Source organism: Burkholderia sp. Bp9099 (assembly GCF_003857805.1).
Classification (GTDB): Bacteria; Pseudomonadota; Gammaproteobacteria; order Burkholderiales; family Burkholderiaceae; genus Burkholderia.
In genome coordinates this window covers 1-57,671 of record NZ_QTPU01000011.1, presented here as the reverse complement: position 1 = coordinate 57,671, position 57,671 = coordinate 1, and the positions used below count along the sequence as shown (strand labels likewise).

The window sequence follows — 57,671 nt, the reverse complement described above, 5'->3', positions numbered from 1 at the left end:
GGCCGCCTGCACGGGGGTGATCGACTGCGCGCCGCCGAGCCATTCGGCCGACGCGAGCCGTGCCGCGTAATCGGTCACCGGCGAGTCGATCACGAACGCGTCGACGTCGAGCCGCCGGCTCAGCGCGTCGAGCGCGCGGTGGATGCGCTCGGGCGTATCGGCCAGCACGGTCGGGCGCAACTCGTCGATCCGGTAGTCGGACGCGCCGCTTTGCCGCGCGAATTCGGCCGCGGCCTGCGCGCTCGGCAGGTTGAAGCTCTGGCCGCCGGCGAACTGCAGCTTGAAGATCTTCAGCGGCCCGATCAGTCGCTCGGCCTCCTCGCGGGTCGGTGCGGCGACCGCGTACAGCGCGACGAGCGCTCGCGTGCCGCCTGCGTCGCGGTAGGCGGCCAGCGAGCGTTCGAGGTTCGCGTCGTCGCCGTTGAAGTGCCCCGCGTAGCAGAAGCGCCAGCCGTGTCGGGCGGCGAGCGCACCGCTGTCGGGCGAGCCGCCGAGCAGGATGCGCTCCGGCGCGTGCGGCGGCACCGGCATCGCGACCGCGCCGGCGAGCGGATGATCTTCGGCGACGCCCCAGCCCAGGAACGCATCGAGTTCGGCGAGCTGGCCCGCGAAGCCCGGCTTTTTCGCCTTGTCGTGAAACCACTGCAGCGCGCGCGTGGTCAGCGGCAGCCCGCCGGGCGCCTTGCCGACGCCGAGATCGACGCGGCCCGGCCCGAGCGCGGCGAGCAGCTTGAAGGTTTCGGCGACCTTGAACGGGCTGTAGTGCTGCAGCATCACGCCGCCCGAGCCGACGCGAATGCGCGACGTGTGCGCGAGCAGGTGCGCGACGACGATCTCGGGCGCGGAGCTCGCGAAGCCGGGCGCGCCGTGATGCTCGGCGACCCAGAAGCGCTCGTAACCGAGCTGTTCGGCGCGCTGCGCGAGGGTCGTCGTGAAGCGCAGCGCGTCGGCGGCGGTCGCGCCGTCGGCGATCGGACTCTTGTCCAGCAATGAAAGCGAATAAGACATGGTGATCGGCGTTCCTGCGAAGGCGTGAAGGGGCGGCGCTCAGCTCTTCGGCAAACCCGGCGGATTCGTGCGCGACTGGTCGATCGCTTCGGACGCGAGGTTCCAGCGGTCGAGGATCTGCTGATAGCGGCCGTTCTTGATCAACCCGTTCAGCGCGACCGTCAGCGGATCGGCGAGCCCGCTGCCGCGGCGCGTCGCGATCGCGATGTCGGCCGTGCGCGGCCAGCCGCCGCTGATCGCGCCGACGAGCCGTGTCTTGCCCTGCTGCGCGCTCTGGTACGCGAGCACCGAGTTCACGCTGAACACGGCATCGGCGCGGCCCGACTGCACGGCGACGATCCGCATCGCCTGGTCGTCGTAGTACTGCACCTGCACCGGTTTCAGGCCGTGCGCGACGTTCTCGCGGTCCCACGCGAGCAGGATCTTTTCCTGGTTGGTGCCGGCGTCGGTCACGATGCGCAGCCCCGCGACGTCCTTCGGCTCGCGGATCGACTGGATCTTGCTGTCGTTGCGCACGTAGAAGCCGACCTGGTCCTTGCGGTAGGTCGAGAAATCGAATTTCTGCTTGCGCTCCTCGGTGACGGTGACGTTCGAGATCACGGCGTCGACTTTCCCCGATTCGAGCGCGAGCGGCCAGTCGGCCCACGCGAGCGGGACGATCTTCAGCTTGCGGCCGAGGCTGTCGGACACCAGCTGGCCGACGTCCGCGTCGAAGCCGACCACCGTGCGCGCGTCGGTCGCATACGTGCTGATCGGCGGCAGGCTCGGCGCGACGCCGATGGTCAGCGTGCCGGCTTCGGCGAACTTGAACGACGCGGGCACCGCGCGCTCGACGGCCGCATCGGCCGTGCCGCGCGGGCGGCCGCGCTGCTCGGGGCTCAGGTCGAAGGTCGCGGCGGCCGCGGCGATCGCGGTCACGCCGATCAGCGCGGCGGCCAGCGTGCGGAGCGCACGCGGCGTGAAGGGTACGGCTCGTTGCATGGATGCGTCCTTGTTGTGTTGTCGTCGGGAGCGAGGGAGCGGAATCGGATGACGCGACGCGTTCAGCGCGGCAGCACCGCTTCGGGCAGCGGCGCCCACAGGTCCGCGAGGGTCGACGTGCGCGACGGATCGGCGAGATCCTTGCCGAAGCGCAGGTGGAAATACGCTTCGGGGTCGATCGACGAGTCGAACAGCCGCGTATAGCCGGTGCGGTCGTACAGCGCCCACGCTTCGGGCTGGCGAAAGCCGGTGGTCAGGTACACGCGCCGATAGCCCTGCTGCGCGGCGCGCAGTTCGAGCGCGTCGACGATCAGGCGCGCGAGCCCCTGGCGGCGCAGGTCCGCGCGGGTCCAGATGCGTTTGAGTTCGGCGGTCTGCGCGTCGTAGCGCTTGAATGCGCCGCCGCCGATCGTCTCGCCGTCGCGCAGCAGCAGCACGAACGCGCCTTCGGGCGGCGCGAACAGCTCGGCCGGGTAGCGCGCGAGTTCGTCGCGTGCGGACGCGCGGCTGTCGGGGCGGTACGCGTCGTAGCGCGTCGCGTATTCGTCGATCAGCGCGTCGATCAACGGCTGGGCGCGGACGTCGAGCGGCGTCGTGTCGATGATGCGGTCGTTCGTGGCCATGGGCATCGCGAAGGGCGCGCGATGCGGACGTTCCTGGCGGGGGCGGGGCACATCGCCCGGCCGGTCTGTTCCGTTATCGCGACGCGGTTGTCGTGATGACGGCGGCCGCGGTGCTTCCTGCGCTGCATCCGGCGTGCCGCCGCCGTTTCGAACACGTTAGCGGCGCGGCCGGCAAAGGCGAACGAAGCAATTTCGATAAGGATTTCTCGGGGAGCGTCAGAAGGCTTGCAGGGGGAGTGGGGTGGGGGAGGCGATCGAGAGTAGTGCGGAGCCGAGCCAGTTGGATGTGTGTGCAATACATATGAATGCCGTGGGTTTGCACGCTGTTATTGCTCGATGTTCTATCGGTATTGCCGATTTGGGGGCGATCAGGTTTGGCGGGAAGCGGCCCACTTCCGGTCATTCGCCTGAGCGCTCAGTTGGGCTCGAACGCCATACCGACTCGGAACGCGAACCTGAATCAGTCGATCGCGCGACTTCGCGCCGTCCGATGTTGCCGACAAATGCTCGGGATCCGGTGTCGCTCTCGGCGTGTGACTGCCTCCGCGTGAGCATCGCTTCGCTATCCCTGCAACGCCCACGCAAGATTCTTTTCGGCATCTTTATTACCTTGTTCTGCGGCGCGGCGAAACAACTTGATCGCACGCTCCTTGTCACGGGGTACTGAAATTCCGAACCAATAGAATTTGCCCAGTTCATTTTCAGAGAAATCATCGCCCAGCTCGGCGGCCTTTTCGTAGTCTTTAACCGCTCGTTCGGATTGTTTCATGCCTTGATAAATCGCCCCCCTTTTTGAAAGAGCGTAACTATTGTTCGGGTTCAGGTTGATCAGCTTCGACAAAGGTTCAATTGCTTGCTCGTACTTGTGCTCGCGGATGAGTACGTTGCTCATTTGCGTCAGCATGTCCCGGTCGTTCGGCATCAACGCGAGCGCCTGGGCGTAAGCCTTTTCTGCACCGGGATCATCACTGTCGCGGTACATGACCCAGCCTTTATCTGCAATGACCATCGCTTCGAACTCTCGTAGCGCCGTTGCCGGTACCGGGAACCGCCGACACTCGTCGACGAAGGCCGCCATGCGTTTGGGGCTCCCGCCCCATCTTGTCTGTATCGAAACGAGATAGGTGCGCCTGACCACTATGTTCCCCGGGTCCTTTTTGATGGACTGGTCGAGCAATTCGCGACTTTCCTTGTTCGTACCAGAAAGGGCCTTCCAGATCTCGATCTCTTCCATGTATGACATGGTGGGCTTCGCAGTCAATCCAGTCGACTTCGATAGATCGCGGAGAGCCATGCTGTGATAGGCTCTCATTCCCGCGAACTGTTGCTCGCTGGTGCTCCTCGCATATGCGTTGCCGCGCCTGACCCATCCCATTGCCTCGTAGTACATTCCTCGCGCTAGCAATGCCGCATATGACTGTGGAAACCGCGCAACCCATTGGTCGAATTTTGGTTCAAGGTCGGGGTCGGCGAGGTAAAGGGAACGGAATGCCGCGACTAATTGGTCGTCGCTGATTGAGCCATGCTCAAATGCTTGCTGAAGGGCGGTCATTGCATGATCCAACTCGGCAAATCGGCCGTCTCTAAGCAGGGCGAGCCTCTGCGCTGCGTCGGGGTCCGTCGTCCCCGCGGGGCACCCGACAGCATGGAATGCGAGACATATCCAGCTACAGAGCAAGATTCTTCGAATCATTTTAGGTGCCCGTACCAGTGAATACTTCAGATCAATTGCAGTCGCAGTGACTGTGGATTTCCTGCGGTCAGTTTTACAAGTTATGTGCCATTTTCCCAAACATGTATGTTGGCGAAATCACCTACTTTCGAAGTCCGGGATCCGGGTGCGCAATTCTCGATCGAATTCAATTCGACGCCAATCGGTGGTCAAGCACAGCGCGCTGACGATGGGCCCGTCGTCGGCGCGTTTCGCCATTGAAACGTTTTTCGCGCGGGCTCGAGAGCTAGATCTCGAAATCCATGACTGAACGTCCATGCTGCGATTCGTGCCCGCGCGAATCTGGCGGATTTGTGAGCAACGGCTTCAACCGGGACCGGTTGTCGACCATTCATTTCAACGCTACCTTTCTGTCGGAACCACCCTCGAAAAACGCAAGTGGCAACTGAAGTATTGGATCGACGGACGCGAAGGCGACACTTCCCTGCCTTGTCGTACTGTGGCCTTTCGTGTCAGGGGGAGGCGCATTTGCATTGGCTCGCGACTTTCCCAAGAAATGCCTGGGCTAGTTCAAACTCTGAACTTCGGATCCAATGCAAGCGATCGACCGCTCCGGGGCGATACCGGTCATGACACGCCATCTACGCAGCGACCCTCATCCCATCGAACCACGACGTGCGTCTAGTTCGCCCGCCCGTCGAATTGTGTGGCGAACCGTGTCATCGCATCACCGAGACGACTGGCATTTTCGATATCGAGCACCGCTTCGCCGCATGCCGGGCAGAAGTCGCCCGTTATACCTCGAACGACCGTGGACACACGCTGAAACGCATACGGAATATCGCGTGTGTCGCGAATCAGTTCGGCTTCACCGCAGGCGGGACATTTCATGTTCGTGATCTCCTCGACGACTCGATCACGCACATTACCCGATGACCCGCGGCGGCGTCGACGCCTCCGCCAGCTGAAACAGGCAATCGCCGCGCTGCACCTGCGCGGGCACGCGCTTGCACACCACTTCGCCGTCGCCCTTGAAGCGGTGCAGCACCGGTTCGCGCAGCGGCGTATCGGGGAAGTGCACCCACGCGGCCGGCTGGCCGGCCTTCACCCGGTCGCCGAGTTCGACGAGCGGTTCGTACAGCCCGCGTTCGTACGCGTAGACGAAGTGGCGATCGCCGTCGACGCGCAGGAAGCGCGTGACGGTCGGCGGCGCATCGGGCACGAGTGCGCCGTGCAGCAGGCCGATGTAGCCGAGATAGTGCAGCAGCCCGTGACGGCCGAGCCGGATCAGCGACGGATCGGCCATCCCCGCACCGCCGAGTTCGGTCACGATCGAGATCGCGCCCTGCCGGCGCGCGGCCGAGGCCGAATGCACCGGGTTCGGCGCGTGCAGCAGCGCGTTCGGCAACCCGAACGCGACGAGCAGCCCGTTGAGCTTCGCCGCTTCGTCGTCGTCGAGCGGGTCGATCGCGAGCATGTTGCCGCCCTGGTACAGCAGCGAGCTGCCGCCCGAATGCAGGTCGACCAGATACTGCGCGCGCGACAGCAGCGCATGCTCGATGTAGTGGGCGATCATCTGCGTCGGCGTGCCGGTCGGGTTGCCGGGAAAGCTGCGGTTCAGGTTGCCTTCGTCGAGCGGCGACACGCGCAGGCCCGCGTCGGCCGCGGGGAAATTGGCCATCGGCAGCAGGATGAGCTGCCCGGTGACGCTCTCCGGGTCGATCTCGCGCATCAGCTGCGACACGATGATCTGGCCTTCGTATTCGTCACCGTGGTTGCCGGCCATCACGAGCGCGACCGGGCCGTCGCCGTTGCGGATCGACGCGATCGGGATCGGCAGCCAGCCATACGCGGAGCGATGCACGGAATGCGGCAGGCGCAGATAGCCCGCATGCTTGCCTTGCGCATCGAGATCGATTTCGCAGTGGATGGGATTTCGGTGTGAGGAGGAGGCGGTCATGGCGACATCGTTCGGAGAACGGGAATCCGCCATCTTATCGGGAAACGACCGCCGCGCGGCGCGCGGTGCGGCCGAGGTCGAGCGCCGTCAGGCGGCCCGTGCGCGAACGCGCGGCAAGCGCAACCGGAGCAGCCGCGCGCGATGTTGCAGCGCTGAAACGCACGCCGGCGTGCGGGCCGGCCGCCTGCGCACGCCGCGTGGTGCGCCAGCCCCTTGCCGCGACGGCGGCCGGCGCGCGAGCGCGTCAGCGGCCCGATGTTTCAGCCTCGATACGGCCTTCTTCCCACAGCGTCCAGAACCGGCTGCCGGCGCGATACGGATTCGCGCGCCGCGCCGCATGGTCGGTGACGCCCTGGCGAAACGCGCCGTACAGCGTCAGCGGCGGATTGTCGACGCACGCGGCTTCACGCGCCGCGGGCATGCGGCGCTCGGAAACGAGCCGCCGGATCAGCGAGGCACCGTCGATCACGTCCAGTTGATCGATCGTTTCCGCGCGGCTGAGAACTTCGACGGTATTCATGAGTGGCCTCCCTGACATCCTGTTTCCCGGTCAAGGAGCAATAAGAGTGCCAGCCATCAAATGCCGCGCGCCGTCGCGATCGTGCGGGCTTCTGCAGCGAACGCTACGCGCGGCGCGCGCCGATGTTACGGAACACGTCACGTGACATGGGCGGCCGCGGCGGAACACCTGCGCGCACGCGTCGAACCACGCAAGGCGTTTCCGGAATGAATCGCGGGAAGCGAACGGGCAAGCCGGACAGCGCGGCGGCCGCCGGCGGGAACGAGCGCGCGCTCAGCTCGCGGTCGCGGGCGTCACGCGGCTGCTTCCGGCCGAATAGAAGCGGTAGATCCCCTTGCCGGCCGACTTCGCGTCGTACAGCGCGCTGTCGGCCTGCCGGATCAGTTCGTCGGGTGAGCCGTGCCCGTCGTCGAGCGCGATGCCGATGCTGATTCCGAAGACGACGGTCTCGCCGATCGACAGCGTGTACGGCGCCGAGATCTGCCGGATGATCCGCGCGGCGAGGACCGAGCACGCCTGCATGGTGGTTGCGTCGAGCGCGACGATGAACTCGTCGCCGCCGACCCGCGCCGCCAGTTCGCCGGGCGGCAGCGTCTTGCCGAGCCGCTCGGCGACCTGCATGAGCACTTCGTCACCGGCCTGGTGGCCGAAGCGGTCGTTGATCGCCTTGAAGCCGTCGAGGTCGAGATACATGACGGCGAGCGCGGGGCTCGGCACGTGCGGCAGGTGCGGCCGGTGCGCGAGCATCCGTTTGAGTTGCGCATGCAACTCGTGGCGGTTCGGCAATCCCGTCAGCGCGTCGTGCCGCGCGAGGTGCCGGATATGCTGCTCGGTCTGGCGGCGCGCGGTGACGTCCTCGACGATGATCACCGCGTTGCCGTCCGGCACGCGGTGGCGCGTGAGTTCGAGCTGGCGGCCGTCGGCGAGCGCGATGTCGAGCGGCTCCGGTTCGTCATGGTTCAGCCAGAGGTCGCATTGCACGGCGAGACTGGCGCCGTCGGGATCGGTGCGCGCGTTCGCGCCGAGCGCCGCGACGACGTCGGGCAGCGGCGTGTCCAGCATGATCTCGCGCGGCGAACCGAACAGCTGCGCGGTGCGGCGGTTCGCGACGATCACGCGGCTTTCGCCGTCGATCATGCACAGGCCGTGCGGCATGTAGGTGAGGGCGGCGTCGAAGCGCGCGACGAGCTCGGCGTTGCGCTGGCGTGCGGCGATCAGCGCGACCAGCACGCGGTAATGGCGTTCGACGACCGTACGCATCGCCGCGAGATAGATCACGAGCGGCGGCAGCAGCAGCCATGCGCCGGGCCGCTGGACCAGCAGCGCGCCGACGCCGATCGGCACGACGCCGAGCGTGACCTGCGTCATCGCGAGCCGCGGCAGCGCCGAATTGCGCGACGCGATCCCGCCGAACACGCCGCCCGCGACCATCACGGCCAGCGTGCCGAGCTCGACGTCGGGCGCATCCACGCAGCCCATCACGCCGAGGCCGAGCACGAAGCACGCGGCGAGCGACACGGGCGCATAGCGCCGGGCCCAGTATTCGGCGCGATCGTCGCCGGCGGCACGACGTACCGCATACGCACGTGCGATCGCGAGCCGCGCGGCGAGCAGGCCGACGTCGACGACGAGCCACACGAAACACCAGAGTTGTTGCAGCCGGATCAGCGCGATCGCCGCGACGAACGCGCTGGCGAAGCCGGACAGCGCCATCGGACGCACGTCCTCGAACAGCGTGACGAGCATCGACGGGCGCAGCGCGGCCGTCACGTAGTGATCGCCGCAGGGGGGCGTGGCGAGAAGGGCGTTCAGGAGGCGTGCCTTGACTGCCATGGCTATTTTGACCTCGACACGATGCGGTGCACCGCCGGCCGCCCCGCCCGGCACGGGATGGCCGGCGAACCGGATGCGCACGACATTAACATGAAACATCGGCCGCGCGTGCCGTGCGGGGACGTCGGCGCGTCGTCGTCAACCTCGTTCGCGCGCATCTTGCGGATTCACCGATGCGCAGGCAGGATCGTTGCCGACGGAACGATCTCGGGCAGCCGCGCGCGGACCGGTTTCAGCCCGCGCCGCACGCGGGCCGCCGATGGCGCACGATCGGCCGGCAGCCACCGATGCGGCCGGCGCGACACCGTGCAGTCGCACGCGTGTGCCGCCCGCGACCGCGCGCCGCAGCTCGTCCGAATCCCGTTATAAGAAATCCAATAAGCAATTCATGCGAGAAATACTATAGGCGATATATCAAAAACAATGCCAGAATGCGCGCCGCTCCGAACGCCGCGACACCCGATCGCCGTCCGAGCCGCATCAGGAGGTTCCCCCCAATGAAAAACCACGGCCTGTCACGGCGGGGTTTTCTGAAAGCCAGCGTGCTGGCGGGCGTCGCGGTCTACGTCGCGCCCATCGGCAGCCGCGCGTTCGCGGCGCTCTTCGAAGAAAAACTCCTCACTCCCGTCAAATGGGATAGCGTCACCGGCATCCCCCAATTCCGCATCGACGGCATCGCGAAGGTCACGGGCTCGAAAGTGTTCGCCCGCGACGTGCGCGCGGCCGACATGCCGCACTGGCCGCAGCAGCAGTCGCACGCGCTGATCCTGCGCGTCACGCAGGCCGACCGCACCTACGAGGGCTTCGACCTGTCGCTGCTCGGCGACGAGCTGAAGCCGGACCGCGTGGTCACGGCCGACGATCTCGCGCGCGACGGCGTCGCGTTCCCGACGTTCTACGGCGACGACATGCTGTTGCCCGCCGGCAAGACGCCCGCGTATCTCGGCCATGCGGTCGCGATCCTGATCTACCACGACTTCGCGCGCTTCCGCTTCGCGAAGAACGCGCTCAAGTTCCGCGACGACGTGATCCGCTACGGCGCGGTCACGGGCCCGCTCGAGCGCGATCCGTGGGGTACCTTCCGCTACGTGCGGGTGGGCGGCAAGACGGCCTACGACGACGATGTCTATTCGAGCCTGAAGGATGCGCCGATCTTCCCGAGCATGATGCGCAAGCACCTGCCGGTCTGGCCGGACGGCAAGGAGCACGGCAAGCTCGACGAGCAGGGGATGTTTCTCGCCGGCCAGATCGCCGCGGAACTCGACCATCCGTCGGCCGACTGGCTCGTGTTCGACCGCGAGTACAACACGCAGTCGGTCGACACCGCCGCGCTCGAACCCGACAACGCGAACTGCTGGTACGACGCCGCGACGCAGTCGCTGCACCTCGTCGTGCCGACCCAGTCGCCGCTCGAAGTGTCGGAAAACGCGGCCGCGATGGTCGCGAAATGCCGCTTCCCGGTGAAGAAGCTGTTCGTGCATCCGTGCTACACGGTCGGCTACGGTTCGAAGGATCACTTCAACGTGCCGTTCTACGGGCTCGTCTGCGCGCTGTACGCGGACGGCCGCCCCGTGCGGTTCGCGAACGACCGCTACGAGCAGTTCCAGACGTCGCTGAAGCGTCACGCGTTCAGGATGCGTTACCGGATCGCGGTCGACCGCAACACGGGCCTGCTGCAGTCGTTCAAGGGCGACTTCGAGGCGAACGGCGGCGGGCGCTCGAATTTCTCGCCGTCGGTGGCGATGGTCGGCGCGACGGCCGCGCAATCGATCTACTACTTCCCGAAGAGCGACCTCGCGGCGGTCGCGATCGCGTCGCGCGCGATCGATGCCGGCTCCGCCCGCGGCTACGGCACGCTGCAGAGCATGGCCGCGACCGAGATGGCCGTCGACGAGATCGCCGCGCAACTGAACCTCGATCCGATCGAATTCCGCCTGCGCAACGCGCTGCGTTCGGGGATGAAGAACACCCAGGGCGCGATTCCCGCCGGCGCGCTGCGCGTCGACGAAGTGCTGGAACGCGCGAGGCAGCATCCGCTGTGGACGCGTCGCGCGGCGCGCAAGGCCGAATTCGAGGCCGCGAACCCGGGCAAGCGCTACGGTGTCGGCTTCGCGTGCGTGCAGAAGGACTTCGGCACGGGCGCCGAGGCATCGTTCGCGAAGGTCGAATTCGACGAGAACGGCAAGGTGTCGCTGCAACACACCGCTGCCGAGATCGGCTCCGGGATGTCGACGTCGCAGGCCGTCGCGGTCGCGAAGTGGCTCGGCCGCCCGGCGACCGAGGTGCGCGTCGCGGTGACCGAATGGCCCGACCTGCCGGTCGAGACGAGCGGCGATCCGTACCTGATGTCGCAGGCCGACCAGGATCGGCTGAGCGCGAATCCGCGCTGGTCGCCGGGCTATGCGTCGCCGTCGAGCGCGACCAACTCCGCGTACTACTTCACGCACAGCACGCGCGAAGCCGCGCGCGCGGTGTTCCGCTACGGGCTGTGGCCGGCCGCGATGTCGATCTGGACGCGCGGCCTCGGCGGCGGCCAGGCCGCGCCGTACACGATCCGCATCGAGGACGCGCGCTGGGTCGACGGCAAGCTGAGCGCCGACGGCCTCGAGCCGCTGACGTTCGAGCAGCTCGCGAAGCAGGCGCATGCGCTCGGCCTGCCGACCGGCGCCGTCGTGCACGTGTTCAACCGCTGGCAATGGACCGACGCCGAGTTCGACGTGGGCGGCGCGGTCGAGCGTCTGCCGATCGACGGGCTGTCGCTGCGTGTCGGCGCGCCGAAGACGGGCGCCGACGGCCCGCTGCCGGGCACCGTCGCGCCGGCCGGCGCGACCGCGCTGCGCGGCACGCTGGCGCCGACCGCGAACGGCTATCGCGTACTGGACCGCAAGCGCGTGTTCATCCCGCCGACGAGCCGCAACAACGCGGCCGTCACGTACTACACGGCGGTCGGCACGATCGTCGAGCTGGCCGTGCACGAAGCGACCGGCAAGGTCGAGCTGCTCACGCATCACTCGATCATGGAGTGCGGCAACCAGATCTCGCCGCAGCTCGTGTCGGGCCAGCTGCAGGGCGGCCTCGCGATGGGCATCGGCCATGCGCTGCACGAGTACCTGCCGCTCTACGAAGACGGCCCGGGCAACGGCACGTGGAACTTCAACCGTTATCAGCTGCCGCGCGCGAGCGACGTCGCCGTGTGGTCGCAGACGGGCGACATCCTGCCGCCGCTGTCCGAGACCGATCCGCCGAAGGGTGTCGCCGAAGTGGTGATGATCCCCGTCGTCGGCGCGATCGTGAACGGCATCGCGCACGCGATCGGCCATCGTTTCACCGACTTGCCGGTGACCCCGCAAAAGATTCAGGAGGTGCTCGCATGACGACCGCCCAAACCGCCGCGTCGGCCGCGAGCGCCAGCGCGGCCGCGACCGCCGCGTCCGTGCCGAACGCGGCTTCGGCCGCGCCGGCATCCGCATCCGCTGCGGTGCCGGCTGCATCGGCTGTATCCGCCGCAGCTCCGGCCGCCGTCGAGCGTCCGCTCGTGCGCTTTCAGCTGAAGCCGCTGTCATTGAAGATCAACGGCAAGTCCGTCGGCCCGATGCAGGTGCCCGAGGGGCTGATGATGATCGAGTTCCTGCACGAGTACGCGGGCCTCACCGGTTCGCGGCTCGGCTGCGGGCAGGGCATCTGCCACGCATGCGTCGTGATCGTCGACAAGCCGGACGGCACCAGCGAGGAAATGCGCACCTGCATCACCGGCGCGCACTTCTTCCACGGCCGTTCGATCCGCACGATCGAAGGCCACGCGAAGCGCAACGAAGCCGGCGAAGTGGTCGAACTGTCGCCGATCCAGCAGAAGTTCCTCGAGCACTTCAGCTTCCAGTGCGGCTACTGCACGCCGGGTTTCGTCAACGCGGCGACGGTGCTGATCGAGCGGCTGACGCGCGAGCCGGTCGCGAAGGCCGACGTCGAGCGCACGATCACCGACGCGCTGAACGCGCACCTCTGCCGCTGCACGGGTTACGTCCGCTACTACCAGGCCGTGAAGGACGTGATCCTGACGACGCCGGGACTCGTGAAGGACGCCGCATGAAACGCACATTCGCCCATCGTGCCGCGCGGGCCGCGGGCTTGCCCGCGCTCGCGGCCGCCTGCGCGCTGCTGCTCGCCGCCTGCGGCGGCCACGACGCCCCGGCCTCGAACGCGGCTTCCGGCGCGCCCGGCGCCGACCCGGTCGCGCGTGGCCGCTATCTCGTCAAGGCCGCCGACTGCGCGGCGTGCCACACCGCGAAGGACGGCGCGCCGTTCGCCGGCGGGGCGCCGCTCGAATCGCCGTTCGGCACGTTCTACGGTTCGAACATCACGCCCGACAAGGATCACGGGATCGGCAGCTGGAGCGCGGACGACTTCTACGCCGCGCTGCACGACGGCAAGGCTCCGGCCAAGCGGCTGTATCCGTCGATGCCGTACACGTCGTACCGGCAGCTCACGCGCGCCGACAGCGACGCGATGTACGCGTACCTGAGGACCGTGAAGCCGGTCGCGCAGGAGAACCGCGCGCACGCACTTAAGTTCCCGTACAACCTGCGCTTCGGCATGGTGTTCTGGGACATGGTGTTCCTGAAGGACAGCCTGCCCGACGCGTCGCGCGGCCAGTCCGCCGACTGGCGGCGCGGCCGCTACCTGGCGGGCGCGCTCGGCCACTGCGCGGAATGCCACACGCCGCGTGCGTTCACGGGCCAGCTCGACGGCGCGAAGCCGTTCGCGGGCGCGGCGCTCGGCCGCGTGGCCGCACCGGACATCACGCCAGCCGGCCTCGCCGCGCGCGGCTGGACGGGCACCGACCTGCAGACGTTCTTCGGCGTCGGCATCGCGCCGCAAGGCTCGGCGTTCGGCGAAATGTATCCGGTCGTGCACCTGAGCACGCAGTACCTGGCGAAGGACGACCTGCGCGCGCTGTCCGTGTACCTGCTCGGCGATACGCCGCCGGCACCGCAGCCGGTGAAGCCGGTGTCGGCCGACGCCGCGCAGCTCGCGGCCGGCCGCTCGGTGTATCTCGCGGTGTGCGCGGGCTGCCACGGCTTCAACGGCGAAGGCAAGCCGCACGTGGCGGTGCCGATGAACGGCAATTCGACGCTGCGTCAGGGCGACGCGCGCAACCTGCTGGTCGCGATGCTCGACGGCGTCGACGAGCAGAAGTTTGCCGGCTACGAAAACCTGCAGCCGATGCCGGGTTTCTCGCACACGCTGAGCGACGACGAACTCGCGCAGCTCGCGAACTACCTGCGTGCGACATGGGGCGGGCAACCCGCGAGCGTTACGCCGGCCGACGTGAAGGCCATGCGTTGAGCCGTCGAGCGGCAGGGCGGGGCGTCGCGCGCAACGCAGCCGGTTCCCGGCCGTGTTCCCGCGCGATGCCTCGCCCGATTCCGGGAGGCGGTGTTTCAGTAGCCGCCGCCGCCTCCTCCGCCACTACCCCCTCCGTTGCCGCCCGCGCCGCCGTAGCGGCTCATGCCGGATCCTTGTGACATCCCGCCGCCCGACGACGTACATCCCGCCGACAGCACCAGCATCAGCGCCGCGACGAGCGCCGCGGCCAATCTTGCCGATTTCATTTCACTCTCCTTGGACCGCGCAGGCCGCGCGGCAGGGCGGTTCGCGTGAACCGGCGACCGCGCGATGACGAAACGTCTCCGTCAGGCGGTTTATTCCATGTTTTTTGGGTATCGGCGCGTCGCGGCATATAGCGACACGAATCGGCGCGCGGGGCGCACGCGCGTCGGGCGGCGCCGTGCTCGCGCAGCGGCGCACGCGCTCACACGAGCACGAGCACGAGCACGCAGCCGGGGCGCCCCGGCGATTCGCCGCATGAAAGGTAACGGGAGGACGGGGCCGGAATGTCGCCGTCGCGGCGGTATCCGGTCAACGATAGACGAGATCGGCGCGGCGGTTCTGCGCCCACGAATCTTCGTCGTGGCCGAGCGCGACCGGCTTTTCCTTGCCGAGGCTGACCGCTTCGAGTTGCGTGGCCTGCACGCCCAGCGTTTCGAGCGCGCCCATCACGGCTTGCGACCGGCGTTGGCCGAGCGCGAGGTTGTATTCGGACGTCCCGCGTTCGTCGGTGTTGCCCTGGATCAGCACGCGGCGCGACGGATGGCTGCGCAGGTAGTCGGCGTGCGCCTGCAGCAGCGTCTGGTATTCCGGCTTCACGGAGTACTGGTCGAAATCGAAGTAGACGCTGCGCTTCGCGAGCGGGCTGTTTGGGTTGTCGAGATCGTCGGCCGCCACCGTGGCGACCGCTTCGCTCGATGGCGCCGGCGCCATCTCGGCATTCTCGGGCGTTTTCGCCGCGTGGTGGCAACCCGCCAGCAGCGCGAACGCCGCAATGACCGCGAATCGGTTCGTTTTGCTCATCGTGCGTCTCCTGCGGTTGACTGCATGGAAAGCGTGGTGGGGCGATCTGCCGCGTCACGCATGCGGCGAGACGACATGAAAGCGCCGGCTTCCGTGCGCGATGCGCTTTCGTAAGCCGGCGACGTGCCGGATGAAAGATTGTCTCGGCCGGACGCCGACGCACGGCGCCGCTGCAACAAGATTAGGAAAAATGTCACAGCGTGACCAGTTTCTTCGTCTTTTTCGCGCGGAAACGACGCAGGACGCATTCTTGCTTGCGCGAACGCGCGCAGCATGCGCCGCGCATGCGTGATGCGCCTTTCCGGTGCGGGCGTGTCGCGCGTCGCCGGCGCACTCAGAACTTGTGCCGCAGCCCGAGCGCGACCACGACCTGATTGCTGTTGGCCGAAGGCGTCATGGTCCAGACGGTCGCGTTGAACGCGGGGTTGCCGTTGCCGCCGCTCACGCTTTGATAGACGGCTTCGAGATACGCGTCCGTGCGTTTCGAGAACGCGTAGTCCGCCTGCGTGACCACCTGGTTCCATTTCGGGCGCGTCTGGCCCGTGCGCGTGTCGAAACGGCCCATCGTGTACGTGTACGCGGCGGCCACGCTGAACGCCGGCGTGACGAAGTAGCGGCCGTCGACCGTGAAGTTGTCGAACACGAGCGATTCACCCTTCAGCGGGGTGATGCCGCTGCCCTGGAGCACGCCGCTCACGCCGTCGGTGGCCGAGTGCGACCATGAGGCACCGACCGAATGCGGGCCGAACGCATAACGCCCGGCCAGGGCCCAGATCTGCTGGTTGCCGCCCGTGATCGTCGCGGAGCCGTCGAGCGTGCTCAGTGCGCCGTCCGGATTCGGCGCGTTGCGGTCGCGGCTGATCTTCAGGTAACCGGCGCCGAGCTTCAGCGGCCCGTTCGCATACCCGAGCCCCGCGCTCCATACGGCGTTGTTCGAGAACGCGCCGGCCGTGTTCGAGAATCCGAACATCGCGCCGAGCGTCAGCCCGCGATACGTCGGGCTCGTGTACTTCACCGCATGGTTGATGCGCAGGTTGCGGTTCGAGTCGTCGTTGTCGTACGGATGCACCGCGAGGTTGCCGCCCCAGCCGGGGCCCGACGCGCCGAGCGGCGTCACGAAATCGAGAATCAGGTCGTACTGGCGGCCGAACGTGAGCGTGCCGGCCGTCCGCGAGCTCAGGCCGAGCCACGCCTGACGGCCGAACAGGTCGACGCCTTTCTGCGACAGCTTTCCGGTCGTGCCCGAGAAGCCGTTCTCGAGCGTGAAGACCGCTGCCGTCCCGCCGCCGAGATCCTCGCGGCCGCGCAGCCCCCAGCGCGACGCGTTCAACGCGCCGCTCGTCATTGCGACGCTGCCGCTGCCCGGCGAACCGGCGCCTTGCGTACGCTGGTTGGTCGAATAGGTGATCGACGTATCGATCAGGCCGTACAGCGTCACGCTGCTCTGTGCTCGCGCGGCGCAGGGAATCAGGAAGCCGGCCGCACAGGCGGCAATCACGCTCAGCGGGAGCGCACCGGTACGACGGCCGCGGCGGGCGGCAAGCGGCGCGGCGACGCGCGCGCCGGCGGGCTTGGTTGTTTTATAGGAATGCATATGACTTTTTTCGTTGGTCTCCGGCCCGATCGCCGGTGGGTCGTATCGGCGCGCGGGCCGACGGATCGAGTGGGCATTATTGGAGAACGTGCGACCGGCGATTAAGGCGCTGCACAGGAAAGGTCCTCTGCGGGATCGCGTGGAATCGCGGCGTTTCGACGCGGGGTGTTTCGGTCGAATCTGCGCGAAATACGGCCATCGCGCGTGCGGAACGATTCGGCAGCGCCGGGGCGGTTCAGCGTGAGCGTCGGCGCGGTCAGGAGCAGGCGGCGGAGCGCGGCGGGGTGGTGACGCGTCGCGAAAGGTCGTGTGTCGCCGGTTGGCGGCAGCGTGTATTTCTGACCCGATGCGCGGCAACCAGCAAAATTTTCCGCCCGAAGCGGCAAGGACCGAATCGCGGCATCGGGTTGATTGCGTTCGTAGCGCGGGTCTTCCCGCGCTGCCGCAACCGGCCCGGCGACTACGTAATGCGCGGCTTTTTCACGTGCGCCCGTTCGGCACAATGGACCATTGCGCGTGGCCCGCCTGCCGCTGTGCCGGCACGTCACGCATGCCGCGGGAGAACGGACATGGTGTTGATGGCTGTGGGCGGGGGCGGACCGGTGAACGTGCCGCAGCCGCAGGATGACAACGATCCGGCACCGACGAACGGGGCCGGCAGCACCCCGCCGGCGCAGACGCCGGAACAGCAGGCCCTCGCGGCCGCACAGGCCGAGACGCAGCGCCTGCTGCAGCTCGCGCAGGCCGAAATGGCGACGCTCAAGCGCCTGCACGACCAGGGCGCGTCGCAGGCCGATCTCGACAACCAGGTGAAGAAGGCCGAAGCGGCATGGGGCTCGGTGCAGGCGGCCGTCGAGAACCAGATGCGCGTCGCGGCCGACGGCGGCGGCGACACGAACAAGGCGATCGCGGGCGTGGCCTCGGATCTGCGCAATGCGACGCCGAACGATCCGGTGCTCGGCTCGGTGCTCGACGATGCGCAAAAGGCGGTGTCGGCCGAATCGGCGCCCGAGCGGGCGACCAACGTGAAGGCGTTCCAGTTCGCGCTGGCGATGCAGAAGGACCAGGCCGCGAACGCCGACGTGAAGCAGTACGACGCGCTGCCGGGCGGAATCCGGCGCGCCGATCCCGACACCGGCGTGCAACTTCGCCAGGCGGCCGGCACGGCCGACACGAATGCCAACAACGCCTACACGGCCCTCACCACCGCGTTGCGCCACGAGTACAGCACGTCGGCCGCGACGCTGCGCCTGAACGACGCGAAGGCCGACTACGCGGCGTGGCAGAAGGAGCCGGGCGGATTGCGTCGTGCCGACGAGGCCGACGTCACGCAGGCGCTGGCGCAGGCGCAGAGCCAGTACGACAAGGTCGTGACGGGCGGCGACGACACCGCACTGACCTACGTGACGGCCGACGAGCAGAAGCAGGTCGTCGCGTCGGTGAAGCAGAATCACGACGGCATGTGGTACACCGGCCTCGTCGACGCGCTGGGCGAGGAAAGCCAGCTCAAGCGCACGATCGCGACGATCAATCCCGACGATCCGTCGCTGTCGCCGCAGATGAAGCAGCTCGCGCAATCCGATCCGGTCACGTTCGCGCTGTTGCAGGACACCGGCGTGACCGTCGATCCGAACGATCCGAAGCTGTCGCCGCAGGAGAAGGCGCTCGCGCTGCAGAATCCGCTCGCGGAAGCGTTCGTCAAGCTGACGGGCATTCCGGTGAGCACCGACGGCAAGAGCGACGCGGACGCGAAGGCGCTGAACGCGCAGATCGACCAGGCGGGCGGCGTGTTCGCGTACGCGATGGCGCAGGCGCAGGCGGACAAGAACAATCCCGGTTACCAGAAGATCCAGACGCTGCTTGCGGCGGCGCCCGAGGTGCGGCTGCAGTACACGAAGCAGCAGGTCGCGCAGTTGATGCAAGGCCCGGGCAGCAATCCCGGCGCGGCGCTCCAGGTGCTGAAGACCAACATGGACGCGTCGTTCTCGCTCGACGAGCGCCAGACGCTGTGGACCCAGGCCGGCCAGCCGCATTTCGACGCGAAGTTCATCCATTCGCAGATCGATCCGCTGATGCAGAAGCCCGATGCGGATGCAACGGATCAGGCGAGCATGCGTGCGCGTTACGACGACACGATGAACGCCGACAAGGCCGGCAAGTGGATGCAGGACATCCTGAACAATGCGCCGCCCGAGTTCGCGGGCGTCGTGCTCGATACCGTCGAGCACGATTTCGGCAACAAGTGGATGCAGACGAACACGGGCACGCCGCAGCCGTACGGGCAAGGCACCGAGTTCTACAAGGGGCTCAGCAAGGCGGTCGGGCTGGCGGACCAGCAGCCGAGCGCGAGCGGCGTGCCCGTGCGGCGCGAGGACGACGTCGCGAACTGGCTGCTTAACGACAAGGGCAACGCGAAGACGCTGATCTACACGCTGCGCGGCAGCAACACCGGCTACGGTTTCGACACGGTGCGCGAGGCGCTGTCGTCGGGTGTCGATCCGGCGCTGTCGAAGGCGCTGCTGTCGAAGATGCAGAACGACGACCGGTTCCAGGCGGGCTTCGCGAACGACTTCCAGCTGCGTTACGACCAGGGCACCAAGAGTGCGCAGAACAAGCAGAACAAGGACGCCGCCAACGCCAGCTACAAGCTGTTCCAGGCCGATCCGGACAAGCAGCTGAAGGCGTATTTCGACGACTTCCAGAAGAACTTCGACGACAAGTCCTACACGTTCACCACCGGCTCCGACCAGATGACGAACTTCGTCGGCGCGGGGCTCGGAATCCAGCCGGACGACCCGGCCGCGACGCCGACCGACCGCAACGACGTGCCGTCGATGGCGATGCTCGAGCAGTTGATCGTCGGCAACGGGCAGTTGCAGAACGGTGTGGCGGTCAACAGTCGGTCGCTGTACGCGAGGAATTCGGCGGCGACGCAGATGATCCAGACCGTCGTCGACCAGATCCGCAAGGTCGGCGGCGACCACGCGGTCGTGTCGCTGGTGCCGATCTACTACGTGTCGAAGGGGACCGGTACCGCGCCGAGCGCATTGTTCAAGGTGCAGGTCGCGAACCATCCGGACCAGTTCAAGCTGATCGACGATCGCGGCTGGAAGTACGACACCGTCGACGACTACCAGCACAACAACGCGCTGTCGGACGACGGCAAGCTGTACGTGCCGAAGAGCCTGACGAACGGCGCGGCGTCCGGCGGCTACTCTCAATACGAATCGATCGACGCGCACAAGACGGAGTGGTACCAGCACGTCGAACACTATCTCGAGATCGGCACGGGGATTCTCGCCGCGGCCGGCGGTGTCGTGCTGGTCGCGAGCGGCATCGGTGCGCCGGTCGGCGGCCTGATGCTCGGCGCCGCGTGGACCGCGGTCGGCGCCGGGATGGCGGTCGGCGTGCCGGCCGCGATCGGCGACCTGAACAATCTGAGCGAGCACGGGCAGTCGATCGGCTTCGGCAATGCGCAGGCGCGCGGCGACTGGATCAGCCTGATCGGCAGCGGCGCGGGCATCGCGGGCGGCGGGCTCGGCGTCGCGGCGAAGTCGCTCGCGGAGGCGTCGTCGCTGCTGCGCACGACGGGCCAGGTCTCGGACATGGTCACGCTGGCATCGCGCGGCGAGGGCGTGACGGCCGACGTGGCCGGTCTCGGCCGTTTCGCGCAGGAAGCGGACGCGTTCCAGTCGGTCGCGCAGACGACGGGCCGCACGGCCGGCGTGCTCAACGTCACGGGCGGCGCGATCGGCGGCTATCAGATGGTCGACCAGGGCGTGTCGCTCGTGAAGAACTGGGACGCGATGTCCGATTCCGATCGCGCGCAGCAGTTGCTGAACCTCGGGATCGGCGTCGCGCAGATGGGCCTCGGCTCGCATACGCTGATGGAACGGCCGATTCGGGCGATCACGAAGACGCCGGCCCCGCCGGCGACGCAGCGGCCGATCACGATCGACGTGGCGAACGCGATGTTCGCCAACGGGCTGGCGAACCAGCGCCTCGCGGTCGGCGAGATCGGCAACCCTTGGCAGCACGCCGAGGAACAGGCGGCCAGCTTCGGCGAGCCCGCCGGCGACGGCGAGCCGGTGTCGCCGGCGGAAGGCGGGCTGCGGTCGCGCTTCACCGCGTGGCTGCGCGCGCGCCGCACGCAGGGCACGCCGGACGACGGCGACGCGATCCTGCTGCGGCTCGCGCCCGATGCCGAAGGGATCGATGGCGAAGCGACGCCGGCCGTTGCCGCCGCGATCGCGGGCGATGATGCGACGCCGGCCGGGGCCGGCACGCCGGCGACGGCGGGACGCCCCGCGTCGTGGCCCATTCCCGCGCATGTGGCGGCCGATCCGGACGCGCTGGCCGGCGTGGTCGGGTCGATTCTCGACAGCGGCAACCGCCTCGAGGACGTCGAATACTACGTGTACGCGCTGGAGGACGGCGAAGGGAACGTGCGCAAGCCGGACGAAGACGGACTCCCGTCGACCGAACGCGGCAACCTGGGAGACGACATCCGGGCGGCGAACGCGGACGCGCGGCGCGCGGCGGCCGGGGACGATCCGGTGAAGCTCGCGGCCGCCGCCTCCAGCGAGGACGGCACGATCGGCGTCACGCGTTACGCGTCGTTCCACGATGCGATGATGGTCGCCCGCGGCGGCGTGGCGGCGGGCCGCTATCAGGTCGCGCTGGTCGACCACGGCGCGCTCGCCGCGGACGGTACGGTGCCGCCCGAAGCGGTGGTCGCCCGGGTCGGGCTCAACGACGCCGGCGACGCGCTGATGCTGTCGATGAACGACGCGTACGATCGCACGCTGCGCGTGATGTACCCGCGCGGGTTCGATCCCGCCAAGCCGCTGATCCGCAGCGAGGACGGCCGGCGTGTCGACGTGATCAACGCGCCGCCCGGCATGGACGAAACGCAATGGGGCGCGTATCCGCGCCGCGAAGCCGACCTCGCGATCTATTCGAACCATCCGCACCAGCCCGAGAACCGGCTGCCGGCGGGCGAGCGGCCATTGATGCCGGTGCCGCCCGGCTACTTCGCGGTGTACGCGCATGCGTGGTCCGACGCGTTCGCGAGCGCGACCGGCAAGCCGATGAGCGCGGAAGACCTGGCCGAGCTGGTGCGCCAGAGCGGCTGGGACGGCAAATCGCCGGTGATCCTCTATGCATGCGGCGCGGGTACGCGGGTGAGCCCGCTCGCGCAACTGCTCGCGAACGTGCTGGGGGTGGACGTGTACGGCGCAAGCGGCTTCGTCGCGTGGCGTTCGCCGCGCTATCGCAGCGACGGCAGCCCGGACTCCGGCTATACGACCGGCATCGTGGTGGAGCCCGGCGCCCCCAGCCTCGCGGGGAAGCCGGACCATTCGGTGCAGCATGCGCCGCGCACCTACCGCTTCTCGCCGGCGCTGGCGGTCATCGACCAGGGCGCGCACGCGGTCGACTGGAGCACCGTGGCGCCGCGCCCGGTGTCGAATCGCTGGGGCGCCAGCGGCGCGTCGGGCGACTCGCGCGTGCCGCTCGGCGTCTACGTCTGGCGCGTGCTGACGAATCGCGGCGGCGCGGTCATCAATCCGCGCAGCCGCCGCCCGGCGAGCGCGCTCGAGATGACCCACGCGCTCGAGGAACTGGCGTGGAAAGGCTATACGCCGGGCACGCCGATCGCGCTGGAGGGGCCGCACAGCGGCGCCGATCCCGAATTGCTGCAGGAATTCGCGGACCTGATCCAGGCGCCGGTGTTCGGCCGGCTCGGCGACGACGACGCGGCCGGCTGGCGGCGCGCGATCCCCGATCCGGGCCGCCGGCTCGCGCGCTTCCAGATCGAACCCGACGTGAACGGCAAGTTCTCGCCCGGCCGCGCGCAGCCGGTTCGCGTCAATCCGCTGGAATTGCGGCCGGTGCCGGGCTCGAATGTCGTGAACCTGCTGGGCCACGCGACCGCGCGGCAGTTCCTGAAGGTGTCGGGCTTCGACATCGCCGAATCGCATGGTACGAAGCCGCGCGACGTGAGCTGGGACAGCGCGATCGCCATCACGAAAGACGGCAACACGATGTCGCCCAGGGAATTCGCGCGCAGCCTGCTCGAGGATCCGGCCTACACGGAAGGCAACGGCGTGCTGCTGACCGGCTGCTATCTCGGCTCCGGCGGCTACCCGTTCGCGCAGGAGCTCGCGTACGAACTGCAGGTGCCCGTGATCGCGTCGATCGCGTCCAATTCGATACGCGGCACCGGCGCGCTGGAACTGCACCCGAACAGCGACGACATCGTCGTGCCGGCGCACGATCCGGATGTGTCGACGCGGCTCTACCTGCATGTCCCGGAGGCGCCCGACGCGAGCGAACCGCCGCTGGTGTTCGCCCGGCGCGGCGAACCCGTGCCGGGCACGGTGGCGCACGGGTACGACGGCGCGCCGGTCGAACCGGTGCGCCCGATCGACGCGCAGATCGATCCGGACGCCGACAGCGGGCCGCGCGGCAACACCGGCACGCCGGGCGATGCCGCGCGGCCGGGCGCGACGGCACATGGGCCGGCCCAGCCGCAGCCCCCGGCGCATCCGCGTCTCGCACCAGAGCCGGATGCGGGCGAGCCGCCCGTCGACGAGCCGGTTCCGGTCGTCGACGTCGCGCCGGGGCAGATTTTCACGGCGGACGAGTGGGCCGCGCGCACCGAGCAGGCCGCCGAGGCCGAAGCCGACGACGGCCTGTCGGGGATTCCGCAGAAGACGTACCGGAACAACAGCCGCGTCTATACGGACCGCGCGATCGCCAACGACGGCGTGATGACGACGACGATTCGCGGCGAGTCGGTACTGCAACCGGGCTTCGACGACGTGACCGGCGTCGACGCAACGCAGCACCCCGAATTCCTGCGTCCGGCCGACACGCTTTTGATGCCGGCCGACGACCCGCTGCATCCGGTCGGCGCGCGCGGGCTGATGTCGCCGCCGGGCCATCACGTCGTGTTCGGACACGGCATGTCGGCCGATGCGATGCTCGGCCCGGACGGCCGGCCGGTGACGCCGGACGAGGTGGCCGAGCGTGTCGCGCCGCAGCTCGAGGCGGGGCAGGACGTGACGCTGTATTCCTGTTTCGGCGGGTCGGACAAGCACGATCCGTTGCGCGTCGCGCCGGGCCAGGTGCGGGCCGCGAGCGGGACGTTCGCGGCCGCGCTCGCGCAGCGCCTGTCCGAACTCACCGGGCAGCCGACGTCGGTCTGGGCGCCGCAGGACATCCTGCTCGTCAAGCCGGACGGCTCGGCCACCGTGCGCGTGACGCGCCGGACCGGCGAGGTCGACAGCGATCGCCTGCCGATGCAGCGCTTCGTCGGCGATCCCGCGCGAGCAGGCCGCCCGGCACTGCCCGCCGGACCGGACGCGGAACCGGCGCCGAGCGCCGCGCATACGGCGCCGCCGCCACGGGCCGAGCGGCCGGCGCGTCCGACGGTGCCGCGCGTGCCCGATCCGACGTTCGCCGATCCCGGCTACGACTTCACGCCGATTCCGGACGGCACGTTCGAATCGGTCACGCTCGACCATCCGTTCCGCAGCGCGCTGGCCGGCCGGCCGGGCGTGATCGGCGATGCCGCGCGCGTGACGCAGGCCGGCGGCACCGTGAGCCAGCACTGGCCGAGCTATTTCCTCGACGGCCCCGAGCCGACCCGCGTGATCGACGACGTGATGCAGGCGTTCGACGCGGCCGGCCTGACGAACCTGCGCGTCGAATTCGTGACGGGCGACGGCAGCATCGTGCTGGGCAGCGGCACCGATTTCGGCGCGCTCGATCCCGAGGCGGGCTGGTTCCGGTTCAGCGGCACGGTGCCGGACGCCGCGGCGTCGGCAGCGCACGCGACGGGCCGCACGGCCGCCGAAGCGCGGCGCGCGTTGCCGGACGGCGTGACGACGGTCGCGCACGACGATCTCGGGCAGGCGCTCGATGCGGCGCAAGCCGGGCCGCGCAATCACGCGTACGTGCCGGCCGATGCGCTGCCGGACGACACCGCGTTCGCGCAGGGCGACCTGACGCCGGCGGAACGCGTCGCGGCCAGCGCCACCGCGCACCTGGCCGCGGTCGAGGCCGCCGCACCGGCCGACGTCGTGCTGCTGTCGGCGCTCGGCCACGATCCGGCGAGTGCGCTGCGCATCACCACGCCCGACGGCGGCTCGCTGTTCAAGCCGGCCGGCGTCGACATGTACGTCGTGCGCACCCGCGATGCGGCGACGGGCGACGTGTCGTACCGGCTCGTCGGCGTCGATCGTTCCGGCTTGCCGGAAGGCTATGCGGCCGTGCATGCCGGCGGGACGCGCGCGCTCGGCGCGGTCGACGGCAACCCGACCTGGCCGAGGTTCGGCCACGCGGGGCCGGCCGGCCGTCTGGCGAGCGCGGCCGGCGAACCGGCAAGCAACCCGTCCGCTGCAGTGACCCCGGCTACCGTTTCCGGTCATTCAGCCGCCCCGGCCTCGCCGCAGGGTGCCGCCGCGGTCGAGGCGGAACATCAGGCGCGCGCCGCCGACTGGCTCGACACCCTCGGCCGCCGCACGCTCAAGCGTGTCGACGGCCGGCATGCGCCCACGCTGGACGGACTCGCCCGGCAGCTCGGCCCCAACGCGCATGTGCTGGTCACCGCGCATCACACGCCGCCCGACGGCGCCGCGGCCTATACGCCGCCGGCCTTCGTCGCGGTGCTCGAGACCGACGCGAACGGCGCGCTCGGCCCGGTGCGGATGCTGAACGGCAAGCGCGTGCCGCCCGCGCTCACCAAGGCGCTGGAAAATGCCAACAGCGGCGGCCGACGCGCACGCGGGAAGTTCGATTTCCATGTGTCGCCGATCGCGCATGACGAACTGGTGGCGTTCGGCGGCCCGTCGAAGATCGAGACGCCGGACGGCAAGACGTCGTGGGACGTGACGGCGTCGGGCCATGCGATCGAGACGACGCTCGCCGGCGACGTGTCGAAGCTGCAGGACGCGCCGGTCTTCAAGCGGCCGCGCCAGGCCGTGCGTGCGGTCTCCGGCGCGCAGCGCTGGATTCACGTGGTCGACGACGAGACGGGCAAGGTGCTCGGCCATGCGGAACGCAACACGAATCACGAGTGGAAATATTTCGAAAAGGCGTCGCTCGGCGATACGGAGATCCCCGAGCAGGATCTGCGCACGGTGTTCCGGCGCCGCCGCCGCGGCGGCATTCCGGTCGGCCGGTCGCCGCGCCGCGGGATCCGCTTCGTCGTCAGCGACGTGGCGCCGGCCACCGTCGACCGCATCGGCGGGTTCCGGCCGGCGAAGGCAGCGCCGGCCGTCGAGAAGAAACCGATCCGCTCGGCCGGCGACCTGTTCCAGTCGATCGTGCCGGTGCGCCGGCCGCTGGCGCGCGCGGAGCAGGGCGACGACGCGAACGCCGCGCCGCTGGCGCCGGTCGATCCGCATCTGTTGCCGTCGGACCAGTCCGCGCTCAACGCGGTCGACTTCAGCGGCAACAGCGTGTCGCACCTGCTGACCGCGATCCGCAACGGCGCGCTGGACGGCGGCCGCCATGTGATCTACGTGTTCAGGACGGACGGCGCGGTGGCCGAGGCGCTCGGAGATCCACTCGGCGTGATCGCCGAGCGCGATGGCGAGATGCGCTGGTTCGACAAGATCCCGCAGGTCAGCAACAAGAACCATCCGGGCGTGCCGCTCGACGCCATGCCGATCGGCAACGATCGCTTCGGCACGGACGTGCATTTCCTGCTCACGCAACTGTCGCCGCGCGATTTCCTGACCAGCGCGCGGCCGACGCGCGTCGCCGCGCTCGAGGCGCGCGCGAAGGCGCTGCACGATCAATGGAAGGCGGCGGAAGCGCGCGGCCTGCACTCGGCGCCGTTCCGCGCGCTCGCGGCGCGCACGCGGCACGGCTACAACGAGGTGCTCGCCGACTTGCGGCGCCTGGGGAGCAAGGGCACCGCGCCCGAGCCGCTGTCGATCGAGCCGTACCAGCCGGGGCTGTCGTCGGCGACCTCCGTCGAGTTCAGCCTGCGCCACGGCGCGGCGAAGCCCGAGCAGTATTTCGCGACGCACCAGCAGATCGAGGCGTACAACAAGCAGGCGCAGCGGCCCGGCGACGTGAACCTCGTGCTGAAGGGCGAGCCGCAGGCCGTGATGGTCGACGTCGGCATGTGGCGCACGCTGCTCAACAAGCTGTACGTCGCGCGCGACGTGTCGACGTCCGCATCGCGGTTCCTGCCGGTGCCGGGCAAGCTGCGCGCGCGGACGCGCAACCTGGGCGCGGCGACCGTCGCCGACAAGCGGATCCGGCAGATCTTCACGCGCTCGAGCGAAGCGTTGCAGGATCGCATGGTGCCGATGGCGCGCTCGTTCTCGCTGAGTGACGATCCGGCGTTGATGGGTGCGCTCGTCGAGCGGTATGGCGGCGTGATGCCGGTCGTCACGCTCGTGATCGATCCGCATTCGCTCGCGGCGGTGCTCGGCAAGGCGCACGATCCGGATTTCCTGCGCGCGGTGCGCGCGCTCGGCGACCAGAAGCGCGCCGTGTTCGACGGCGAGAACGGGATGATCCATCCGGCCCCGGGCTCCGACGGGAAGGCGCTCGCGCTCGACGATCTCGCGCATCTGCATCGCTGGCTCGACGAGGCCGCGCGCACCGGTTTCGCGATCCGGCTCGAGACGGCGCCGTCGCGCGCGCTCGTGTCCGGCGCCGACTACCGGTTCCAGTCGGGCACCAACGACACGTATCACGATTACGTGCGTGTGATGACCGCCCTCGAACGCTGGTCGAACGCGCATCCCGACACGAAGGCGCCGAACGTGATGGTCACGTTCCACGGCTGGGACGCGGTGCCGGAATCGGTGCCGGGCGGCGGACACGAGAAGCTGCTGCGCGCGGTGCTCGAGCACAAGGGGCTCGAATGGGTGCACATGGGGCTGTCGTACGGCACCCACGGCGCGGACTTCATCGGCAACCAGGATCTCACCGGCGCGCTCGCCAAGCTGATCGTGGAGAACCGCAACCGGCCCGAGATCATCGATCGCCTGCATGGCGCCGATGCGCTCACGCGCGTGTTCGAGCGGGTCGACCGGCAGACGCTGGCGAACCAGCATCAGCTGCTGTTCGCGGAAGTCGAGCGGCTCGGCGCCGCGGACGGCATGACGCCTGCGGACATCGCCGCGCTGCGCCAGAAGCTCTACGAAGGCAACACGACCGTCTGGCTGAACCAGGCGCGCAAGGCGACGATCGAGCATGCGATGCCGCTGTGGGACGCCGACGGCAACCCGCCGCGCACCGGGACGGACGAGGGCGCACGCAGGTTCGGCGGCCGCTGGCTGGCCGACTACGGCGCCGGCGTGCCCGACCGGGTGACCACCGGCAAGCGGCCGGCCGCCGCCGACCCGCTCGACCACTGGCGCGCGGTCGTGCACGATCCGGCGCTGATCAACGACGGCACCAAGCCGATCGGCACGAGCCGCCGGGAAGCGGCGCAGCTCGCGAAGGTCGACATTCCCGACGCGAAGCGCGCGCAGGCGGAACTGCATGCGCTGCGGGTGCACGACGAACCGATCGGCGAGAACACGCCGCCGCCATCGTCCAGGCGGATCGCCGGCGACATCGCGGCGGCCACCGTGACCGGCGGCGCCGGCGCGGGCGTGCTCGTCGCGGTCGGCCGGGAGTCGGTGCGCACCGCGACGAACTCGCTGTATGCGGGCCTGCGGGTCGGGCGCGTGTTCCAGGCGCTGCATCACGGCGCGGTCGCCAGCCTGAAGAACGGCGATCCGCGCGTGTTCGATCGCGTCGTCGACCGGCTCGTGCGCGGGCTGCAGGCACAACTGAAGGCGAACGGCTTCGACGTGGACGCACGCGGCGCGCAGCTGGAGCAGATCGCGCACGAAGGCAAGGCGATGGCCGCCCAGCTGCGCGCGCTGAACGACGACGGGATGCTGTCGTTCGACGATACCGTCGCGCATACGAAGGCGATCGCCGCCGACATGCTCGCGCAGATGCAGGGCGTGGTCGGCGGGACGTCGCTGAAGCTGCTGCATCACGGCAGCCCGCGCCATTCGGTCGGCCGCGTCGGTCGCGTGCTGGCGCTCGGCGGCTACGGCGGTTCGATCACGATGAATGCGTTCAGGGCGATCACGCACGGCGACCTGCTGGCCGGCGGACAGGCGATCGGCGGCGCGTTCAGCGCCGTCTATACCGGCATCGTTTACAAGGGCAGCCTGCGCGGCGTGAATGCCGAGAACCGCAGCCAGCTGGCGCGGATCGCGAGCGCGACCGGCGACTACCTGACCTCGGCGGTCGGCATCGCAACCGGCGTGCATACCGCGCTGACCGTGGATCCGGTGACCGGCACGCTGACCGCGATGTCCGGCGCGCTGCTCGGCGCCGGGCGGCTGCATTCGCATTTCCCGAACGCGACGCCGTGGATGGAGCGCTTGCCGACCGGCATCGCGCTGGCGCCCGTGGCGATCTTCGGGGTCATGCAGGGGATCAGCCTGTACACGTCGGCAACCGCGTCGGACGATCAGCACAAGGCGCCGGGTTCGTCGCCGAAACCGTCGGGTTCGAGTGCCGGGGCGCCGACGCCGGGTGCGTCGTTTGCGCCGTCGCCCGGCACGACGAGCGCACCGGTGCAGCCGAATGCGTCGGCAACACCGTCGGGATCGGCGACGGCATCGGCGACGGCGAGCGCGCAGCCGTCGGGTACGCCATCGCAACCGGCGCAGCCTTCGACGGGTTCACCGAGCCCCGCGCCCACGCCGCTGACGGTGACCGTGGCGGCCGGCGATTCGTTGTGGACGATCGCGCAAAGTCACGAAGGATCGTTGCTTGCCGCGGCACACGTGCCGGCCGACCAGCAGCAGCGGATGTCGGACGGTCAGCGGATCGACGTCGCGCTCAACGAGATCCTGCAACTGAACCGGAACCTGGCGAGCAAGCCGGGCGAGATCGATCCGGGGCAGCAGGTCGTGGTCGGGTGACGGGGGCGGCGCGCGGAACGTGTGCGGGGCGGATGCAAGCGACGCGTCGCGCGTGACGACGAGCGACGGGCGGGCGCGCCACGACGCGCATGCATGCGTCGTCGTCGCCGGCCCGCGCGTCAGCGCAGGATTGCCTCCGCGCCGACATCGTCGGACCGCGGCAGCACGGTCAGGCCGTCGCGCAGCGCATACGCGATCACTTCGGCGACGTTGTGCAGCGCCAGTTTCGACATCAGGTTCTGTCGATGCTTGCGTACCGTTAGCACGCTGAGATTCAGCTTGATGGCGATGTCCTTGCTCGAGTGCCCGTTGGCGATCAGCACGAGGATTTCCTTCTCCCGGGCCGTCACGGGCGGCACGGCGGCGGCGGTGTGCTCGAGGACATGGGCGAGCGAGTCGCTGACATAGCGGATGCCCGACAGCACCAGCGCGACGGCACGCAGCAGCTCGTCGCCGTCTTCGTGCTTGAGCATGTAGCCGTCGACGCCGATCGCCACGGCCGCCCGGACCGTGGCCGGGTTCTGATTGCCCGTGACGACCAGGATCCTGGTCTGCGGCGATTGCGCCTTGACTTGCTTCGCCAGTTCGATGCCGGGGAAGCCGGGTAGATCGAGATCGAGCAACAGCAAATCGGCCTGCGTATCGCACACCAACTGACCGACCATCCGGCCGTCGCCGGTCTCCCCCACGACGGTCCAGTTCGCTCGCGTCTTCAGCAGCAACTTCAGCCCGTCGCGAATGATGGCGTGATCTTCGGCAAGCACGATTTTTTTCATTTTTCTTTCGCCTTCTCCCGGCGCACCCGGAAGCTCGTTCCTTTGCGACAATACGATGCAACCCCGTTGCGACGTGTCACGCGGCGGGCGAGATCGACGCCCGCTCCGTTCAACGCCGGATCCGCTACGCGATTTTGAAATGGCAAACAGGATAGCGCAAGAATACCGTGCCGACGTGCAGCTGGAACTGGTCAATACGCTGTACCGACAGTCTCCGCCGATCCTGTTCGGCAACATCGCCGTCGTCAGCCTGACCACCTTTCTGTTGTGGAACGAGGTGTCGCGGCATGCGCTGCTCGCATGGGCCGCGGCGATCTGCGTGCTGACCGCGATCCGTACCGTCATGGTCTGGCGGGATCGCCGCGCGGGCGAACATCCTGCCGGGACGGCCACGCGCCGCGCGCGGAAATACATGGTGTTCGCGGGCGTGTCCGGCTGCCTGTGGGGCGCCATGGGCGTGCTGTTCTTTTCGCCGGACAACACGATCGTGACCGCGCTGATCTGCATCGTGCTGGCCGGCATGACCGGCGGCTCGGTAGCGTCGCTCTCGTCGTGGTGGCCGACCTACGTGGCTTATGCGTTGCCGACGGTGCTGCCGTTCGCGATCCGCTCGTTCGCGTACGGCAGCGCGCTGTTTTCGGTGCTGGGCTTCCTGTCGTTGTTCCTGCTCGCGGTCAATCTCGCCTTCAGCCGGACGCTGCAGCGTACCGTGCGCGATGCCGTGTCGCTGCGCTTCGAGAACGTCGACCTGATCCGGCAACTGACGCAGGAGAAGGAGCGCGCCGAACTCGCCAATCGAAGCAAATCGCAATTCCTGGCCGCCGCCAGCCACGACCTGCGTCAGCCGACGCATGCGCTCGGCCTCTACATCGCGACGCTGCGGGCGATGGCGCGCGCGCCGAGCGTCGACGGAACCGCTCTCGACGACATCGCCGAACGGCTCCGCACCGCGTTGAAAGGCATGTCGCAATTGCTGAACGTGTTGCTGGACATTTCCCGGCTCGACGCGGGCGTGATCGATGTCGAGCCGCGCCGCTTCGCGCTGCAGCAGGCGCTCGACGCGCTGGACAGCCAGTTTCGTCAGGCCGCGCTGGCCAAGGGGGTGACGCTCAGGATCCGGCCGACCGCGATCTGGCTGGAAACCGATGCGGTGCTGCTGCACACGATCCTGTCGAACCTGCTGTCGAATGCCGTGCGCTATACGCAGCGCGGCGGCATCCTGCTGGCCTGCCGGCGGCGCGGCACCGACGTCGAGATCCAGGTCTTCGATACCGGCATCGGCATCGCGGGCGATCAACTGCCGCACATCTTTCGGGAGTTCTACCAGATCGGCAACGCGGCGCGGGACCGCGAGCAGGGGCTGGGCCTCGGGCTCGCCATCGTGCAGCGCACGGCGGCGCTGATCGATGCGAGCGTGCGGGTGTGTTCGACCGCGGGCCGCGGCTCGCTGTTCTCGGTGCGGCTGGCCATGGCCGACCATGCCCCGTCGCACGCCACCGGCGCGCACCCGTCGGGCGAGCGTGCGGGCGCAGGGCGCGGGCAGGCGCGCAAGACCATCCTCGTCGTCGACGACGACCGCGACGTGCTCGCCGGCATGCAGACGCTGCTCCAGACCTGGGGGCATACCGTGATCGCTGCGCCATCGCTGGAGCGTGCGATCGAGCTTGCCGCGCCGCGGCGCGCCGAACTGGACATGATCGTGACGGACTTCAGGCTGGCGGGGCACGTGACCGGCGCCGATGTCGTCCACGGGGTGTTCCGCGTCATCGGACGCGAGATTCCGGCCATCATCATTACCGGCGATACGTCGCCCGAGGGCATCCATGCCGCTTCGTCGAGCGGCTTCAGCGTGATGCACAAGCCGCTCGACCCGCAGGAAATGCAGACCTTGATCGACGCGCCGGCGTGACGGCGCCGCGATGTCATCGCACCGCGCGCGCTCGGCACCCGCACGCGAATGCGACGCGTTCGCGACGGCAGCCGGCGCGGCCGGCGCAGCGGCGACGGCACTACTGCATCTGCGGTATTTCCCAAACGAAACGGGTGCAGTACCTTCGCACCTGCTGGCAATCGTAAAAAACAGTCGCGCGGGGTAGCGAAGAAGGCAGGACAGCCGGGGAGACCAGCCCACGGTTCAGGCCGCACGTCCGATCGAATCGGCACGGCGCCGGCACGGCCTGATGCCGCGGAACAGGATCGGTCGCAGTGCGGCCGATCCTGTTCCAGGCGTCGTCCTTTCTGAAAGCAACGCGACAGGGTGCCGTGCCTGCACCCTGAATCGCGCTCGCCTTGCGCATGAGCCGACCGGCCTCTCGCGGTCGAATCCTTGAACGGTCATGGCGCGGCCTCGCCCCCGCCTGCCTGGAGCGCAACGGTGATGGACAATCTGCCCAATATCATGGTGGCCGCGTTCCCGGCCTTCGCGGTGCTGATCGCCGTGGAAATCGTACTCGCGGCGGTGCTCGGCCGGTCGCTGTACCGGACCCGCGACACGCTGGCGAACCTCGCGCTCGCGGCCGGCGCATTCGTCGCCAGCGTGCTGACCGGCGGGCTGGTGCTGGCGGTACTGAGCTGGGTGTACGCGCACCGGCTCTTCACGATCCCGACGAACGTCTGGTGGGCGTGGGTGCTGTGCTTCTTCGCGGACGATTTCAGCTACTACTGGTTCCACCGCCTGAGTCACGAGGTGCGCTGGTTCTGGGCGTCGCATTCGGTCCACCATTCGTCGGAACAATACAACCTGTCGGTATCGCTGCGCCAGACGTGCACGGGCACGATCACCGGATCGTTCCTGTTCTGGGCGTGGATGCCGTGGGTCGGGTTCCATCCGAAGATGATCCTGTTCATGCAGTCGGTGAGCCTGATCTACCAGTTCTGGATCCACACCGAAGCGATCGGCAAGATGCCGCGCTGGTTCGAAGCGCTGCTGAACACGCCGTCGCAGCATCGAGTCCATCACGGCAGCGATTTCGACTACCTCGATACCAACTACGCCGGCACCACGATGATCTGGGATCGGCTGTTCCGCTCGTACACGCCCGAGCGATTCACGCCGCACTACGGGCTGACGTCGAGCATCGGCACCGACAATCCGTTCAGGATCGCGTTCTACGAGTGGCGCAATATCGCGCGCGACCTCGCGAAAGCCGACAGCCTGCACACCGCGATCCAGTACCTGATCCGGCCGCCCGGCTGGAGTCCCGACGGCAGTTCCCTGACGACGCGCGATGCGCGGCGTGCCGCACAGCAGGTTTCCTGAGAAGGCGATATGGCTCACACACGCGATCCACACGACCGGCGCCACGATGCGGCGCCATCCAGCGCCGGCCGCCGGCAATTCCTCGAATACGCGGGCGCGGGGTTGTTGTCCGCGATGCTGCCCGGGTGCGGCGGCGCGGATACGATTCAGCGGTCGACCTACGACGCGACCATCGCGGCGGGGCGGCAAACGATCCAGGCCGCGCTCGATGCCCATCCGCGGAACCTCGCGGGCATCTCGGTCGCGTTGCTCAAGGGCAATCAGGTCGTGTGGGCGCAGGCGTTCGGGAATGCGTCGATCAACCCGGCGGTCGCCGCCACGCCGACGACGCGCTACAACATCGGTTCGGTATCCAAAGTGATCGCGGCGCTGGCCGGCGTGATCCTGCAGGATCGCGGGCTGATCGACCTCGACGCGCCGATCGTACGGTACGTGCCGTCGTTCACCATGCTGTCGCCGCAGTATGCGCAGATCACGTCGCGTCATCTGCTGTCGCATTCGTCCGGGCTGCCCGGCCAGAACGTCGACGACATGTTCTCGTATGCGCCGATTCCGGGCTATGCGGCGACCGCGCAAAAGGTGCTCGCCAACGAACACCTGAATCATGCGCCGGGCCAGTTCGCGGTGTACTGCAACGACGGTTTCACGATCTTCGAGCTGGTGGTCGCGGCAGTCACCGGGCTGAGCTTCGCCGATTTCGTTCAGCGCGACATTCTCGCGCCGCTGAACATGACGAATTCCGGCTTCCTGACCAGCGTGCCGACGAGCGGCCAGTTCGCGCTGGCGTACGCGAACGGCATCCAGTACGGGCAGGAATTCGCGAATCCGTACGCCACCGGCGGCCTGTCGACGACGCCGCTCGACATGATGAACCTCGCGCAACTGTTCATCGGCAACGGCGTGTTCCAGGGGCGGCGCATCGCGTCGGCTGCCGGAATCGCCGACATGCTGACGGACCAGACCGACCGGTGGCAGATCAAGTCGACCCGGCTCGGTTACTCGTATGCCTATGGTCTCGGCTGGGACGACGTCGACGATCCGGTCCTGCGCGCGGCCGGCGCCGCCGGCGCGTACAAGAGCGGCGGCACGCAGTTCTTTTCAAGCCATTTCTACGTGCTGCCGGCGGCGCAAATGGCGCTGATGATCACCGGCAGCACCGGCTATGACGCGGCCGGCATCGCGCCCGCGATCCTGCTGCAGGCGTTGCAGGAAGACGGCAGCATCGCCGGGGCCCCCGCGAAGGTGAATGTCGCTGCACCGCCGGCGGCTGCGTCGCCGGACGTTTCCGCCGTCGGCGGCGTCTACGGCAACGAATCGGCGCCGATGCAGGTCGTCGTGAACGCGGACGGCAGCCTGGCGTTGACGCAATGGAACGGCACGGCGTGGACGGACGCCGGCTCGAACAGCGCGCCGTACGTGTATCGCAGCGACGGCTGGTGGTGGAGCGACGGCGATACCGTGTCGTACCGGTTCGATATCCTGCCGGGCACGGACGACGCGGGCAACGCGGTGAGCAATCGGTATCTGACCAAGCGTGTGGTCGACGGCTCGGGCTATGTGTTCCGCGTCACGCCGTATGCACAGCAATTGCCGGTGCTGCCGCAGCTCGGCGCCGCCTGGCAGGCGCGTGTGAACACGTCGTGGAACGTGATCAACGAATCGGCGCAGTCGGTGTTCTCGGGCGGCAAGCTGCGGGTGTCGCTCGGCAGCCTCGACGCGTTGCCGGGCTATGTCCTGTTCGCTTACAGCACCAGCGGCGGCGCCCACTTCAATTACCAGTTGTTGAAGCCGCTGGCCGACGACCGCTGCGGGATGACCGTGCAGATACCGGTGATGCCCGGCCGCGATCTGTTCGAAATCAGCATGACGAACGTGAGCAATGTCGAGACGATGGCGGCTTCCGGATGGCTGTGCCAGCGCGCGTGAGGGCCGGCGGGAAGGGCGCGAGGCGCGACGATCAGCGGCATGACCGACGCGCCGGCAAGCCGGCTCCGGTGTTAAGGCCGGAACGTGTGCCTTCGTGACCTTGTGCCGCATGACGATCGACAGGCAGTCAACCTCGAGGGCAAGCTCGAGCGGTCACGGCCTCGCTCGCAACGTCACATCGGCATTCGGCGTCGCGCCCACCTTTTCGAGCGCCGCAACCGCGGCGTCGTTGCCTTGCAGGATGGCGTTCTGCAGTGCGGTGCGGCCGAGCGCATCGACGTGATCCGGGTTCGCGCCACGGCCGACGAGCACCGGCAGCATGTCGAGGCGGCCGAACAGCGCGGCGAACGACAATGCCGTTTCGCCGGCGGGATTTCTTCGCAGGGCTGATGCAGGGCCTCGACATGACGACCTGGGTGCAGTTGCCGGACGGCAACCTGCAGGTGCGGTTCAACAGCGGCGTGATCCAGTATCGGCAGGGCACCGGCGCCTGGACCGACGCGTAGGCGGCCCGCCCGGGTGAAGCCGGCGCGGGACACGCGAGCGTGCGCCGGCGCAGTTGTCATCGCCGCGTCGATCAGCGTCACGCTGCCGCTTGTTTCAGCCGCGACGGCCGCTCGGCGGTTGAAAGGGGCTAAATGAATCGAACAAGGTCCCGAGTTGTCCGGTACTAGGTGTCTTCCCTGAACGGGATCGCCATGGCCGCTCACCGCGGCCGCCGCAGAGCCGGCGATGACGGCGTACGGCCTTGACCCGCAAGGCTTCCGGGCGGAATGGACGCATCCGGCAGCCCGATTGACCCATGCCAGAAAGTAATGACTTTGAGCAATTTTGGCAATTTTCAAACAATGCATCGAATCCCATACTGCGGCTCATCCAATCACCGCCAGCCTGAGTGGCGAACCGCAGAGGACTCGAGATGCAACGAAACACAAGTGGGCAGCCGACCGTTCGCGATGCCGTCGTGGACTTGATGCGGCGCCTCGGAATGACGTCGGTGTTTGCCAATCCCGGCTCGACCGAGCTGCCCATGTTCCGCGACTTCCCGGAGGACTTCCGGTACGTGCTGGGATTGCAGGAAGCCGTCGTCGTCGGTATGGCGGATGGATATGCCCAGGCCAGCGGCAATGCCGCTCTGGTCAATCTGCATTCGGCGGCCGGTGTCGGCAACGCGATGGGCAACATATTCACGGCTTTCAGGAACCGGACGCCGCTGATCATTACTGCCGGCCAGCAGGCCCGTTCAATTCTGCCGTTCGATCCGTTTCTGTCGGCATCGCAAGCAACCGAGTTGCCGCGGCCCTATGTGAAGTGGAGCATCGAACCGGCTCGTGCCGCGGATGTTCCGCTTGCGCTCGCCCGTGCTTACCACGTGGCGATGCAGGAGCCGCGTGGCCCGGTGTTCGTTTCCATTCCGGTCGACGACTGGGATCAGCCGGCCGACCTCGTCGAGGCGACACGGGTCAGCACCCGGTTCCGCCCCGATCCGGCATCGATCGCGGAGATCGGTGACGCGCTGGACAACTGCAAACGGCCGGCCATCGTCGTCGGCGCGGAACTCGATCGTGCCGACGCCTGGAGCGAGGCCATCCAGCTCGCCGAGCGCCACAATGCGCGGGTTTATGTCGCGCCGATGTCGTCACGCTGCAGCTTCCCTGAAGATCACCGACTTTTCGCCGGATTCCTTCCGGCGATGCGCGAAAAAATCGTTCGGATTCTGGATGGGCATGACTTGATCTTCGTCATCGGGGCGCCGGCTTTTGCGTATCACGTCGAAGGCAGTGGGCCGCATGTGCCTGATGGCGCGGCGTTGTACCAATTGATCGACGATCCGGCTACCGCGGCGTGGACCCCGGTCGGCACGTCGGTGGTGGCGAACGTTCGCCTGGGGCTGTCGGACCTGCTCGCCCGTCCGGCGCCGCGTGGCCGGCCGTTGCCGGCACCTCGCGAGGTCGTCGAGCGAGCCGAGCCCACGGCGGTCATGTCGGTCGCGTATGCGTTGCAGACGCTCTCCGAGGTGCGCGACGCAGCGGATATCGTGGTCGAGGAGGCGCCAAGTTCGCGGCCCGTCATGCAGCGTTATCTGCCGTTCACGCGCAGTCAGACGTTTTACACGATGGCAAGCGGCGGTCTGGGCTACGGCATGCCCGCCGCGGTGGGCGTGGCGTTGGGCAAACCCGGCAGCCGCGTGATCGGCCTCATCGGTGACGGCTCGACGATGTATTCGCCCCAAGCGATCTATAGCGCGGTCCAACTCGATCTCCCGATCACCTTTGTCATCCTGAATAACGCCCGCTACGCCGCCTTGCAGGAATTTGCGCCCGTCTTTGGCTTCTCCGCGTCGGATCCGGTACAGGGCACCGACCTCGCGGGGCTGGATTTCGTTTCTCTGGCCAACAGCATGGGTTGCGAAGGGGTGCGAGTGAGCGACGCGCCGTCGCTGAAGTCCGCGCTGGAAGACGCTTTGTCTTCGGGCAAAACGCGCCTTGTAGAAATTGTCGTGGCCTGACCGCGCGTCGTTGGTTCGACAGGCTGGCTTTTCAAACATATTCCAGGAGACGGCTATGAATCAGGTATCGATGTTGATCAACGGCGAGCGCACGATGGCTCGCGATGGGGCGACATTCGAGCGCCGCAATCCGCTCGATGGCACGGTTGCATCGACCGCACCCGCCGCGACCGTCGCCGATGCACAGGCCGCGGTGCACGCTGCCGCCGCCGCTTTTCCCGCTTGGTCGGCGATGGGACCCGGCGAGCGACGCGCATTGCTGAATCGAGCCGCAGATGCGCTCGAAGAAAAGCGCGACGCTTTCGCGCTGGCAATGGCAACCGAAACGGGCGCGTCCCGCCTGTGGGCCGATTTCAACGTCAAGCTTGCGGCCGACGGATTGCGCGAAGCTGCTGCGATGATCACGCAGATTTCGGGCGAAGTGATTCCGTCGGACGTGCCCGGCAATCTCGCGCTCGGGGTTCGGCAGGCCGCCGGCGTCGTGCTCGGGATCGCACCGTGGAACGCGCCCGTCATCCTCGGCGTGCGTGCCATCGCGTTGCCGCTGGCTTGCGGCAATACCGTCGTGCTCAAGGGTTCGGAAATTTGCCCCGCGACCCACGGCCTCATCATCGAGGCGTTGCAGGACGCCGGGCTGCCGCGCGGCGTCGTGAACTTCGTCACGAATGCGCCGGCGAATGCCGGCGCCATTGTCGAAGCGCTCATTGCCGAGCCCGCGGTCAGACGGGTGAACTTCACGGGCTCGACCCGCGTCGGCCGCATCATCGCCACCCAGTGCGCGAAGTTTCTGAAGCCCTCGGTACTCGAGCTCGGCGGAAAGGCTCCGTTTCTTGTTCTTCACGATGCCGATATCGACGCTGCGGTTCAAGGCGCGGCATTCGGGGCGTTCGCAAATTCCGGTCAGATCTGCATGTCCACCGAACGCATCGTCGTCGACACGAACATCGCCGACGAATTCGTCGCGCGCCTGGCCGAAAAGGCGAAGAGCCTGCCGCTTGGCGATCCGAGAAAGGGCCCGGCCGTACTCGGCTCCGTTGTAGACATGGCGACCGTCAGGAAGTGCAACGACCTGATCGACGACGCGCTGGCGAAAGGTGCGACGTTGGTCTGCGGAGGAAAATCCGAGACCACGCTCATGCCGGCCACGCTGCTCGATCACGTCACGGCCGACATGCGTATCTACCGGGAGGAGTCGTTCGGGCCGGTCAAGGCGATCGTCCGCGTCGAGGGAGACGAAGCGGCCATCGCATGCGCGAACGACAACGAATATGGTCTGTCGGCGGCAGTCTTCAGCCGTGACGTCGCGCGTGCGTTGACGGTAGCGAAGCGTATCGAGTCCGGGCTTTGCCACGTCAATGGGCCGACGGTTCACGACGAGGCGCAAATGCCGTTTGGCGGGATGAAGTCCAGTGGTTTCGGGCACTTCGGCGGCAAGGCGGGAATCGCGGAATTTACCGATTTGCGCTGGATCACCGTGCAAACGACGGCTCGTCACTATCCGTTCTGATGGTTGCCACGGTCGGGGCGCGTCTTGTTCGCGACGGACGAGACGCGCCGCTGGATCGTGGGCGCGAACAAAACAACAACCCTGTACCGGTGAGTAGCCTTCGCTCCTGTAACGACGAGCGATCGGCTTAAGGAGACTGCAATGCCTATTGTCAATTTTGAGTGGTCGCTCGATCGCACCCAGTTGGAGTCGGGCCATCACGTCGGAACACGGATTACCCAGGCCGGCGATTCAGGCTTCACTGCTCTGGTCGGGGGGCGAAATGAACGATCGTAATCCCGGTCTGCCGATCGTAGACATAGGCCGCACCCTTGATGACGGACCGTTCTCGGCGTTTCAGCGAATGGTCGTCTTTCTCGCCGCGTTCGCGATCGTGATGGATGGCTTCGATGGGCAACTCATCGGGTTCGCGATTCCCAGCTTGATCAAGGAATGGGGCATTACGCGCAACGCATTTGCGCCCGCCGTTGCTGCCGGCCTCGTAGGCATGGGTATCGGTAGCGCGTTCGCCGGCCTTTTCGCGGACAGGTTCGGTCGGCGCTGGGCCATTATTGGAAGCGTGCTGGTATTTGGCCTGGCGACGAGTTCGATTGCGCTATCGCCTGACGTCATGACCATTGCAATCCTGCGCTTCTTCGCGGGACTGGGTATCGGTGGTGCGCTGCCAAGCGCGACGACCATGACGGCGGAATTTACGCCGGCTCGCCGGCGGACGCTCGCAGTCACCGCAACCATCGTGTGCGTACCGCTGGGGGGCATGCTTGCGGGACTGTTCGCGAGCGTCGTGCTTCCTCACTATGGCTGGCGGGGACTTTTTCTCATCGGCGGCACGCTTCCCGTGGCACTGGCGTTCCTGCTGTATCTCGCCATGCCGGAATCGCCCCGTTATCTTGTCCGCCATGACGAACGCTGGAACGAACTGCGTCACCTGCTGACCCGCATGTCCCGCTCGATTCAGCCGGACGCCGTGTTCGCCGATCAGAAGGAACAGAAAGCGATACCGCGTCCGGGCTTTCGTGCTCTGTTCGCGGACGATCAAGGCCGTGACACGATTGCAATCTGGATCGCTTTCTTCATGAACCTGATCGCGGTCTACAGCGCATTCAGCTGGCTGCCGACGATGCTTGCAGGCGAGGGGCTCAGCCCTTCGGTGGCAGGTTCGGGCCTGACCGCCTACAACCTGGGGGGCGTCATCGGCGCACTGGGCTGCGCAGTGGCAATCGGCCGGTTCGGGTCACGCTGGCCTTTGCTCGTGTGCTGCCTGATGGCATCCGCGAGCGCGCTTTTCCTGCGCGGTATCGACGTCTCTGCCCACACGACGTTGCTTGTGTTCGGAATTGGTTTGCACGGCCTCTTCGTGAATGCAGTTCAGTCGACGATGTATGCCCTTTGCGCCTACGTCTACCCGACCGAGATACGCGCGACCGGGACCGCATCCGCGCTTGCATTCGGGCGGCTCGGAGCGATTCTCAGCGCGTTCGCCGGGGCATTCGTGATCACGCAGGGGGGAGCGTCCGCGTACCTGGGCATGCTTGGTGGGGCGATGTCGATGGTCTTTATCTGCCTGATGATCGTGCGTCGTCATGTTCCGCCCGTCAATCGCGCCTGACCTCAGGCTCCAGCTTGACAGAGGCGCGCGAATCCGGACTCCAGCGCGCCTCGTGTTCTTCGCATCACGATCTACTCCGACAGTACGTCAATCATGACAACAGGATTTCCCGGCATTTTCTCCGTCAGCGACTATCGTGACGAAGCCAGACGGCGGCTGCCACGAATGGTGTTCGACTACCTGGAAGGCGCGGCGGACGATGAATCGGGACTGAGGCACAACCGTTCGGCGTTCGATAAATTGCAGTTGTTGCCGCGCCGGCTGTCGGATGTCAGCATACGAGAGCAGTCGGTGGAACTTTTAGGCCAGCGGATTCCATCACCGCTGGTGATCGCACCAACGGGTCTCAATAGCGCATTCTGGCCCAAGGGCGACCTCGCACTTGCGCGTGCGGCGGCCAAGGCCGGTATTCCCTTTGCGCTATCGACGGCTTCCAACATGTCCATCGAAGAGGTGGCAAAAGGAGCCGACGGAGAACTGTGGTTTCAACTGTATGTGGTTCATCGCAACCTCGCGAAGAGCCTGGTCAATCGTGCCCGCGCGGCTCGCTATTCGACCTTGATCCTCACCACCGATGTAGCGGTCAACGGTTTTCGCCAACGCGATCTTCGCAACGGCTTTGCCATGCCGTTCAAGGCAAGTGCGCGCGCGGCCGTCGATGGACTGTCGCACCCGCGTTGGCTTTGGTCCTATCTGATGCACGGCATGCCGGAGTTGAGAAATTTCGCTACGGACGAGGCATCGGACACGGCCTCCCAGGCAGCGATTCTTCGCAGACAGATGGATGCGAGCTTCAGTTGGGACGACCTGCGCCGTTTGCGGGACGAATGGCCTGGCAAACTCCTAGTCAAGGGCATCGTGACGGCCGACGATGCCGCGCGGTGCGTCGAACTCGGCGCGGACGGCGTGATCGTTTCGAACCACGGCGGCCGGCAGCTCGCCGACCTGCCCGCGACAGCCGATGTGCTGCCGGATATTGTCGAGCGCACCTCGGGAACGACTGTCATTCTCGACAGTGGGATACGGACAGGAGCTGACGTCGTCAAGGCGATCGCCTTGGGGGCACATGCCGTGATGCTCGGGCGCGCCACGTTATACGGGTTGGCAGCCAGAGGGGAAATCGGCGTGAGCGACGTCATCGAGATGATCAAACGGGAAACAGACCGGACGCTCGCCCTCATCGGTTGCCGCTCGGTCGGGGAGCTCGATCGCAGCTACATTTCGAAGCGAACGACAATACCAATTGATGGGTTGTCGTTGCCTTGATGGGTCGATCGGAATCAGTATTAAGTTTCTGCATTTCGACGACGCCGGCACGCGACGTCGCCGCGCGGCCGCGCCTGACCCTGCCCGCGGCCGATGCCGAATGCTGTCCGAACGTCTACAGGTACCGGTCGAGTGTCTTCAGGATGCCCGTCTCGAAGGTTTCCGTCGGCTTCCATCTAAGCGGAAACAGCTCGAAGCCGGCACGCAGCGCGCTCGCGCCGCGCGTCTGCTGCAGGTAAAGGCTCGGCAGGACGCGCACGCGTGGCTGCGCGGTCGCATCGTCGAGGTCGCGCAAGCGCTCGAGCGGCATGGCGTCGCGGCGGAGGCTTAGGGTTCGGTCACGCGGCTCAGCCTACGACGAGCAGCGGCGGCAGCGTCGCGACGTCGGGCTGCTCGTCGAGCCGCCACAGGTAATCGAGCGCCGCGCGGATCTGCGTCGGGCTCCAGTGCCGCCGGCAGTTCTTCGCGAACTTCGCCTCGTAGTCGTCGCGCCGCATCGGCCGCGTCGGCGAGCCGGGCAGCTCGTCCACCTGCTTCGCGCAGGTCGTGCCGTCTTCGCACACGGCCGTCACCCGGTTCGGCGCCTGCGCCGGATAGCGGGCGGTCAGCGCCGGGTCCTCCTGCACCGTGACCCGCTCGATCAGCGCGCGCAGCGCCGGATCGTGCAGCGCGTCGTGCCGGTAGCTCTCGGTCGTGATGTCACCGTCGAGCATCGCGCGCGCGACGATGTACGGCAGGCTGTGATCGGCGGTCTCGTGGGTCGACGGCGCCCATTTTTCGCGGTCGCGGCCGGCGGTCACGTAGCCGACCGCGGTGGTGTGGATCTCGATGCGTCGGATGCGGCGCAGGTCGCCGACCTGCGCTGCGACGTCGAGCGCGGCCGGAATCGCGGTTTGGGTGAGTCCTTGCGCGGGATAGAACTTCACGAAGCACTTGCCGATCCGGAACGCGCCGTCGCGCCCGCCGAATTCGCGCGTGTCGACGGCGAACGGCCCGGACACCTGCGGAAAGAACCCCGCCATGCCTTCGAAGATCGGCGCGGGGCCGGTCAGCCCCGCGCGCGCGAGCTGCGTCGAGAACACCGCGTTGCGCGCCGCGTCCGCATCGGCGAGCGCCTTCCAGTTCGACAGCTGCTGGACGCGCGTCTGGTTCAGCGCGAGATGGCTGTTGATCGACAGGTTGACCGCCTGCACCAGTTGCGGCGCGGGCATGCGCATCAGCTTGCCGGCGGCGAGCGCGACGGCGGGCAGGCTGTAGCACGTGTGGTCCCAGCCGCGCGGGCTGATCGCGGCGGCATCCATCAGCCGGCACGCGATCTCGTACGCGATCGCGATCGACAGGATCAGGTCGTGGCCGCTCGCATGCTGCGCTTCGGCGACGGCGAGGCACGCGGACATGTTGTCGCTCGGATGGCCGGTTTCCTTGCCGGCGTACGCGTCGTTGAAATCGTAGTAGCGCAGCGCGGTGCCGGTCGCGAACGCGGCGAGATCGGGGCTCGTGCGTCGGTTCGTGCCGACGATCGTCGACACGCCGTCCGGCGACGCGAGCGCCGCGTCGCGCGCGATCCGCACCGGGCGTTCGTCGTGCGCGGCGATCGCGCAGCCGAGCGCGTCGATCAGATGCGCCTTGATCGTCTCGATCGTCGCGGCGTCGAGGTCGCGATACTGCAGCCCGGCCGCGTAGTCGGCGAGCTGTTGCGCGAGATCGGGGCGGCCGGCGGCCGCCGGCAGCGAGACGGCGCGGGCACGGGCGAGTGGTAGCGCGAGCGCGGCGCCGGTCAGCGTGGAAAGAAAGTGGCGGCGGTTCATGGTTTGAAGACTCCGAAGGTTCCTGAAAGGGCGAGAGAGGCAGGCTCAGAACAGCTTGCGCAGGCCGAGCGCCACGCCCGCGCTGCCGGCGCGGTCGGCGGCCAGCGTGTAGTGGAGGAAGTTGTAGTTGTAGTTGTCGAAATCGAGCGCGGCGCGGCGCGCGTAGCCGCCCGCGAGGTACAGCGTGACGGATTTCGACAGCAAGTAGTTCAGCTGCAGCGTGACCTGCTGCGGGTTGGCCGGGTGCGGTGCGCTCGCCTGCGCGTCCGGCGGATTCTGCGCACGGATGTCCTCGTAATAGAACGCGCCGAGCGCCTGCAGGTAAGGGGTGATCATGTAGCGCACGCCCGCCCACCAGAACGTGTAGTTCGTCACGACCGACCGCGTGGCGACGCCGCTCTGTCCGTGCGTGACGCCGGCCAGCAGCTGCGCGCGGTCGACGGACACGATCGCGGCGGCGGCGTAGCGGCGGAAATGCGCGAAGCCGCCAGGCTGCGGCGTGTTGACGTTGTCGAATGCGGCGGCGAACGAGAATGCGGCGCCGGCATAATCGAAGCCGGCGCCGTAGGCGGCATTCGCCTGGAACGCGCCGGGCGTGCCGCCGAACGAATAGTGCGTTTCGAGCGTCAGCGAGCCGATCTTCGCCAGGTACTTGGCGACGTTGTTCTCGCGGAAGTTGACGCCGACGATCGCGCCGGCCGGCTCGTACAGCGTCGAGTACGCGCCCGTCGGAGAATAGCGCTCCATGACGTCGAACAGCGTCGAATACTGGTGGCCGAGCCGCAGCGTGCCCCAGCGCTCGTGCTGCAGCCCGATCCACGCGGAGCGGTCGAAGCCGCCCGCGCCGGTGCCGGTACCGTTGTTCAGGTTGATGCCGCTTTCGAGCCGGAATGCGGCCTGCCAGCTGCCGCCGAGATCCTCGACGCCCTTCAGGCCCCAGCGCGAGCCGCTCTTGCCGCCCGACGCCATCCGCACGAGCGATGCCGACGACTTGTCGCCGGGCGCGGCCTGGTGGGTGAGGAATTCCGTATAGACGTCGGCCACGCCGTACAGCGTGATCGTGGTTTGCGCGCAGGCGCCGGCCGATACGAGGCCCAGTCCGCACAATGCGGACATTCGCTTGCCCATGGCTAGTCTCCTTCGAGGGTTTGTTGTTTGTTTGATTGCGGCGCCGCGCTGGTCGAGCGGCGCGGCGGTGCTGCGGGCGGCGCTATCCGGGCCGGGCAGCGAACCGGCTGCGTCGCGGCGGGACGCACGCGCGACGTGCGCATGTGCCGGGGTGAAGCACGGCGATGCAGGGCGGCGCGTGCATCACCGGGGCGCGCCGTCGTCACGCGCCTGCACGGCCGCGTGACGCGCGAGCACGCGCTTCGCGCGGGCGACGCCGGGCGCGTCGACCATCCTGCCGTCGACGCGCAGCGCGCCGCGCCCGTTCGCGCGCGCGTCGTCGTAGGCGGCCAGCACCGCATTCGCGTCGCGCACCGCGTCTTCGTCGGGACGGAACGCGCGGTTGAGCGCGCCGACCTGCAGCGGATGGACGCAGGTCGCGCCCGCATAGCCGAGCTCCGCGGACGCGCGCGCGACGCGCTCGAACGCGTCGAGATCGCGTAGCTCGTCGAGGCCGCCGATGAGGCCGAGCGGCAGGACGCCGGCGGCGCGCGCGGCGATGATCAGCAGTTGCTTCGGCACGCGCAGCACGTCGGCGCTCGCGGCGCTTTCGCAGTTCAGCGCGAAGTCGCCGCCGCCCAGCATCATCGCGACGACGCGCGGCGATGCCTGCGCGATCCGGTCCATCGCCTGGAACGCGCGCGGCGTTTCGACGATCGCGACGATCCGCGTGCGGCCCGGCGGCGCGCCGCTTTCCTCTTCGAGCGCGGCCAGCAGTTCGTCGATCGCCTCGACGTGCGAGCCGCCGCGCACCTTCGGCAGCACGACGCCGTCCACGCCGGCCCGGACGGCCGCGCGCAGGTCTGGCACCAGCAGGTCGAGCGGGCCGTTGGCGCGCACCAGCACGTCGCGGCCCGGCGCGCGCAACGCCGGCACGGCATCGGCCAGCCCGTCGCGGGCGGCCTCCTTGCATGCTGGCGGGACGCTGTCCTCGAGATCGAGGATCAGGGCATCGGCGTCGCTCGCGGCAGCCGAAGCGACGAAACGGGGGACGTGGGCGGGGACGTACAGCAGCGAGCGCCAGACCGGTTGAGACGAGAATTCCATCGATGATCCACGAAAATGAAAGCCGCTTTCATTTTTGTGGCGGATGATGGCATTCGTCAAGATTATCGTTAACGCCTAGTTTTCAAGGGGATTTTCGGAAATTACGAGCGAGTGAATCTGTGTTGATTCATGTTGCTGTCGTCGACGATCTGCGTATAATGAAAGCAACTTTCATTTTTAGATGCCGGCCGCAGCAGCACGACTCGGCCGGCATCGCACGAGGTGGACATGAGCAAGATGGAGACAAGCAATCCCGCAGAGGGCGGCGTGGCCGCGGTCAACCGCGCGCTGACCGCGCTGCTGGCGTTCGGCAACGCGCCCGGCGGGCTGATGCTCGCGCAGGTCAGCGAGGAAACGGGGCTCAACATGAGCACGCTGTTGCGGATGTTCGAGTCGCTCGAGCAGTTCCGCTTCATCAAGCGCCTGCCGGATGGGCGCTACGTGCTGGGGCCCGCCGTGTTCCAGCTCGGGATGATGTATCGCGAGTCGTTTCAGCTGCGCGAGTACGTGATGCCGATCCTGTCGACGCTGTCGGCGGAAACCGGTGAGACGGCCGCGTTCTACGTGCGCGAAGGGGATCAGCGTGTGTGCCTGTTCCGCATCCAGGCGCAGCGCTCGGTGCGCACGCACCTGCGCGAAGGCGACCGCTTTCCGCTCGACGTCGGCGCGGCCGGGCGCGTGCTGCTCGCGTTCAGCGGCACGCGCGGCGGCGACTACGAGAAGACGGCCGAGCAGGGCTACGCGGTGTCGATCGCCGAGCGCGACCCGGAAAGCGCGGCGATCGCGTGCCCGGCGTTCGGCGTCGGACGCGTGCTGAGCGGCGCGATCTCGCTCGGCGTGCCGCGCTATCGCTTCAACAAGAAGGTGCTGGCCGACTACCTGCCGCGCGTGCAGGCGGCCGCCGCCGAGCTGACGCGTGCGCTGGGCGGCGATCTGCCCGCCGCGGGCGCGGCGTTTCGCGCAGCCGACCAGCTCGGCGCGCTGCTCGAGTAGCGCCGGCGCGCGGCCGAGCGCGCGCACTTCGAAGTCCGCATCGAACGACTCACCCACCAACCAGGAGACCAGCATGTTCGTTCCCGACCCGCAGGCCGCTCACGCGGCCGGCGCGCGCCGTCGCGCGTCCACCGGCCCGATCCATCCGAAACCGTTCGACGCCGGCGCGCGGGGGCCGCTCGCGGGCGTGCGCGTCGTCGATCTGTCGCGCCTGATGGCGGGCAACATGCTGAGCGTGCAGCTCGCCGATTTCGGGGCGGATGTCGTCAAGGTCGAGAGCGAGCGCGGCGATACGCTGCGCGCGGTCGGCGCGGGCGGGATCAGCACGAACTGGAAGGTGTACGGACGCAACAAGCGCAGCGTGTGCGTCGACCTGCGCGCGCCCGAGGGGATCGACATCGTCCGCCGGCTGGTGCGCGACGCGGACGTGTTCGTCGAGAGCTTCAAGCCCGGCGTCGCCGAAAAGATGGGGCTCGGCCCGGACGACCTGCTCGCGATCCGTCCCGAGCTGGTGATCGCGCGGATCTCCGGCTGGGGGCAGACGGGGCCGTACCGCCACAAGCCGGGCTTCGGCACGCTCGCGGAAGGGTATGCGGGGTTCGCGGCGATCAACGGCTTCGCCGATCGCGAGCCGGTGTTGCCGCCGATGTTCCTCGGCGACATGACGGCCGGGTTGTCCGGCGCGATCGCCGTGCTGGTCGCGCTGCATGCGCGCGCCGCGCACGGCGCGGCGGGGCAGGTGATCGACGTGTCGCTGTTCGAGCCGCTGCTGTCGATCCTCGGGCCGGCTGCAGCGAACTACGTGATGACCGGCGAGATCAAGGCGCGCACCGGCAGCCGCTCGTCGAACACCGCGCCGCGCAACGCGTATCGCACGCGCGACGGCAAGTGGCTGTGCCTGTCGAGCTCGACGCAGGCGATGGCCGAGCGGCTGTTCCGCGCGATCGGCCGAGCGGACCTGATCGACGATCCGCGCTACGCGACCAACGTGCAGCGCGTGCAGCACGCGGAGGCGCTCGATGCGATCGTCGGCGAATTCATCGCCGTGCGCGATCTCGATGCCAATCTCGCGTTCTTCGAGGAAGCAGGCGTGACGGTCGGGCCGATCCAGGACATCGCGCAGATCGTTCAGGATCACTACGTGATCGAGCGCGAGGCCCTCGTCGAGCTGCCGGACGACGACGTCGGCAGCCTGCCGATGCACAACATCACGCCGCGCCTGTCGGCCACGCCCGGCGCGTTCCGCCGGCCTGCACCAGCACTCGGCGAGAACAATCGCGAGATCCTGCTGCCGCTGCTCGGCGAACGCGAATACGAGCGGCTCGCCGGGCTGGGCGTGATCCGCACGCGCTAGGCGCGCCGTGCGAGGCGGCCGCGAACGACGGCCGCCGCACCCTGGACATTGCATGGAGGAGACACCATGAAGCCACGCTGGACCCATCGGCCGCCCGGCTCGAACTGGGGGGATTTCGGCCCTGACGATCAGAAAGGGCGCTTGAACTGGCTGACGCCCGACGCGGTGCTGCGCGGCGTCGCGGAGGTGCGTGAAGGCCGCGTGTTCTCGCTGAGCCTGCCGCTCGACGTGCCGCGCGGCGGCGGACTGAACGCGCGGCGCCGGCCGCCGGCGATCATGCCGGCGCTGCACGGCGACAAGCCGTACTTCGGCTATCGGGCGGACGAACAGGTTGCCAACGCAACCGATGTGGTTTGCGACGATTCGTTCTGCATGCACTCGCAGTTCTCGACGCAGTGGGATGCACTGTCGCACGTCGGCTCGCTGTTCGATCCGGCGGGCAACGGCGAGCGCGCCCGCGTGTTCTACAACGGCTACCGGATGGACGAGCACATCCGGGTGCCCGAAGCGGGTGCGCCGCGCGGCGGTGCGCGCGCGCTCGGCATCGAGGTGATGGCGCAAACCGGCGTGCAGGGGCGCGGCGTGATGGTCGACCTGCGCCGCCACTTCGGCGACGAGCGGCGCAAGATCGGCTACGCGGAATGGATGTCGGTACTGCGCGCGGACGATGTGGTCGTCGAGCGCGGCGACATCGTATGCGTGCATACGGGCTTCGCCGATCGCCTGATCGAAGCCGACGCGCTCGGCGAGCCCGCCGCGCCGGACGTGTGCTGCGTGCTCGACGGCAACGATCCGCGCCTGCTCGAATGGATCGACGCATCGGGGCTCGCCGCGCTCGCGGCGGACAACCATGCGGTCGAGGAGCGCCCGCGCCATGCGTCGGCGCGCGAGCGGCCCGGCGCGCTGATGCCGCTGCACGAGCTGTGCCTGTTCAAGCTCGGCATTCATCTCGGCGAGCTGTGGCATCTGACGCCGCTCGCCGACTGGCTGCGCGCGCATCGGCGCAACCGCTTCCTGCTGACCGCGCCGCCGCTGCACCTGCGCGGGCTCGTCGGGTCGCCGGTCAATCCGGTCGCCACCGTATGAACGCCGGCGCCGCGCGCACCCGCGCCGGCGCCCTGTCCGCCGCTTCGCGCAGACCGCGCGGGCGGATCACCGAGGAATCGCCATGTCCCATTCCCATGCGGCGTCGATCGCCGCGCGCATCGACCGCCTGCCCGCGACGGCCAGCATCTGGACGCTCGTGATGTTCCTGAGCGTCGGCGGTTTTTTCGAGATCTACGACCTGTTCCAGATGACCTACCTGCCGCCCGGGCTGATCCGCGACGGCATCTTTCACGCGGGCTCGCACGGCGTGCTCGGCATGTCGGACCAGGGCGCACTCGGCGCGGCGACGTTCGCCGGGCTGTTTGTCGGCGAGATGTTCGTGTCGCGCCTCGCGGACCGCATCGGACGGCGCGCGCTGTTCACCGGTGCGCTGCTGCTCTACACGGCGGCAAGCCTTGCGATGTGCGTGCAGACGCATGCGCTCGGCATTCTCGTATGCCGCTTCGTCGCGGGCTGCGGCATCGGCGCGGAGCTGATCACGATCGGCGCGTTCCTGACCGAGCTGGTGCCGAAAGCAGTGCGCGGGCGTGCGTTCGCGCTGTGCTTCGCGATCGGCTATCTCGCGATGCCGGTGCTCGCGCTGGTGTCGTGGCTATGGGTGCCGCGCGATCCGCTCGGGGTGTCCGGGTGGCGCTGGGTCGTGCTGCTCGGCGGCAGCGGCGCGGTCGTCGTCTGGTGGCTGCAGTCGCGGCTGCCGGAGTCGCCGCGCTGGCTTGCCAGCACCGGCCGCGAGGCCGACGCCGAAGCCGTGCTCCAGCGGCTCGAGCAGGCGGTCGAGCGGGAATCCGGCCGGCCGCTGCCTGCGGTCCGGATGCCGGCTGTCGCAACGCCGGCCGCGCGGCGCGCGCCGTCGATGTGGGATGCGCGGCATCGCGGCCGCACGGCGATGCTGATCGTATTCAACGCATTCCTGAGCATCGGCTTCTTCGGCTTCAGCCAGTGGCTGCCGACGCTGCTGGCCGCGCAGGGCGCGAGCGTCACGAAGAGCCTCTGGTATGCGTTCGTGATCGCGTTCGCGTATCCGGTGTCGCCGTTCGTTGCCGGCGTGCTCGCTGACCGCATCGAGCGCAAGTGGCTGATCGTCGCGTCGGCGTTCGGCGTCGCGCTGTTCGGCACCGCGTTCGCGATGTCGGCGCAGGCACCATTCGTGATCGCGTTCGGCCTGCTCGTCACGCTGTCCAACACGGTGCTCGCGAGCAACGGCACCGCGTACCAGTCGGAAGTGTTTCCGACCGAGATCCGCGGGCGCGCGCTCGGCTTCGTGCATTCGATCGGCCGCCTGACCGGAATCGCGAGCAGCTTCATCGTCGCGCTGCTGCTCGAGCGCGCCGGGGTGTCCGCAGTGTTCGTGCTGATCGGCGGCAGCATGCTGATCGTGATGGTGTCGATCGGTGTGTTCGGGCCGTACACCAACAACCGGGCGCTGGATGAGATCACCGGCCGCAGCGACGATGGCGCCGAGAACGCGGCGGCGGTGCGCGGGCTCGCCGCATTGCCGACTCGGCGTGTCGATGGGCGGCATAAAGGAGCCGGGGATGGGGCGGTGTAATGGCACCGGCAGCAACGGGGCAAGGCGCGGATTCGAACGGTTTCAAGACGGCAGACACCGTCGGCGTAGTCGATCGAGCGGCGCCGCGTCGTGACAGGATTGCCCGGTTCAAAAATGCATGGCAAGGCAATGCCATTTATCCCGGGAGCCGGAATTCGCGTCCATCACGAATCTCCGGCATCAATCTGGATGCACGTGATTCCATGCTCACCGGCGAAACCTGAAGCGGCAGCGCGCCTGCCGGTATTCGTGCCGTGACACCGAGACGCGAATCACGCAGATTCGCCGGATCTGCCCCGATCGTAGAACATCGCGAACAATTCGGATTGCGATCCGACACCAAGCTTCGCGTAAATGTGCTTCTTGTGCGCACGCACGGTCTCGAACGAAATCGACAGCTTTTCCCCGATCGCGCGAGACGAAAATCCGCTCAATGACAGCATCGCGACTTCGATTTCGCGCGTGGTCAACGCGCCGCGCCCGCTCTTTCCGGTCAGCATCCCGAAGCGCGCCTGCGGGTCGGGCGCTTCGCCTTCGGTCACGCGCGGCGCATCCTTGATCGCGAACGTCTCGAAGCGCAAGCGCTGCTGCATCAACGACAGGACCCAGGGCGTGTACAGCGTGAGCAACGCAATCTCGCGATCGTCGTACTTGCTCATCTTGCCGAGCGAAAAGCCCAATGTGTGATCGCGATCGATCATGACGTTGAAATGCACTTCGTCGCCGACGATGTTTTTCCTGAAGTACCGCTGGTAGTACTCGGTCATCCGGAAATTGTCCGGCGCGACGTCGGCGAGCGTGTAGAAGCCCGACGCCTGCGTTTCGAACGCGGCGAGATAGAACGGATCGAGTTGATAGAGAGCGGCCAGATAGTCCTGAAACATCAGGTCGACCTTGCCGTCGGGCATGGCCTGCTCGCCAAGCACGAGAGGCGGCGCGGCGCGTGCGAAACGCAGCGCGACCCAGTTGTCGAACTCGAGATGCCGCTCGAGCACACGCGTGAGGCGTGCCCAGAAATGCGGGCCATCGAGGGCGTCGATGGCCGAGCCAATCTCCCGATGAAAAGCGAGATCTCGCCATTCGAAGTCCATCGTGTGCTCCGGTGAGGGTAACCCTGGCGGGGAATTTCAGGTCAAAAATAATAACCCGATAATCGGCCTCACTTCGACAGGCAGGGGTACACGGCCTGTTTCGCTCGACCGCGCGTCGTATCAGAAGGGCAGGGCAGACGACGCGCCGATGAAAGGCTATTGGAAGGAGACGGTTTTCATGCAGGTAGAACTCGCGCAACTCTCGCTGATCGACGGCGACGTCGCGCACAACACGCGCAAGGTGATCGACACGATCGGGCGCGTCGACGTGGCAGGCGGCACGAAACTGATCGTGTTCCCCGAGACGACGTTGTCGGGCTTTCCGACCCGGGACAATGTCGCCGAAGTCGCACAGACGCTCGATGGCCCCGGATTATCCGCGGTACGCGACGCGGCACGACAAAAGGGCGTCGCTGTCGCCGTGGGCCTCGCCGAGCGCGACGGCAACCGGTTTTACAACACCACGGTACTTGTCGACGAGCAGGGCGACATTGTGCTGCGCTATCGCAAGACGCATCTGTGGGCATCGGATGTCGGTGTCTTCACGCCGGGTGACCGCTTCGCGACGTGCATCTGGAACGGCCTGACGGTCGGTCTGCTGATCTGCTACGACATCGAATTTCCCGAAACGGCGCGAGCCGTCGGCGCGCTCGATGCCGATCTGCTGATCGTCACGAACGGCAACATGGACCCGTTCGGCCCGGTGCATCGCCGCGCGATCGCGGCACGCGCGATGGAAAACCAGATGTTCGCGGTGATGGTGAACCGTTGCGGGGCCGGCGACGACAATCTGACGTTCGCAGGCCTTTCCGCGCTCGTCGATCCGTTCGGCGAAACCGCGCTGGAACTGGGCAGGGACGAGGCGGTCGTGCTGGCGAACCTCGATCTCACGCGTCTCGAAGCGAGCCGCGAACACTACAACTACCTGCACGACACACGTGTGGCGCTTGATCTCGCGCCGCTCGAGCAGTCGGACGGCCATCGCGCATTCATGATCGAAGCGCGTTGTCAGCGCGGCGAATAATCCGGTTTCGCAGTCCGTTCACGGCATCGCGCGGGCGTCATGCGTCGCCCGGGCGTGCCCGTTCAATCGAAATGTCGGCCGAAGGCACACAGGCATTCGCATCGGCCCCGAAGGTCCAGGAGATAACATGCAAGCGTCGTCATCCCATGAATCGCCGAGCCTGAAGCGCACGCTCGGCCTGCCGTCCGTGCTGCTGTTCGGCCTCGCCTATATGGCGCCGCTGATCGTCTACGGTACCTACGGCGTGCTCGCCAAGGCCAGCGACGACACGGCCGCGCTCGCCTATCTGCTTGCGCTGATCGCCATCGCGTTCACCGCGCTCAGCTACGGCAAGCTCGCCAGGCTCTATCCGACTGCAGGTTCTGCCTATACGTACACGCGCAAGACGTTCAACCCGCACCTCGGCTTCATGATCGGCTGGGCGACGCTGCTCGACTATTTCTTCCTGCCGATGGTGATCTGGTTGATCGGCGCTGCATATCTGAACGCCGCCTTTCCACATGTGCCGACCTGGATCTGGATCGTCGCGTTCATCGTATTGACGAGCGGCTTGAACATCGTCGGTATCGAACTGGCTGCGCGCTTCAATATCGTGCTGATGATCGTGCAGCTCGCGATCGTCGTGATGTTCGTGGCGCTGTGCTGGCACTACGCGTCAGCCGCGGCCGGGCCGGGCGGCATCGCGATGGCGGAGCCGTTCTTCAAGCCGCACGTGCCGTTCGGCGTGACGATGGCGGGCGCCGCGATCGCTGCGTATTCGTACCTCGGCTTCGACGCGGTGTCGACGCTGACCGAGGAAACGATCGAGCCGAAAAAGAACATGCCGCGTGCGATCTTGCTGATTGCGCTGATCGGTGGGGCGATCTTCGTGATAGCGGCATACACGATGCAGCTCGCGCACCCGGGCGTCGAATTCAAGGACACGGATTCAGCCGCGTTCGAGGTCGCGAAGATGATCGGCGGCGATGTGTTCGTCACCGTATTCCTCGCGGGTCTGATCCTCGCCCAATTCGCGTCGGGGATTTCCGCGCAAGCGAGCGTCGGCCGACTCCTCTATGCGATGGGGCGCGACGAAATCCTGCCGAAACGCGTATTCGGATTCATTCACCCGCGCTTCAAGACACCGGCGATCAACATCGCGCTGGCGGGCGTGGTCGGCCTGATCGCGCTGAAGCTGGACGTCGCCACGTCGACGTCGTTCATCAACTTCGGCGCGTTCCTTGCCTTTACGGCCGTCAATCTGTGCGTGATTCGCCTGTATCTGTCGGGCAATCATGGCGAACGCCGGATCGGGGTGTTCGGCGGGCTCGTGTTCCCGGTGATCGGCGCGGTGTCCGATATCTGGCTGCTCGTGAGTCTCGAGAAGGCGGCACTGGTCCTCGGCATCGCGTGGTTCGTGCTCGGGCTGGTATATCTGTGCTGGATTACGCGGCTGTTTCGTCAGGCGCCGCCGGAAGTGCCGATTTGATCGAGGTGAGGCGGGCTGCAGTGCGGTTGCTATGCGCGGATGCTTCGCGTCCCTTCCAGCGTCGGCGATCCTACAGTGCTTGCTTCAGGTGACCATTGCGAGGCAATAATAGTGCAGGTTCGCGTTCTGAGGAGATCGAATGCCGAAATCGTTCCCGCGCTTCACCCTCAAAGTGGCGCTTCAGCACATCGATCCGCCCGTCTGGCGTCAGATCGAAGTCGAAGGAACTGAATCGCTGCGCAAGCTGCATCACATTCTGCAAGCAGCTTTCGGATGGGAAGACACGCATCTTCACGACTTCCTGATCGATGGCATGACCTACGCCATGTTCGAGATCGATGATGTGGTGGACTTTGCTGACTCGGGCACGACTGCAGATGACCGAAAGGTTCGTCTGCAGGCGGTCCTGAAGCCAGGTTCGCGCTTCGTTTACCGATACGACTTCGGGGACGGCTGGAATCACAGCGTCGTCGTCGAGAAGATGGAAACGATCGAGGGCCAACCTTGGGGAGAAGCCCAAGTCATTGGCGGCGCCCGTGCTTGTCCGCCGGAGGACGTTGGCGGTCCATCCGGCTATGAGGCGTTCCTGAATACGCTATCCAACGATCCGGACAGTGAAAAGGCAGAGCGTTACCGAAACTGGATCGGGTCCGGCTTCGACGCGGAATTGTTCGATTTGCGCGCTGCCAATGCAGCGCTGTTGCGCATGGCTTCCAACCGTTGGGGCAATCGGTAACTCAAACTGCGTCAAGACTCTGGACGGCATGAAGACGAGCTGATGGACTTCATGACTCTAACGAGACCGCAGTATGCCGATAGAACCTTAGTGTTGAGCTGAAGCGGCTGATCTTCGGCGCGGGACGCAACACCGCCAAATGCACCAGTGTCGTAGCCATTTCAAGATGTCGGGGCACCAGCCAGATAGAAATGTCCGGTTTTAAGGTTGGTTGGCTGCGTCTCTTTCCTCGTTTTGAGCGTTACGCAGTGTCGAAGGTCGGCGCCTGAACGGGCAGGGCGCTCACGTTCGTTTCTCCAGCTTTTGCAGACCGACGGCTAGGTTTGTTTGGCGGCTTTGCGGTTTGCCGACGGTGCGCCAGATCCACGATCACATGCTCGATGTCGGCCTGCGTGATCTCGCGTTGCTTCTTCTTGCCCGGTTCAGCCTCGTTTCGATTGGTTCGCGTCGCGTCACCACGATGCGTTCGAGATGGGGCTTTACCGATTCGACTGTTATCGCGTTGCGCCTGGATCGTCTGCGCAACCTGGAGCACGTGACTCAGGCGCTTGTGTTCGACAACAGCAGCTTGATCGATCTCGGCCAGCCGGTCGTACTGTCTACAGGGCAACATGCGACCCTCTGTTCGGAGTTCGATGCGCCCGTCCGGGTACTCCCATACCTCGATCGTTCGACCGATCAGCTTCCGATTCTCCGGCGTATCGTCCAGCAAATACATCACTCGGTCGTACTGCACCGTGAGCGATTTCGTCACTTTCCGCGGCTCGCGCCACGTCATCACCAAGTCGAGATTCTCGTCGGCGCGCAGCGATCGGTGTGCATTGAAGTCGCTCTTCGGCGGCTTTGCGAAGCGTGTGTTGTAGGCGGCCATGAAGGAGGGCGCGTAAGCGTTGGCGTCGGCCACCGTGTTGATCCCACGCAGCCGCATCTCCTTGACCAAGCGATCCTGCAACGTCAGATGTGCTCGCTCGACTCGCCCCTTGGCCGGACTGCTGTTTGCGCAAAACGTATCGATGTTCAGCTCGTACATCGCGCGGCCAAAGTGCGTTACCCGATTACCAGTCTTGCCCGGCGTCGAATTGCGGAACACGCTGTACTTGTCGCTATAGAACGCCCCCGGTTTGCCATGGCACTCGATATACGCTCGCGTCGCCTCGAAGTAGCTGAAGGTCGATTCGGTCTGCGTGAAGTGCAGCATCATCAACCGGCTCGTCGCATCGTCGACGTATACCAGCAGCGTGCAGGCCGGCGCCCGTTCCTCGAACCACCGATGATCGCTGCCGTCGATCTGGATCAGTTCACCGAGGCAAGAGCGCCGCGCTCGCGGCTGGTAGACCTTCGGCGGACGCTGTCGGCGCGGAATCCACAAGCCAGCGTCCGTCATCAGCTTCCTGACCGTTTCCTTGGCTAGCCGAATGCCGTGACACTCCCAGAGCTTCTCGCAGGCCAGCGTCGGCCCGAAATCGGCATAGCGATCGCGGATGATCGACAGAGCCCGGTCGGCGGCCCATGGGTCCAGGCGACGGTTGCCGGGACCGCCACGCTTACGCGAAGCTAGTCCAGCTGCGCCGGATTCCCGATAGCGGATCACCAGGCGTTCGATCTGCCGCACTGTCAGCCCCAGCCGTTCGGCTGCACGGCCGGGCTTCAAGCCCATATCCACCACAGCCTGGATCACCTTCAGACGGTCGAGTTCTCGCATGTTCAATGTCACCAATGCTGTTCGGTGCATCGCCGGCTCCATGATCTGACGGGGGCCGACAAGCTTACCGAGGTCCAAACGCGACATTTCTAAATGGCTGGAACACGACATTTCTAAAAAGCTACTACACACCAGTGTCGTAGCCATTTCAAGATGTCGTGGCGCCAGCTAAATAGAAATGTCCGGTTTTGAGGTTGGGGTTAGGGTTGGTT

At 67.2% G+C, this 57,671-nt stretch carries 38 protein-coding genes and 1 pseudogene (1 of these 39 running past the window's edge); 20 read left to right on the top strand and 19 right to left on the bottom strand.

The window, feature by feature from the left end; translation table 11 throughout:
* The 8 genes from DIE17_RS14270 to DIE17_RS14235 form a co-directional block, all read right to left on the bottom strand.
* On the bottom strand, positions 1 to 1,008 hold the 5' portion of the coding sequence (locus DIE17_RS14270; protein ID WP_124666819.1) for an LLM class flavin-dependent oxidoreductase. Its footprint begins 51 nt before the window's first position; 1,008 of the gene's 1,059 nt are visible here — the first part of the coding sequence; it begins with the start codon at positions 1,006 to 1,008; its stop codon lies beyond the left edge, outside the window.
* Between the two features lie 39 nt (positions 1,009 to 1,047).
* Positions 1,048 to 1,989: an ABC transporter substrate-binding protein gene (locus DIE17_RS14265; RefSeq protein WP_185735378.1), complete on the bottom strand. Its 942-nt coding sequence runs from the start codon at positions 1,987 to 1,989 to the stop codon at positions 1,048 to 1,050.
* A gap of 62 nt (positions 1,990 to 2,051) precedes the next feature.
* Positions 2,052 to 2,612 (bottom strand): GNAT family N-acetyltransferase, encoded by a 561-nt coding sequence (locus tag DIE17_RS14260; RefSeq protein WP_124484744.1) that lies wholly within the window; start codon positions 2,610 to 2,612, stop codon positions 2,052 to 2,054.
* 562 nt (positions 2,613 to 3,174) lie between these two features.
* Positions 3,175 to 4,305 (bottom strand): DUF4034 domain-containing protein, encoded by a 1,131-nt coding sequence (locus DIE17_RS14255; protein ID WP_124921066.1) that lies wholly within the window; start codon positions 4,303 to 4,305, stop codon positions 3,175 to 3,177.
* A gap of 660 nt (positions 4,306 to 4,965) precedes the next feature.
* Positions 4,966 to 5,175, bottom strand: coding sequence for a type II toxin-antitoxin system MqsA family antitoxin (locus tag DIE17_RS14250; RefSeq protein ID WP_124484748.1), 210 nt, complete (start codon positions 5,173 to 5,175; stop codon positions 4,966 to 4,968).
* A gap of 34 nt (positions 5,176 to 5,209) precedes the next feature.
* Positions 5,210 to 6,244 carry a succinylglutamate desuccinylase/aspartoacylase family protein gene (locus tag DIE17_RS14245; RefSeq protein WP_124921065.1) on the bottom strand — a complete coding sequence of 345 codons (1,035 nt, stop codon included), beginning with the start codon at positions 6,242 to 6,244 and terminating at the stop codon, positions 5,210 to 5,212.
* Between the two features lie 244 nt (positions 6,245 to 6,488).
* Positions 6,489 to 6,764, bottom strand: a complete 276-nt coding sequence (locus DIE17_RS14240; RefSeq protein WP_124519402.1) for a hypothetical protein — start codon at positions 6,762 to 6,764, stop codon at positions 6,489 to 6,491.
* 273 nt (positions 6,765 to 7,037) lie between these two features.
* Positions 7,038 to 8,597, bottom strand: coding sequence for a sensor domain-containing diguanylate cyclase (locus DIE17_RS14235; protein ID WP_124921064.1), 1,560 nt, complete (start codon positions 8,595 to 8,597; stop codon positions 7,038 to 7,040).
* A 497-nt stretch (positions 8,598 to 9,094) separates the two neighbouring features.
* Between DIE17_RS14235 and DIE17_RS14230 the strand changes: the two genes are divergently transcribed.
* From DIE17_RS14230 to DIE17_RS14220, 3 genes are read left to right on the top strand one after another with little or no spacing between them, the layout of a single operon-like run.
* On the top strand, positions 9,095 to 11,971 hold the full coding sequence (locus DIE17_RS14230; RefSeq protein WP_124921063.1) for a xanthine dehydrogenase family protein molybdopterin-binding subunit: 2,877 nt from the start codon (positions 9,095 to 9,097) through the stop codon (positions 11,969 to 11,971).
* Positions 11,968 to 12,684, top strand: coding sequence for a (2Fe-2S)-binding protein (locus DIE17_RS14225; protein WP_124666824.1), 717 nt, complete (start codon positions 11,968 to 11,970; stop codon positions 12,682 to 12,684). The genes DIE17_RS14230 and DIE17_RS14225 overlap by 4 nt, the downstream gene beginning before the upstream one ends.
* Positions 12,681 to 13,940, top strand: coding sequence for a cytochrome c (locus tag DIE17_RS14220; protein WP_124921062.1), 1,260 nt, complete (start codon positions 12,681 to 12,683; stop codon positions 13,938 to 13,940). Before DIE17_RS14225 ends, DIE17_RS14220 begins: the two co-directional genes overlap by 4 nt.
* A 95-nt stretch (positions 13,941 to 14,035) precedes the next feature.
* On the opposite strand, the gene DIE17_RS37435 is transcribed toward DIE17_RS14220, so the two are convergent.
* The 3 genes from DIE17_RS37435 to DIE17_RS14205 all read right to left on the bottom strand — a co-directional run bounded on the left by DIE17_RS37435 (position 14,036) and on the right by DIE17_RS14205 (position 16,599).
* On the bottom strand, positions 14,036 to 14,206 hold the full coding sequence (locus tag DIE17_RS37435) for a hypothetical protein (RefSeq protein WP_185500360.1): 171 nt from the start codon (positions 14,204 to 14,206) through the stop codon (positions 14,036 to 14,038).
* A 307-nt stretch (positions 14,207 to 14,513) separates the two neighbouring features.
* The gene (pal, locus tag DIE17_RS14215) at positions 14,514 to 15,005 is read right to left on the bottom strand and encodes a peptidoglycan-associated lipoprotein Pal (protein ID WP_124484754.1); all 492 of its coding nucleotides are present in this window, start codon (positions 15,003 to 15,005) and stop codon (positions 14,514 to 14,516) included.
* Between the two features lie 334 nt (positions 15,006 to 15,339).
* Positions 15,340 to 16,599 (bottom strand): porin, encoded by a 1,260-nt coding sequence (locus tag DIE17_RS14205; protein ID WP_124519407.1) that lies wholly within the window; start codon positions 16,597 to 16,599, stop codon positions 15,340 to 15,342.
* A gap of 569 nt (positions 16,600 to 17,168) precedes the next feature.
* Here DIE17_RS14205 and DIE17_RS14200 point away from each other — a divergent pair.
* Positions 17,169 to 29,561: an LWXIA domain-containing protein gene (locus DIE17_RS14200; RefSeq protein WP_124921060.1), complete on the top strand. Its 12,393-nt coding sequence runs from the start codon at positions 17,169 to 17,171 to the stop codon at positions 29,559 to 29,561.
* Positions 29,562 to 29,680: 119 nt separating this feature from the next.
* Here DIE17_RS14200 and DIE17_RS14195 read toward each other — a convergent pair whose 3' ends face one another.
* Positions 29,681 to 30,337, bottom strand: coding sequence for a response regulator transcription factor (locus DIE17_RS14195; RefSeq protein ID WP_124666830.1), 657 nt, complete (start codon positions 30,335 to 30,337; stop codon positions 29,681 to 29,683).
* A gap of 139 nt (positions 30,338 to 30,476) precedes the next feature.
* Here DIE17_RS14195 and DIE17_RS14190 point away from each other — a divergent pair, with 139 nt between their 5' ends.
* The 3 genes from DIE17_RS14190 to DIE17_RS14180 all read left to right on the top strand — a co-directional run bounded on the left by DIE17_RS14190 (position 30,477) and on the right by DIE17_RS14180 (position 35,522).
* Positions 30,477 to 32,246, top strand: coding sequence for a hybrid sensor histidine kinase/response regulator (locus DIE17_RS14190; RefSeq protein ID WP_124921059.1), 1,770 nt, complete (start codon positions 30,477 to 30,479; stop codon positions 32,244 to 32,246).
* A 468-nt stretch (positions 32,247 to 32,714) separates the two neighbouring features.
* Positions 32,715 to 33,596, top strand: a complete 882-nt coding sequence (locus tag DIE17_RS14185; protein WP_124921058.1) for a sterol desaturase family protein — start codon at positions 32,715 to 32,717, stop codon at positions 33,594 to 33,596.
* 9 nt (positions 33,597 to 33,605) lie between these two features.
* Complete coding sequence (locus DIE17_RS14180; protein ID WP_124921057.1) at positions 33,606 to 35,522, top strand: serine hydrolase domain-containing protein; 1,917 nt, start codon at positions 33,606 to 33,608, stop codon at positions 35,520 to 35,522.
* A 153-nt stretch (positions 35,523 to 35,675) separates the two neighbouring features.
* On the opposite strand, the pseudogene DIE17_RS14175 reads toward DIE17_RS14180, so the two are convergent.
* Positions 35,676 to 35,897, bottom strand: a pseudogene (locus DIE17_RS14175) (ankyrin repeat domain-containing protein); the annotation flags it as partial.
* Here DIE17_RS14175 and DIE17_RS37430 point away from each other — a divergent pair.
* From DIE17_RS37430 to DIE17_RS14155, 5 genes are all read left to right on the top strand, one after another.
* Complete coding sequence (locus DIE17_RS37430) at positions 35,876 to 36,028, top strand: hypothetical protein (RefSeq protein ID WP_185733768.1); 153 nt, start codon at positions 35,876 to 35,878, stop codon at positions 36,026 to 36,028. The pseudogene DIE17_RS14175 and the gene DIE17_RS37430 sit on opposite strands and share 22 nt — an antisense overlap.
* Positions 36,029 to 36,441: 413 nt before the next feature.
* Positions 36,442 to 38,031: a benzoylformate decarboxylase gene (gene mdlC, locus DIE17_RS14170; protein WP_124666834.1), complete on the top strand. Its 1,590-nt coding sequence runs from the start codon at positions 36,442 to 36,444 to the stop codon at positions 38,029 to 38,031.
* 55 nt (positions 38,032 to 38,086) lie between these two features.
* Positions 38,087 to 39,538, top strand: a complete 1,452-nt coding sequence (locus DIE17_RS14165) for an aldehyde dehydrogenase (RefSeq protein WP_124666835.1) — start codon at positions 38,087 to 38,089, stop codon at positions 39,536 to 39,538.
* A gap of 262 nt (positions 39,539 to 39,800) precedes the next feature.
* Positions 39,801 to 41,147, top strand: a complete 1,347-nt coding sequence (locus DIE17_RS14160; protein ID WP_124666836.1) for an MFS transporter — start codon at positions 39,801 to 39,803, stop codon at positions 41,145 to 41,147.
* A gap of 93 nt (positions 41,148 to 41,240) precedes the next feature.
* Positions 41,241 to 42,413: an alpha-hydroxy-acid oxidizing protein gene (locus DIE17_RS14155; RefSeq protein ID WP_124666837.1), complete on the top strand. Its 1,173-nt coding sequence runs from the start codon at positions 41,241 to 41,243 to the stop codon at positions 42,411 to 42,413.
* A gap of 115 nt (positions 42,414 to 42,528) precedes the next feature.
* On the opposite strand, the gene DIE17_RS37425 is transcribed toward DIE17_RS14155, so the two are convergent.
* From DIE17_RS37425 to DIE17_RS14135, 4 genes are all read right to left on the bottom strand, one after another.
* Positions 42,529 to 42,723, bottom strand: coding sequence for a hypothetical protein (locus DIE17_RS37425; RefSeq protein WP_185733767.1), 195 nt, complete (start codon positions 42,721 to 42,723; stop codon positions 42,529 to 42,531).
* 37 nt (positions 42,724 to 42,760) lie between these two features.
* The gene (locus DIE17_RS14145; protein WP_124666839.1) at positions 42,761 to 44,221 is read right to left on the bottom strand and encodes an MmgE/PrpD family protein; all 1,461 of its coding nucleotides are present in this window, start codon (positions 44,219 to 44,221) and stop codon (positions 42,761 to 42,763) included.
* A 45-nt stretch (positions 44,222 to 44,266) separates the two neighbouring features.
* Complete coding sequence (locus DIE17_RS14140; RefSeq protein ID WP_124666840.1) at positions 44,267 to 45,349, bottom strand: porin; 1,083 nt, start codon at positions 45,347 to 45,349, stop codon at positions 44,267 to 44,269.
* Between the two features lie 183 nt (positions 45,350 to 45,532).
* A complete protein-coding gene (locus DIE17_RS14135; protein WP_124666841.1) occupies positions 45,533 to 46,435 on the bottom strand; it encodes a CoA ester lyase in 903 nt (300 codons plus the stop codon).
* Between the two features lie 228 nt (positions 46,436 to 46,663).
* Between DIE17_RS14135 and DIE17_RS14130 the strand changes: the two genes are divergently transcribed.
* From DIE17_RS14130 to DIE17_RS14110, 5 genes are all read left to right on the top strand, one after another.
* Positions 46,664 to 47,428 (top strand): IclR family transcriptional regulator, encoded by a 765-nt coding sequence (locus tag DIE17_RS14130; protein ID WP_185500287.1) that lies wholly within the window; start codon positions 46,664 to 46,666, stop codon positions 47,426 to 47,428.
* A 73-nt stretch (positions 47,429 to 47,501) separates the two neighbouring features.
* Positions 47,502 to 48,782, top strand: a complete 1,281-nt coding sequence (locus DIE17_RS14125) for a CaiB/BaiF CoA-transferase family protein (RefSeq protein WP_124484796.1) — start codon at positions 47,502 to 47,504, stop codon at positions 48,780 to 48,782.
* Positions 48,783 to 48,848: 66 nt separating this feature from the next.
* The gene (locus tag DIE17_RS14120) at positions 48,849 to 49,868 is read left to right on the top strand and encodes a cyclase family protein (protein ID WP_124666842.1); all 1,020 of its coding nucleotides are present in this window, start codon (positions 48,849 to 48,851) and stop codon (positions 49,866 to 49,868) included.
* 82 nt (positions 49,869 to 49,950) lie between these two features.
* The gene (locus DIE17_RS14115) at positions 49,951 to 51,438 is read left to right on the top strand and encodes an MFS transporter (protein ID WP_124666843.1); all 1,488 of its coding nucleotides are present in this window, start codon (positions 49,951 to 49,953) and stop codon (positions 51,436 to 51,438) included.
* Positions 51,438 to 51,662: a hypothetical protein gene (locus tag DIE17_RS14110; RefSeq protein WP_124666844.1), complete on the top strand. Its 225-nt coding sequence runs from the start codon at positions 51,438 to 51,440 to the stop codon at positions 51,660 to 51,662. Before DIE17_RS14115 ends, DIE17_RS14110 begins: the two co-directional genes overlap by 1 nt.
* 48 nt (positions 51,663 to 51,710) lie before the next feature.
* Here the strand turns inward: DIE17_RS14110 and DIE17_RS14105 are convergent, their stop codons facing one another.
* A complete protein-coding gene (locus tag DIE17_RS14105; RefSeq protein WP_124666845.1) occupies positions 51,711 to 52,529 on the bottom strand; it encodes a response regulator transcription factor in 819 nt (272 codons plus the stop codon).
* A gap of 178 nt (positions 52,530 to 52,707) precedes the next feature.
* Here DIE17_RS14105 and DIE17_RS14100 point away from each other — a divergent pair, with 178 nt between their 5' ends.
* The 3 genes from DIE17_RS14100 (at position 52,708) to DIE17_RS14090 (ending at position 55,757) form a co-directional block, all read left to right on the top strand.
* A complete protein-coding gene (locus DIE17_RS14100; protein WP_124666846.1) occupies positions 52,708 to 53,553 on the top strand; it encodes a carbon-nitrogen hydrolase family protein in 846 nt (281 codons plus the stop codon).
* 127 nt (positions 53,554 to 53,680) lie between these two features.
* Positions 53,681 to 55,021, top strand: coding sequence for an APC family permease (locus tag DIE17_RS14095; protein ID WP_124666847.1), 1,341 nt, complete (start codon positions 53,681 to 53,683; stop codon positions 55,019 to 55,021).
* 139 nt (positions 55,022 to 55,160) lie between these two features.
* Positions 55,161 to 55,757, top strand: coding sequence for a plasmid pRiA4b ORF-3 family protein (locus tag DIE17_RS14090; protein WP_124484802.1), 597 nt, complete (start codon positions 55,161 to 55,163; stop codon positions 55,755 to 55,757).
* 241 nt (positions 55,758 to 55,998) lie between these two features.
* On the opposite strand, the gene DIE17_RS14085 is transcribed toward DIE17_RS14090, so the two are convergent.
* Positions 55,999 to 57,489 carry an ISNCY family transposase gene (locus DIE17_RS14085; RefSeq protein WP_124921085.1) on the bottom strand — a complete coding sequence of 497 codons (1,491 nt, stop codon included), beginning with the start codon at positions 57,487 to 57,489 and terminating at the stop codon, positions 55,999 to 56,001.
* Positions 57,490 to 57,671: the final 182 nt, after the last annotated feature.

Excerpts from the sequence above, each read along its gene's own strand:
- DIE17_RS14265 (WP_185735378.1), bottom strand. The coding sequence starts at position 1,989 with ATGCAACGAGCCGTACCCTTCACGCCGCGTGCGCTCCGCACGCTGGCC.
- DIE17_RS14260 (WP_124484744.1), bottom strand. The coding sequence starts at position 2,612 with ATGGCCACGAACGACCGCATCATCGACACGACGCCGCTCGACGTCCGC.
- DIE17_RS14255 (WP_124921066.1), bottom strand. The coding sequence starts at position 4,305 with ATGATTCGAAGAATCTTGCTCTGTAGCTGGATATGTCTCGCATTCCAT.
- DIE17_RS14250 (WP_124484748.1), bottom strand. The coding sequence starts at position 5,175 with ATGAAATGTCCCGCCTGCGGTGAAGCCGAACTGATTCGCGACACACGC.
- DIE17_RS14245 (WP_124921065.1), bottom strand. The coding sequence starts at position 6,244 with ATGACCGCCTCCTCCTCACACCGAAATCCCATCCACTGCGAAATCGAT.
- DIE17_RS14240 (WP_124519402.1), bottom strand. The coding sequence starts at position 6,764 with ATGAATACCGTCGAAGTTCTCAGCCGCGCGGAAACGATCGATCAACTG.
- DIE17_RS14235 (WP_124921064.1), bottom strand. The coding sequence starts at position 8,597 with ATGGCAGTCAAGGCACGCCTCCTGAACGCCCTTCTCGCCACGCCCCCC.
- DIE17_RS14230 (WP_124921063.1), top strand. The coding sequence starts at position 9,095 with ATGAAAAACCACGGCCTGTCACGGCGGGGTTTTCTGAAAGCCAGCGTG.
- DIE17_RS14225 (WP_124666824.1), top strand. The coding sequence starts at position 11,968 with ATGACGACCGCCCAAACCGCCGCGTCGGCCGCGAGCGCCAGCGCGGCC.
- DIE17_RS14220 (WP_124921062.1), top strand. The coding sequence starts at position 12,681 with ATGAAACGCACATTCGCCCATCGTGCCGCGCGGGCCGCGGGCTTGCCC.
- DIE17_RS37435 (WP_185500360.1), bottom strand. The coding sequence starts at position 14,206 with ATGAAATCGGCAAGATTGGCCGCGGCGCTCGTCGCGGCGCTGATGCTG.
- pal (WP_124484754.1), bottom strand. The coding sequence starts at position 15,005 with ATGAGCAAAACGAACCGATTCGCGGTCATTGCGGCGTTCGCGCTGCTG.
- DIE17_RS14205 (WP_124519407.1), bottom strand. The coding sequence starts at position 16,599 with ATGCATTCCTATAAAACAACCAAGCCCGCCGGCGCGCGCGTCGCCGCG.
- DIE17_RS14200 (WP_124921060.1), top strand. The coding sequence starts at position 17,169 with ATGGTGTTGATGGCTGTGGGCGGGGGCGGACCGGTGAACGTGCCGCAG.
- DIE17_RS14195 (WP_124666830.1), bottom strand. The coding sequence starts at position 30,337 with ATGAAAAAAATCGTGCTTGCCGAAGATCACGCCATCATTCGCGACGGG.
- DIE17_RS14190 (WP_124921059.1), top strand. The coding sequence starts at position 30,477 with ATGGCAAACAGGATAGCGCAAGAATACCGTGCCGACGTGCAGCTGGAA.
- DIE17_RS14185 (WP_124921058.1), top strand. The coding sequence starts at position 32,715 with ATGGACAATCTGCCCAATATCATGGTGGCCGCGTTCCCGGCCTTCGCG.
- DIE17_RS14180 (WP_124921057.1), top strand. The coding sequence starts at position 33,606 with ATGGCTCACACACGCGATCCACACGACCGGCGCCACGATGCGGCGCCA.
- DIE17_RS37430 (WP_185733768.1), top strand. The coding sequence starts at position 35,876 with ATGCCGTTTCGCCGGCGGGATTTCTTCGCAGGGCTGATGCAGGGCCTC.
- mdlC (WP_124666834.1), top strand. The coding sequence starts at position 36,442 with ATGCAACGAAACACAAGTGGGCAGCCGACCGTTCGCGATGCCGTCGTG.
- DIE17_RS14165 (WP_124666835.1), top strand. The coding sequence starts at position 38,087 with ATGAATCAGGTATCGATGTTGATCAACGGCGAGCGCACGATGGCTCGC.
- DIE17_RS14160 (WP_124666836.1), top strand. The coding sequence starts at position 39,801 with ATGAACGATCGTAATCCCGGTCTGCCGATCGTAGACATAGGCCGCACC.
- DIE17_RS14155 (WP_124666837.1), top strand. The coding sequence starts at position 41,241 with ATGACAACAGGATTTCCCGGCATTTTCTCCGTCAGCGACTATCGTGAC.
- DIE17_RS37425 (WP_185733767.1), bottom strand. The coding sequence starts at position 42,723 with ATGCCGCTCGAGCGCTTGCGCGACCTCGACGATGCGACCGCGCAGCCA.
- DIE17_RS14145 (WP_124666839.1), bottom strand. The coding sequence starts at position 44,221 with ATGAACCGCCGCCACTTTCTTTCCACGCTGACCGGCGCCGCGCTCGCG.
- DIE17_RS14140 (WP_124666840.1), bottom strand. The coding sequence starts at position 45,349 with ATGGGCAAGCGAATGTCCGCATTGTGCGGACTGGGCCTCGTATCGGCC.
- DIE17_RS14135 (WP_124666841.1), bottom strand. The coding sequence starts at position 46,435 with ATGGAATTCTCGTCTCAACCGGTCTGGCGCTCGCTGCTGTACGTCCCC.
- DIE17_RS14130 (WP_185500287.1), top strand. The coding sequence starts at position 46,664 with ATGAGCAAGATGGAGACAAGCAATCCCGCAGAGGGCGGCGTGGCCGCG.
- DIE17_RS14125 (WP_124484796.1), top strand. The coding sequence starts at position 47,502 with ATGTTCGTTCCCGACCCGCAGGCCGCTCACGCGGCCGGCGCGCGCCGT.
- DIE17_RS14120 (WP_124666842.1), top strand. The coding sequence starts at position 48,849 with ATGAAGCCACGCTGGACCCATCGGCCGCCCGGCTCGAACTGGGGGGAT.
- DIE17_RS14115 (WP_124666843.1), top strand. The coding sequence starts at position 49,951 with ATGTCCCATTCCCATGCGGCGTCGATCGCCGCGCGCATCGACCGCCTG.
- DIE17_RS14110 (WP_124666844.1), top strand. The coding sequence starts at position 51,438 with ATGGCACCGGCAGCAACGGGGCAAGGCGCGGATTCGAACGGTTTCAAG.
- DIE17_RS14105 (WP_124666845.1), bottom strand. The coding sequence starts at position 52,529 with ATGGACTTCGAATGGCGAGATCTCGCTTTTCATCGGGAGATTGGCTCG.
- DIE17_RS14100 (WP_124666846.1), top strand. The coding sequence starts at position 52,708 with ATGCAGGTAGAACTCGCGCAACTCTCGCTGATCGACGGCGACGTCGCG.
- DIE17_RS14095 (WP_124666847.1), top strand. The coding sequence starts at position 53,681 with ATGCAAGCGTCGTCATCCCATGAATCGCCGAGCCTGAAGCGCACGCTC.
- DIE17_RS14090 (WP_124484802.1), top strand. The coding sequence starts at position 55,161 with ATGCCGAAATCGTTCCCGCGCTTCACCCTCAAAGTGGCGCTTCAGCAC.
- DIE17_RS14085 (WP_124921085.1), bottom strand. The coding sequence starts at position 57,489 with ATGCACCGAACAGCATTGGTGACATTGAACATGCGAGAACTCGACCGT.